The sequence below is a fragment of the Vibrio sp. Vb0667 genome (assembly GCF_033391095.1).
Genome location: NZ_JAWPOL010000033.1, coordinates 1 through 43,375 on the forward strand (window position 1 = coordinate 1; position 43,375 = coordinate 43,375).

Consider the following 43,375-nt stretch of genomic DNA (forward strand, 5'->3'; position numbering starts at 1 on the left):
AAATAATTATTGAAGTAAGAACATATTATTAAGTCAAAATTCTAGCTGGCTCACCTATTTCTTTTTCTCGCCACCACTGTTTATTTATATGTTCTTGATGAACGTAAAAACTCTCCCCCGGCATTGGCGTCAGCAGCGTTATATGTTCTTTTTGACAATGGGCAAGCAAATCTAAAATCGGTTCGTCCCAACGGTGAGTAAATAGCTCGTATGTAGCCCAATGTACGGGCAACAGTTTTTTCGCATTTAAATCGTGAAACGCTTGCACGGTATGGTGAGCCTGCATGTGTCCCCAGTTTTCGACCGGATAACCTTGGCCTTTCACATCGGCAGCCACTTCCAAACAGGCAATGTCGATTGGTCCACATCGCAGTGCGATCTCGGAAAAATGCGAATCGTAAGCTGAATCGCCACTAAAATAGAGCGTCTCTTCTTTTCCTTTGATGACCCAAGAAGCCCACAGGGTCGCGTTTTTATCGAAATAAGTACGACCCGAATTATGGTTAGCGGGCGTACAAATCAGTTCGATTCCGGCATAGTGCACGCTATCCCACCAATCGAATTCCACGATGTTGTCTGCGCAAACGCCCCACTTTATCAGATGCTTGCCAACCCCTAAGGGCACATAAAACGTCACGGGTTTATCGGCGTAGAAACGTATGGTCGATGCTTCTAAATGGTCGTAATGATCGTGCGAAATCACGATAATTTCAGGAATCGGCAAACAATCTCTGGCATGGGTATTGGGAATATTGCGTTCAAACCACGCTTTTGCGATGAACGGAGAAGCGTAATCAAATACCGGATCAGTCAGAATTCGAATGCCATCGACCTCCACCAGCATGGTGGAATGGCCCAGCCAAGTAACGCGCATCGATTCACTTCGCTGCGCAAACTGCGTAGGTTGAATTGGGAAATGTGGCAGATGTTCGTTAGGACTCAATGGCGTTCTACCACCAAGATAGCTCCAACACACCTGCCAGAATGATTGCGGGCTAGGGACATTTGGCATCTCGTTTTTAACTCGGCCGTTTTCAAATTGAGGCGAGTGGTGAACACGGTGCGCCAACTGCGCATCGTAGGTTTGAGGGGAAATCAGTGAACTTGGCTTTTGTGTCTTTTGTTCACTTGTTAGGTATGTGCGCTTAAGTATCGTCTCAGACATATCGTAGTTTTGTCTCGCTTGTGAACGCTCAACAGTAGGTTTATTAAAACGTGCGTGTATGTCTATTTCGTGACCAAAATGAGGTGTAAGATGAAGATTCAGTTTCAATCAAACGTCTCCTATTTAAGGATACGGTTCTCAAACCTTCTGAATACTGCGTCGGTTTGAAAGGAGAAAACTATGGTGACTTGCAGCCAATACGATTTTATTGAAATCGCCTGTATGTTTAAGCTCCCTATCGAGATCACACTAAAAAATGGTGAAACTCATCAGGGCAACGCGTTCGACACAGGCTACGACATGCAGCGACAAGAGTGCTTGTTTTTAGATATGGATGGTGAGCACACCGCTTTCCCGACTGAACAATTAGTCGCAATGCGCGCGCTCAAAACCAATCCGCATTTTGACGAAGTGACGTTTGAGTAAACGTCCTTCTTTCACTGGCACTGTCCAATAAAAAACGCCTCTCAAGCTGACACAACTTGAGAGGCGTTCTCTTACACTATTCACCGGAACTTCATGTTATTCACGCGACCGAATGAAAACCAGCATCGGCATCATGATCACGAACATCACTCCCACAAGCTGGAAGGTGTGCACAAACGCGACCATTTGCGATTGCTGCTGCAACATCTGTTGGTATTGGTCTAACGCAACCGGGTCGGTAATAGAAAGCCCCTGATTGGCCGCCCAGTCATGCAAGTTAGGATTATAAGGATTAATACCCTCTCCCAGTGCATGCCATTGCTGTTGACTATCACGATATTGGAACGTGGTGGCGATAGAAATACCAAACGAGCTACCAATGGTACGGAACAGATTGTAAATACTCGCCGCCGCAACAGATTGCTCTTTCGGAATCGTTAAATACGCCAAGGTGGATAGCGTCGAGAAGGTTAAACCAAGCCCCATCCCCTGAATCATACTCGGCATCACAATCCAAAATGTATCGATCTGCAGTGAGTATTGCGTCATCAAATAACTACCAATCCCGATGCAGCTTAAGCCAAAGACTATTTTGATTCTGGGATCGAATTGCGGATTGAGCTTAATCACCAAAATCAACATCGCCGCTGACGCCAACCCACGCGGTGCCATTAATAAACCAGTGGTTGAGACCGGATAATCCAGCAAGCTTTCCAACAGCATTGGTTGTTGAGTCGTCAGACCAAACATCGCCATCGACACCACGGCAATCATCAATGACGAGACCATAAGGTTTCGGTCTTTCAGTAGCCACAATGGCGCTATTGGACTTTTGGTTTTCCAACTGCGATAGATCCACATCACCAATCCCATGACTGCGAGCAATATCGCGGTCTGAATCATACGTGAGTCGAGCCAGTCGTCTTCATTCCCTTTATCCAACACAAACTGCAACGCGCCCACACCTAACGCCATGTAACCGATGATCCACCAGTCAAAGTTAGGTTTGGATTTGTTGTCGATATGGATATAGCGATAAATCAAAGAGGTACAGATCAAACCGAATGGCAAGTTGATGTAAAAAATCCAGCGCCAGTTAATGTTGTCGGTGATCACACCACCTACAACTGGGCCCAAAATAGGACCAAGCAAAATGCCGATGGAGAAAATCGCCATCGCTTTGCCTTTTTGCTCATACGGATAGATCTGCACTAACGTCGACTGCGCCAATGGAATCACCGACGCGCCGAAAGCGCCTTGGATAATGCGAAATAGCACCATCTCTTCAAGAGACTGTGCTTGCCCACAAAGCGCACTGGCAATCACAAAACCGATCACAGCAACCAACATGACTTTGCGTTCACCAAAACGCGACACCCAGAAACTGGTCATCGGAATGAAGATCGCTTCCGCCATGCTGTAACCCGTCAACACCCACGTAATTTGGTCTGCCGTTGCGCCCAACGCGCCCATCATGTGCGATAGCGACACGTTCGCAACGGTCATATCGATTAACACCATGATGGCAGAAAGCATCACGGCGACGGTGGCAATCCCCCGTTTGTCTGCCGTAATTTGATGGCTCATTGCACGCTACTTTGCAAATCAATGGTGACTTCTGAGCTCGCACCCACGCGAAGTTGCGGCGCATCGGCCGGTACTTCTAATGCCAAACGTACAGGGAAACGCTGTTTGATTTTAACCCAGTTACCCGTTGCGTTTTCTGGTGGCATCAAGGAGAACGATGTACCACTCGCAGGCGATAGTTGTTCTACCGTTGCTTTCCACACCACGTCTGGGTACATATCAATCACCACATCCGCATGCATGCCAGGTTTAATATGAGTAAGATCGGTTTCTTTAAAGTTCGCGCGTACCCAATAGCTGTCTTTTAAAATCACAGGGAACAACGTTTGACCCACGCTAACGACCGAGCCTACGTGCGTATTGATCTCACCGGCAATGCCATCCACTGGTGACGTAATGTCGGTGTAGCTCAAGTTCAGCTCTGCTTGCGCTAACTGTGCTCCCGCTTGTTGAACAACCGCAGCCTCTGCGCCTTCTTCACCACGGTTCGCAATGGCTTTTTCTACCGTCGCGCGCGCTTGCTCCAGGCTCGCTTGGGCATTGGCTAGTTTGTTTTTTGCCGTATCTAAATCTTGGTCCGACGCCAGTTTGCGTTTCACCAAGGAATCCGTACGTTTGTACTCCACTTGCGCTTCTGTCAGGTTAGAGCGCGCCGCATCTAAGCCCGCAACGGCTTCAGTTACCTGCTTATCGGCAACGTCATGTTGCTGGACCGCCAATTGGTATGCCGCTTTTGCTTGCTTCACTGCCAACAAATATGGGCGTGAATCTATCTTCAGCAGTAGGTCACCTTTGTTAACGGATTGGAAATCTTTAACATCCACAGAAACCACTTGGCCTTTTACCTGAGGCGCTACCGACAAAATTTTTGCCCTAACGTAGGCATCTTCCGTGCTTGGATGACTGTCAGAATACTGCCAAGACCAATACATCGCACTAAATGCAATAACACAGAGAGTGAAGAAAAGAGTTTTTACCAACTTAGATCTGGAGGAAGAATGCTTTGCGATGTCGTCGCTCATTTATATTGTCCACTTGTTCAATTATGTGATCAGTGTAGGACTTTTCGATCTTCCGACAATAAAATGATCTGCAAGGTAAAGATCCAATTTTGCATGTTGCTAAGTGGAGTAAATGATGTGCAATCAAAACGAGGATAAAAAAGAGGGGCAGTCCCCGTAACCACCCCCAAAGTCATGCCAATAATAGTAATGTGCGTGTAACTACTGGTTTTTCTTAGAACTTGTAACCGCCGCTGATCATAAATACCCAAGGGTTAATTTTGACGTCGGTTTTTTGCTTCACTCCACTTGCTTTATAAGTTGCTTCTGTCTCAATGTTTGCGTACCACGCAGCGGCGTTGAGGAACCATTGATCGTTGATCATATAATCCACACCAATATTCGCTGCTAGACCGAATGAATCATCTAATTTCAAATCTGACAGGTCAGCGCCTTTACCCGTACTATTGAAATCTTCATCAAAGAATATGGTGTAGTTCAGACCTGCACCAACGTATGGACGGAACTTACTTTGAGACTCGCCAAAATAGTACTGCACCATTAGCGTTGGTGGTAAATGTTTGGTTTTCGCGATATCACTACCAACCAAATCTGTCGAAATGTCGTGGCTGAATGGTGTTGCTGCTAGAAGCTCTAAACTGATGTTGTCTGTGAACATGTAGCCAAACGTCAAACCAAGCTGCGTATTTGAGTCAACTTCTAACTCTTCTTGAGAACCAAGAATCTTATCACTGCTGTCATTTGGAACGACAGACGCCGCACCAACACGAAGAACGAAGTCACCTTGTTTATGAGCGAAAACACTTGGTGACATGAGTGCAGCAACCACTGCTAGACTGCAGATTGTTTTTTTCATTTTTATTTCCTTTCGTAGGGCTTCGTTATGTCGTACCCAAAGGGGTGCCTACTAACTGATCTGAGATTTCAAGTAAACTCAGCGCCTTGAAGCACACGGGTATCTATATCTTTTTGAGCTGTGCGCAATCTAGCACATAGAAACCCTACTATTTTGATGGAAATCAATTTGTGAAAAATATAGGTTTTTTGTATAGAGAAACGCCATACCGATCAACAAATTATGCAAATCGGATACAATTCTGTAATGCAAACTGTGCGTGTGAGAAGCTATGCATGCTCAAAAACACGAATCCTCTCGCTAAGGTCCGTAGCCAGCAAAAACTTTTTTCTTCCTCTACGTCTTCTATTTTCAAAAAACAACCCACTTAAAACGCTCGTTTGACCCCTTAAAATCGCGATTTGAGGGGTTTGTAAAACACTGAAATACAAGAAGTTATTTTTCTGGAAAATCAGTCACTTGGAGTGCTAGTCTGCTCGCAGCTAAGGAGAAGACATGTTAAAAACCGATCTCATTTTTGAACGAGAAAACTTTTCTCATCACGATTTTCAGAATGCTACCTTTAAAAACTGCCACTTTTATATGTGCTGTTTCGACCATGCCGATCTGCGCGATGCTAAGTTCATCGACTGTCGCTTTATCGAATCCAAAGCGCTAGAAGGGTGTAGTTTTCGCTTCGCGAACTTAAAAGACGCTAGCTTTACGAACTGCATGTTGGCGATGAGCCTGTTTAACGGCGCAAATTGTATGGGCTTGGAGCTGCGTAAGTGCGATCTCAAAGGGGCAAACTTCCAAGGTGCGAACTTTGCTAATCGCGTCAGCAATACCATGTTTTTCTGTTCTGCTTTTATTACTGGCTGCAACCTCACCTACTGTAACTTCGAACGAGTGTTACTAGAAAAATGTGACCTCTTTGAAAACCGTTGGAACGGTGCGAACCTCGCAGGGGCAACTCTCAAAGGCTCGGATTTATCTCGCTGCGAATTCTCGCCAGAACAATGGGGAACCTTTAACGTTGAGCAGTGTGATCTGACTCATGTCGAACTAGACGGGCTAGATGTTCGCCGCGTTTCTCTGTTTGGTGTTAAAATTTGTGATTGGCAACAAGAGCAATTGCTTGCGCCTTTTGGACTGATCATTCTCTAAGGAAAGGCCATGAACCTGTTTAAAGACTTACCGAATAACCTCGACGAGGAAGTGTTCGAAGACCTGCTGACCCACAAAAACCTGCGTATAGAACGCATTGTCTCAACGGGGCAAACCTCGCCCGAAAGTGGCTGGTACGATCAAGAAGAACATGAATGGGTCTTGGTTCTTAAAGGAGCTGGAGAGCTGACTTTTGAATCAGGTGTAGTGCAACGACTTGAGGCAGGCGATCACGTTACGATTCCAGCTCATACCAAACACAAAGTGAGCTGGACTGACCCAACGCAAGAAACCATCTGGTTGGCGGTGTTTTATCAATAAACACAAAACGATCTTAAACCAAAAAATAGGCGCTGAATTTGCTCGATAATACTAAGCCGTCACTGGCACTGTTTGATTTTGATGGCACCATCACCCGAGAGGATATGTTTAGCCTTTTCCTCCACTATTCTGCTTATGGCCTGCGCAAACGAGTAGGAAAGGTCGCTATCATGCCATTTTATGCGCTGTACAAACTCGGAGTGTTACCCGCTCGTGTTATGCGTCCTCTCAGCAGTTTTATTGCATTTTCAGGGAAAGAAACGCAGAAAATTGAAGCGATTGGCACTCAGTTTGCCCATGAAGTGATCCCGCTGTACTTACGGCCAAAAGCGATGGAAAGGTTGGCGTGGCATCAGCACAGAGGCGATACCATTGTGGTGGTGTCGGCATCACTCAATGCGTATCTCAAGCCTTGGTGTGAAGCGAACGGTTACCACTTGCTGTGCAGTGAACTGATCTCAGAACAGCCAAAACTGAGTGGCTTTTACCAGCAAGGTGATTGTAGTTTAGAAAAAAAAGTCTCGCGCGTTAGGGCCACGTTTTCGCTCGACGAATTTGCGTCTGTTTATGCCTACGGTGATACACACGAAGACATTCCGATGCTAAAACTGGCAGACTACGCGATGCTCAACTGGAGCGAGTGGAGAGCAAGCGAATAACGATATGTGCTCTGATTTTCAAGACAACCACTCGACCAAAGTGATCGTTTTAGGCTAAAAAAACAAACCCTTCTAACATGAGAAGGGTTTTATTGTTCAGAGCCCGAATAACTGGCTTAACGCCATACACCCCATTGGCCTGTTGTGCCTGGTTCCTCACCAGACGTCCACCACTGGGCAGTCCATTCTTTGCCGTTGTGCGTCACCACATCACCTTGGTTGTATACGGCCGTCTTGTCCCACAAGTTGGTTGGTTCAACTGGTGGCGTTACATCCGCTTTGATCAGTGACAACGCATAACTGAAGTCTGCACTTGGCGCTAATACTTGGTTCGCATTCACGTTGTTACTATCGAACATGTAGTGGCTCATCTCTTGATGCCAAATGCCCACGTACCAATCGCCCGTTTGCTGCGCATTAAATTGATCCGCAATTTCTGCCGCCCAAGTCGCCGTATTGTTTGCACTGATTGGTAGTGAAATATCGACAATTTCATTGCCTGTCGCATTAAACGTACGAAAACGAATGGTGTCACCCGCTTCTACTGGTCCGAAACCTTGCTGAACAAAGTAGCCCAGAGATGTCAGATTATTGCCCGGTTCGGTTGGATCAACAGGGTCAGTCGGTGGCGTCGTGCCCGTTCCGTTTAACGTAATGTCACTACAGTTGTAGAAACCTTCCCCAGCGACATCAATGCGCTGCCAACGAGTATAAAGCACCGCATCGCCGGAACGATCAGCAGGGAAAGTCACCTGAATACGGTAGCGTTTTTCCGCATCAACATACACATCACCTGCGGTGTCGATCAGCTCTAAATCACTCCAAGTAAGAGGCTTTGAATCATCATAAGTTGGCTTGGTGAGATAGAATTCCCAGTACGATGGGTTGTGCGGCGCTTTGCCGTAAAACACCAATTCAATCTGGTTATTTGCATCTGGCGTAACATTGGTGCGCTGCCAGTTTGGAGAAGGAAAGTTCAAGCCTTTCTTAGCGGCATCGCCAGCAGAACATAGCTCACCGTCGCGAACCACGGCTTTCACATGCTCCATATCTCGGTAATTTGGTACGTTTGCTGCAATTTCACTGCGCTGCACAAACGGGTAAGCACCAGATTCTTCAAAAGCCGCTTTACACGCTTGGTTAGGGATCTCGTTGGTCCAAAAACCACCGTCTAAATAACACGTATTTTGACGAGCACTTGGAAACTCTACCCAGCCATGGGCGTTGACGTTAAATGAGCTCAATGCGGCAACAGCGCTTAAGCTCAAAAGAGGAAGTGTTACATGTGATTTCATCGTTCATCCTTAATTTTGCTGACTCGCCGCTCTGAAACACAAGCGGTTTAAGCAAAACTAGCAGGATGGGATTATTTAGAAGGTGAGAATAAATATGGAAATTGTAAGAGTGCCATCTGCTTTCCAGCATTTGTTGTGAACCATTCTCATACTCGACTGACTCTTTCGAGTCACTTCAAATTCATGTGCCACAAAAACTGTCACTCTCGTTTGGCTATCGCTCGTCTTTTGGTGTGTCCATCACCACCATCGTTGTGATCGACTTGACGTGTTCGCACTCACCCAACACATCAGCATGGAACGCTTTATAAGCGGCGAGATTTTGCGTCTCTACGCGTATGAGATATTCGTTAGATCCCGTAATGTTGTGACATTCCACCACCTCGTTTACAAAACGCACATGCTCTTCGAAACCCAGCTGTGCCTGCTTAGAGTGCGAGGCCAAACCAATCGACACATAAGCGACAAAACCCACGCCAAGTTGCTGATTATCCAGTACTGCTCGGTAGCCTTTGATCACGCCTTTACGCTCTAAATCTTGCACTCGGCGTAAGGTTGCAGACGGAGATAAACCAACGCGTTCCGACAGCTCCACATTGGAGATTCTTCCGTCTCGTTTGAGCACTTGCAATATTCTTTCGTCAAATCTATCCATGATGATGTTTCATTGCTTATTTAGTTTCTAATCATCAAATAAAAGCACAATATTGACCTCAGTTCTACTTATAGTTGTTCTCAACTTATCGAGAACTGATTCAAGGAACAATCTATGGAATATCATCAACTGGGCGCTTTGGCGTTGTTCGCTTTTGTCTCCACTTTTACGCCGGGTCCCAATAACATTATGTTGATGACCTCAGGGGCAAATGTCGGCTTTAAACGCACTATCCCACATATGTTGGGCATTACCTTTGGCTTTGGTGCCATGCTAATTTTGGTGGGCATTGGCTTGATGAGCCTGTTCCACGCATATCCAATTACACACTCCATTTTAAAAGTATTGAGCTTGAGTTATTTGCTGTACTTGACGTACAAAATCGCCACCAGCGACAAAACCGAAGCAAAACACGATTTTCGCCCGATGTCTTTTTTAGGGGCTGTTGCATTCCAATGGGTGAACCCAAAAGGTTGGTCGATGGCGTTGACGGCCATTACGGTATACACCAGTGGCGGTTCTTGGCTCGAACTGACTTTTATCGCCGGTATCTTCTGTTTAGCCAACTTGCCATCGGTGACATTTTGGACGGCGGCAGGCATGCAATTGCAGCGTTGGTTGACCACCGATAAACGCGTTAAGGGGTTCAACTACAGCATGGCCGCTCTGTTGCTTTTGTCTACGATTCCAATGATATAAGTCCATTTATGGTTAAAAACGACTCACTTTACGTAATTGGGAAAGGACAGATACTGCATTTTGCTTGAGGCTTTGGCGTTAATTCACAGTGTAAATTTGTTTAAAGACGCTACCCTCTTGTTAGGGAACTTGATAATCTTTAAATGAGAAAGAGAATAATTATCGAGTAAAGTAACAATGAAAAAGAAGCCTCAACCTAAAACGCTTGTTGTCACAGACACAGAAACCATCACTCCAAACATGCAGCACATTACCTTGCAAGGTGAGGCGCTGAGCCACTTTCCTCGTGACTGCGAAGGCAGTTACATCAAATTACTGTTTAACGATATGGGCGGCGCGGATCTGAGCATCCTGTCAGAAGACGACCGACCAATCATGCGCACCTATACAATTCGACGCTTTCATCCAGAAACCAGTTCAATCGAAGTGGATTTCGTCCGACACGTAACGCAAGATCTGCAATGCGGATTTGCCGCACGTTGGGCAATGGCCGCGCAAAAAGGCGACACGATCAACATCGTGGGGCCGGGTAGCATTTCCAACTTAAATACTGAGGCGGATTGGTTCTTCATGGCTGCCGATATGACGGCACTTCCAGCGCTTTCTGCGAAAATTCGCACGTTGCCAGAAGAGGCCAAAGGCTACGCTGTGATCAGCGTGATGTCTCCAAACGACATCCAACCCCTACACGCGCCAGCAGGCGTGGAGTTGATTTGGTTAACCGAAGGGCAAGCCTTGGCTGATAGCGTTCGCGAACTCGAGTGGTTAGATGGTAACGCTTCGGTATGGTGTGCGTGTGAGTTCGATTCAATGCGCGCGCTGCGCCAATATTTCCGCAACGAAAAAGAAGTCGATCGCGAGAATATCTACATCAGCAGCTATTGGAAAAAAGGCGTGTCTGAAGATGGACACAAAGTGATTAAACGTGAAGACGCGGAATCCAACCAATAGTGATTCATGTCTTTTCGATTCCAGCTCTCATCCTAATAAAAACGCCCGGCATCACTGGGCGTTTTAGCAACTTCAGTTGTATTAAAGTTCATGAAAACTCTAATCCGCTAGTTCCTGCGCTAAAAAGTCGATCAACAACCTCACTTTGGGCGATAAATTTCGGCTTTGTGGATACAGTGCCCAAATGCCTTCACGGTCGTCTCGGTAATCGGTCAGCACCTCGACTAGCTCACCGTTATCTAGGGCTTCTTGAACGTAATAGTCCGGCAACTGCACTAAACCCAAACCACGTTTGGCGGCGCCCATTAGCGCAAAACCACTATTGCATTTAATCCTCCCCGACACGCGCAAAGACTTATCGCGTTTATTTTCCTTAAAATGCCAATAATCGACCGAACCAACCAAGCACTGATGTCGAGCCAGTTCGGATAATGTGTGAGGCTCGCCAAATCGCTCCAAATACATAGGGCTAGCACACACGTAATTTTGACGCGACGAAAGACGCTTTGCGATCATGCTGGAATCTTGCAGGCGGCCAAGACGAATCGCCACGTCTACCCCTTGCTCTATCAAATCCAGTTTTTGATTGGTCAGCACTAAATCGAGGTCCACACGCGGGTACTTCTCCAAAAACTGATGCAAGAGCGGCGCGAGGTTCATTTCCCCATAGGTCACAGGCGCTGTCACACGCAGCAAACCTCGCGGTTCAGTCTGCATTTGCGTTACAGCAAGCTCAGCCAGTTCTAGCCCTTCGACCAAATGTTTGCACTGCTGATAATAAAGCTGTCCAGCTTCAGACAGAGAAACTTTTCGCGTCGTGCGATGCAGTAACTTAACCGCAAGACGCTCTTCAAGTGCCGATACGCGGCGACTGATTTGTGCCACTGACGTTTTCAGTTTAGCCGCGGCAGCTGTAAAGCTGTTAGTTTCCGCTACGGCAACAAACTCGCTGACTCCTTCCCAATTCGCCATGCTGTATTCCTGTCGACCTCTTCTAGACAAATAGTGATTACATTGTTCTCGTCGCGCTACGCTTTGAAAACTGGAGAACTTTACGCGTCAGGTAACGGACGAAGATCGTCGTATTGCGCATCAAGCTCAATACCAAAATATTCTTTCAACGCATCCAGGTAGGCTTGACCTGGCTCTAGCTCTATTTCTGTTAGCGCTTCATGATTGGTGCATCTGAGTGTGTAGTTAAGCAGCGTCACCAACCCACTTTCTGTCGCTCTAGCAGCGACCCTTGCGCTAGTAAAACGCGAATTAGGCGAAGTCGAGGTAAAGAAGTTGCTACATGCAATGTCACCAGCAAACACAAACTCTAGGTCAAAGCTGTATAGATTGTTCCACGTGTCCGTTCCATCGGTTGAAAGCACTTGGAGGAAATAACCAAACTGAGCATCTTTGACAAAACGGAAGGTTTGTAAATCCGTCTGAATCACTTGGTCAAGGATAAATGGCAATGGCGCTCGAGGGGTATTGGAGCCAAAACCCACATCGACAATCCATGTTTGTTCCTCTAACGTCACTAACGTGATTTGATGACTACGACCTGTTGGTGTACCAGACACATGTACACGCCCTAGCAAACTTCGCGCTTCAAACCCAAGAGTGTTGAGCACATCAAGCATTAAACCATTTAATTCAAAGCAGTAACCACCGCGAGAGTGGTACACGGTTTTTTGAATAATATCTTCAATCTCAACAGAGACGCCTCGCTGCAATGCGATGTCAAAATTCTCAAACGGCAGGCAACGATGCTGCGCCACGTGAATTCTGTGCAATGACTCCAAATCGGCGGGCAATTCACTAGGCAAGCCTAGCTTGGTTAAATAGGCACTCAGATCCGTCTTATTCATAATCACTCTTACTTAGCTGATGGTTTGACAGTTTTCTACTTTAGCCCCTCTATCTAACTTCAGGTCAATCACCTTTTCCATTTCCCTTCCGCTTTAAGGAGGCATCGCACTCTTTTTACACGCTCACCTTATCATTATTACGCATATGTAAAAATCATTTTCAAAATGGACGGATTATCATTTTTACTGAAACACCTACAATGAGCACCAACAAAACGACGAAGCGCGGTAAGCAAACCTTAACTACGCTTATTACGTCACTCCATATACTGAAAATATAAAGGAAACATCCAATGTCGCTTGAAATCAAACCTGGTCAAACTCACATAAAATCAAAAGCAATGGTCGCTTGGGCTGCAGGTGAGCCGCTTAAAATGGAAGAAGTTGATGTACAACTTCCAAAAGCCGGCGAAGTGCTAGTACGCATCGTAGCAACTGGTGTTTGTCACACTGACGCATTCACACTATCAGGTGACGATCCAGAAGGTATCTTCCCTTCAATCCTTGGTCACGAAGGTGGCGGTATCGTTGAAATGGTTGGCGAAGGCGTAACAAGCGTTGAAGTTGGCGACCACGTTATCCCACTTTACACTGCTGAATGTGGTGAGTGTAAGTTCTGTAAATCTGGCAAAACGAACCTATGTCAGGCCGTTCGTGAAACGCAAGGTAAAGGCCTAATGCCAGATGGCACAAGCCGATTCTCTATCAACGGCGAAACTATCTTCCACTACATGGGGTGTTCTACTTTCTCTGAGTACACGGTTCTTCCAGAAATCTCACTAGCGAAAGTAAACAAAGAAGCACCACTTGAAGAAGTTTGTCTTCTAGGTTGTGGCGTAACCACTGGTATGGGTGCGGTATTAAACACAGCTAAAGTTGAAAAAGGCGACACCGTGGCAATCTTTGGTCTAGGCGGTATCGGTCTTTCTGCAATCATCGGTGCTCGCATGGCTGGTGCCAGCCGCATCATCGGTGTAGACATCAACGAAAGCAAATTCGACCTAGCGAAACAACTTGGTGCAACTGATTGCATCAACCCACAAAAATTCGACAAGCCAATTCAAGAAGTGATTGTTGAAATGACAGACGGTGGTGTTGACTACTCATTCGAATGTATCGGTAACGTAAACGTGATGCGCCAAGCACTTGAGTGCTGTCACAAAGGTTGGGGTGAGTCAGTCATCATTGGTGTTGCTGGTGCAGGTCAAGAGATCTCAACTCGTCCATTCCAACTGGTAACTGGTCGTGTATGGCGTGGCAGCGCTTTCGGTGGCGTTAAAGGTCGCTCTGAGCTTCCAGAAATCGTAAACCGTTACATGGCTGGTGAATTCGGCTTACAGGAGTTCATTACCCACACAATGGGATTAGCAGACGTCAACAAAGCGTTTGATCTGATGCATGAAGGTAAGAGCATCCGAACAGTTATCCATATGGATCAATAATGCTGCCTCAGGCTCTCCTTTTGGGGAGCCTGAATTCCTTCTGCTAATTAGAGAGTTTATTCATGACCATTGAAAATGTAAGCCAAGCCAAAGTGTTTGGCGGTTGGCACAAGCAATATACACACGAATCCAATGCCCTAAACTGCACCATGCGCTTCGCGATATTCTTGCCACCTAACGCAACGAAATCAAATCCCGTACCCGCGCTATACTGGCTCTCTGGTTTAACGTGTACCGATGAGAACTTTATGCAGAAAGCGGGCGCATTTCGTATGGCGGCCGAGCTTGGCATTGCGATCATTGCACCAGACACAAGTCCGAGAGGCGAAGGTATCGCTGACGACGAAAGCTATGACCTAGGAAAAGGAGCTGGCTTTTACCTTAATGCGACGCAAGCACCTTGGTCACTGCATTACTGCATGTACGACTATGTGACCGAGGAGTTACCTGCGATCATCGAAAGTAACTTCCCTGTCTCTGACGTGAAGTCGATTTCGGGTCACAGCATGGGCGGCCACGGAGCGCTCACCATTGGTCTGAAAAATTCAGAACAGTACCGTTCTATTTCAGCGTTCAGTCCAATCAGTAACCCAATGCAATGCCCTTGGGGACAAAAAGCCTTTACTGCTTACTTAGGCAAGGAGCTTGAAAGCTGGAAGCAATACGATGCAAGTGAACTTCTAAAACAACAACAATCACCATTACCAATTTTGGTTGATCAAGGTGATGCTGATGGTTTCTTAAATGAGCAGCTTAGACCGGAAGCGCTGATTGCTGCGGCAAAAATACACGATTCAAACCTAACCTTGAGAATGCAACCAGGCTATGACCATAGCTATTACTTCATCTCAAGCTTTATTGAAGAGCACCTCAACTTCCATGCAAAATATTTGTTTGCATAGTTAATTTAAGTAAGCTCATGAAATAAAAAATAAAGTCACCAAAACTAGGTGACTTTATTTTCTTTACGTACTAACAAATACATATCTGAATATCGATGATTTAAATATGTAAAATAATGTAACTTAAGAACAAATTCGACGTCCATTTCTCGCCTTATTAAATTCTCATTTCCGACACAGTATCTTTATTAAAAATGAAACAAAGCTGCACTAAAAACCAATTAAATACCGCGAAATCATTACGAAACTCTACCATCATCCCAATACTCTGAGCTTTTAATTAAGAAGCAACTTAATAACCTTGACGTGACGTAAACCGACAGTTATTTTTGAAACATAACGTATTATAAAATCTCATCCGGTTGGCTCTATAATTATAAATAAATTACCGCTAGCACCTTTGTCCTAGCTAAGAAAAAAGAATAAAACTCAAAAGGGCATATGATGAAAAAGATAGTCGCGCTAGGTCTGTTTTTTGTTGCGCCATTCTTGTCTGCAAATACGATCGTATTTAGTAGTAGCCAGCAGCCTAGTGTCATACTGGAACTGGAAGAGATCCAAGCTTTACCTGCCACTAGCTACACGATGACATTGCCTTGGCTTCCTGCCTCGTCAGAGTTTTTAGGCGTTAAACTCAGCACGCTTCTTACACACGTCTACGGAAAGGTACCAGAGCAGGTTGATATCAGCAGCTTAAACGACTACCACTCGACATTGTCCCGACAAGATATTCTTCGATATCAACCAATACTGGCTTATCAACAAGATCAGAATTACATAAAAGTCAGGAATAAAGGCCCTTTCTGGGTGATATATCCACTCAATCTCTATCCAGAGCTAAACTACAATAAATATCATGCGCAAATGGTATGGCAAGTAAATGAAATAAAAGAAAAATAATAAGAATGAAGTTATCAGAACCCTATTCTAAGAAACAAAGAATATTGCAATATTCTACCACCAGCAAAATGCTGCTGGTGGTGTTTGCCGTTTCTTTGCTTCTCGCGAATGTCGTGCTTTTACAGCAAACACGTTCACTCTCACAAAATTTTAATAACGAACAAAAACAAGCGACTTGGTTTTTATTCCAACTCTCCAAAGAACTATCAGAACTTGTCGGCGAGGCCAGACGGTTAGATGAAAACGTATTGAATATTGACGGTGCAGAGCTTCAATACGAGTTAGCGTGGAGTCGCTTTGACTTATTGACCAGTAGCACGAAAGCCAATAAGTTCTTTTCTCGGAACAACATGCACCTTTACTTCATTAACCTTTTTGAAGAGTTCAAAGAGCTAGAAAAACAACTAGTAGAAGCTAGAACAGGTGATAGCCAAGCTGCTGCTGCATTTTATCGTTCAACTCAAACACTATATTTAGGCTTAATAGACTTCGTTAATCAAAACTTCCGTCTAAGTAGTAAAGCTTATGAAGCACAAAAAGGTCAAACCCAGCGCTTAATGCAAGCACAATATATGCTGTTTGCGACGTTCGTTTTGTCGATTATCTCTCTAACTTATTTCTTTTATCGTGAATCCCATTTTCATAGAAAATTGGCGCTAAGCGACCCTTTGACGAACCTAGGGAACCGCAATGCACTATTCATTACCCTAAACAAATTTACTCAAGAAAAAAGGCCCTTTTCTCTCTGGATTCTAGATTTAAATGGTTTTAAAGAAGTCAACGACACACACGGACACCAAGTTGGCGACACTGTACTGCGGGAAATCGCTAGGCGGCTTAATTCTATGACACTCAATGATTTTACTGTTTATCGCATGGGAGGAGATGAGTTCGCGGTTATACTTGAAGGTGAACATCTCAATGAAGAGAACGTACGTGAGCAGATAAATACCGTCTTTGATGCACAAATATTAAACTCCGATAAAGTCTCAACACTTTCAACGAGCATGGGCTTAGCGCAATACCCTAAAGACAGTGACAATGTTGACTTTCTTATCAGCATAGCGGATAAGCGCATGTACAAAATGAAATTTCAACGTTAAACGGTATATATGATGAGAAAGTTCATGCAAGTACTGCTTCTACTGGCAGTCATTGCGGCAGGTGTGTTGGCTTGGGTATTTATTCCATCGCACGAAACCATCGGGCAAAAAACGCTTGAGCAGGCACTCAACGACGACTATAGCCTAGTTGGGCATCGAATCTACTCAACCGATCCGGATGCTGGCAACCGATTCGGCTACTTCGTATTGGCAACGGGCCAGAGCATTGAAGAGCAAGAGCCGTTTTTGGTCACTTCGGATCAGTTTATTCGCATGGAGCAAACGGGTGATAATACCTTGTCTGTGACCGTCAATGGCCGTATTTACCATTATCATAACGACTTGTGGGTGCCAAAATCAGACGGGAAATTGCAACACTTTTTAGTCAGCGCAACCGCCAAGTACGTACGCTAAAAACGGGAACATTACTCCCCCCCAAAAAAACAAAGCCCCGCAGTGTATGCGGGGCTTTTTACGTGAAGAAGAAAATAACATCGAAAAAATGAGCGTTACTTCGCTAACACTTTCTCTTTAATCACTTTGAGTACCCCAGCCTCTTGGTTGCTTGGCGCAGAATAACGAGCAATTTTCTTAATCTCTTCGTGCGCGTTGGCAACCGCGTACGAATGCTCACTGACTTGCAGCATTTCGAGGTCATTGAGGTAGTCACCAAACGTCATAGTTTCTGCCGGAGTAAAATTCATCGTCTCTTGAAGATGCTGAATGGCCGCACCTTTAGAGGCCTCGGCATTCATCACATCCAGCCAGATTTTTGCACTCACCACGACTTTATGCGTTGCGCCCAACTTTGCGTTCATGGTCGGGAACAGGAGCTCTTCCGAACCGTCAAAGTGACAAATTGCTACCTTAATAAACTCGTCTTCGACCTCAAGCAAATCCGGCACATATTCACAGCGGTGGTAGTACTTTTGAAATTCTTCCAGCGATTGCTGATCATGCGTTTCGATGTACGCCGAGCGCTTGCCACACAATACGATGTTCGCCCCGTCAATTTCACGAGCCGCTTTCACAATCTCCAACACTTCCGCTTTAGGAATGGTACAACTGTAGAGCTCTTTGTCTTGGTACATCACTAAGGTGCCGTTTTCAGCCACATACAACAGTCTGTCTTTGATTGGCGCGAACGTGTCTCGCAGACTGTAATACTGACGACCAGACGCAGCGGAGAACAAAATACCTTGCTCTTCCAGTTGCAAAAACAGATCGAAAAACTCCGGATCCAAACGACCGTATTGGTCAAGCAATGTGCCATCCATATCGGAAGCAATAAATTTGATGCGAACTTGTGACATTAACGAAAACTCTAAATGATGCTGCGAAAATATATCCATGTAAGGTACAGGATCTTGTATGAATCTCAAGTCGGGATGACGACGCTTTTCGCATTCACCAAGGGTGCTGTTTAAAGTAATCTTCACTGTGATCGATGAAAGCTCTCACCGCAGGAGACAAGTGTTTACGTGATGAATACAGCGCGTAAATGTTGAGATCATTTGGCTTCCAATCCGGCAACACCGACTCAAGCTGACCCGATTTGAGATAGATATTGCTCAAGTAAGTTGGCAACATCGAAATACCCATGCCTTGTAAAGCGCCATGCAATAACGCCGTGGCCTCATTGCTGGTTAGGCGACACTCAATTCCCACCGATTCGAACTGGTCGCCCTGAGACAAATGCCACACGTGACGCTCAAAGTTTTTGTATCCCAAACAGTCGTGTGAAGATAAATCTCGCGGATGCGCGATCGCGTGGTGAGTTTGTAAATATTGCGGTGATGCTACCAACACCGATTCGCACACCACAATCGGCTTACCAATCAAAGAAGGATCGGGATCTGACGCAATTCGGATCGCCAGATCGATACGTTGTTCGGTTAGATCACTCACTGAATCTTGCAGATCTATGTCGATATGCACTTTGGGGTGCTTTTGCATAAAACTGTTTACTACGGGGATCAACTGTGAGAATCCAAATGAAGTACTAGACGCAAGACGGATTTTTCCGGACAGCTCACCATCAGCGGCAATGTTCGACGTTAATGTATCGGCCTGTTTTAACCAGCGCTCAATCTGAGGCAAGCTGCGCTCCCCTGCGGTGGTGAGGGACACCTTGCGCGTGGTGCGGTGTAACAAACGAGTTTGCAGCCAGTTCTCCATCGCCTCTACATAACGAGTCACCATTGGCCGAGACATGTCTAACCGCTCTGCGGTCGCGGTAAAACTGCCAGAATACACCACATCCACAAACACTTTTGCTGCCGTTACTCTATCCATACATTTGATCGAAATAAGAAATAGTGATGCACATTATTGTGTATTTTTCCGAGCGTATCAATTTCCTAATATAGCTCCCGTTCCCAAGCCATGGTCGCTTGGCCCCAAATTCTTTAGGAGCTTATTATGAAAAAATTAACTTTGATTGCTGCATCCATTTTAATGGCAAGCCCTGTCCTAGCCTCTCCCCTTACTCTTGAGGTTTACAACGCCGACGGTAACAGCTTCCACGTAAACTCAACCTTGGTATACGGTGAGACTGACGCCATGGTTATCGACACTGGCTTCACCAAAGCTGACGCGATGCGCATTGCCGCTAAAGTGCTGGACTCAGGCAAAACGCTTAAAACCATTTTTATCAGCCAAGCGGACCCAGACTACTACTTTGGCGCAGAGGCCTTACACCAACAGTTCCCTGATGCGCAGATCATTACAACGCCTGCGGTTCAAAAAATTATTAAAGAGAAATTGGCTGGAAAGCTGGCGTACTGGGGACCAAAGCTTGGCGCAAACGCACCGGTAAAACCAGTGATCCCTGTCGCGTACGATAAAGCATCATTGGAGCTAGAAGGTCATAAGATTGAAATTCGTGGTAACCATGGCACATCAGCACACCGCCCTTACCTATGGATTCCAGATAACAAAGCGATTCTAGGTAACGTAGCCGTGTACTCAAACGTACATTTGTGGATGGCAGATGCCGCTGACCAGACCGCCATCAATGCTTGGGAGCAGCAACTTAGCGAGATGCTTGCGCTTAAACCTCAAGTGGTCATTCCTGGTCACATGAAAGCAGGCACAAAGCTGAACGCAGACACCATTCGCTACTCGCAACAATACTTGCAGGATTTTCAGCAAGCGAAAAAACACAGCAATAACAGCGTTCAACTCATTGACACCATGTCTGCGAAATACCCAGAAGCTCAATTGCCAATCGCGCTAGAAATCGGTGCGAAAGTGCATACTGGTGAAATGTCATGGTAACCGTGCATTACTTCTTCGATCCCATGTGTGGTTGGTGCTACGGGGCATCACCACTCATCGAAGCCTTGATGGACACCTCTCAATTTAAGGTAGAGCTTCATCCCGGCGGTATGATTGAGAAACGCGCGATTGAACCTGAATTTCGTCAGCACATCATCAACAGTGACGCTCGTATTGCAACCGAAACCGGAGCGACGTTTGGTGAAGCATATCTGCAACGCGTGAAAAGCGAAGATGCGTTTGTTCTTGATTCTTATCTACCAACACAAGCGATCTTGAGTGCGGAAAAAATGGGGCTGAATCCATGGCACATGCTAAAGGCCATCCAATCTGCGCATTATCAGCTCGGGTTAAAAGTGAATGAAGCATCGACGCTCAAAGCCATTGCAGAATCGCTAGGTTTAGCAAGTGATGCGTGGGAGCAAAACATGGCGTTAAGCGAAGCCGAACTAGATGAGAGAATTCGCTCTAGCCGACAATTGATGCGACAGTTACACGTTGGTGGTTATCCAACCCTGATTGCAGAAGTAAATGGCGAGTACTTGACCTTGCCGCACTCGGCCTACTACGACAAACCGGCACAGTGGAAGCTTGCATTACAAAAACTGCGATAAGCTCTTCCCCACTCGCTCTTGTTCTTAATCCAAGAGCGAGTGCCAACACCGACATGGCAATCCTGACTCAAACAGGTACAATCCTCGCTCGATTTTTTACTCTCGCGGATACCCACCATGCACTCGCCTGAACATTGTTTTACTCGTTTTACTGCTGATATTTCTGGCTATGAATTGCCAACGCAGTTTACGTTTCCGTTCTACTACACGCCGCATCCTCTTTGCGTTATGGCCGCAAAGCAATTGCAACAGCACTTATTAGCGCAAACCGACTTCGAACACGATTTTGGTTTGGTTAATGAAGAAACGGGGCGAGGCAAAATGTTTGGCGTATTACTAGTAGAAAGCCCTCAAGGCGATCTCGGCTTTTTAAGTGCGTTTTCTGGCAAAATTGCTGACCAAAACTTGATTCCAGGATTTGTCCCTCCTGTGTACGACATGCTGACCGATGAAGGCTTCTTCCGCGCAGAAACGGATGCCATCAACGCCGCCAATGCGGAGTACAAAACCTGTGCCGCGAATCCGGAATTAGCGGATCTTAAAGCGCAAATCCAAGCCGACCGAGCCGCTTATCAGCAAGAGGAGCAAACACAGCGCCAAGTGATGATTGATGGCCGAGCAGCACGCAAGCGACAGCGCCAACAGGGCGAGCAAACGCTCAATGCCGATGACCTCAAAATCTTGTTGGATGAGTTGGGTAAACAAAGTGTCGCCGAGAAAAACGTTCTCAAATACTTAAAGCAAGCGTGGGATGAAAAGCTTGCAATCAAAGAAGCGCGATTGGCCGAGTTAGAGCAGCAACTTGCTCATCTGAAAGAGCAGCGCAAGACACTCTCCAACGCTTTGCAGCACAAACTGCATAAACAATACCGCTTTCTAAACAACCATGGCGAAGCACGCGACTTGGTGGACATTTTTGCGGACACCACAAACCCAGTCCCACCAGCAGGTGCGGGGGAATGTGCTGCGCCAAAACTGCTTCAATACGCGTTTAAACACGAATTCAAACCGCTGGCGCTGGCAGAATTTTGGTGGGGTGTGTCGCCAAAGTCTGAAGTTCGCCAACACAAAAAATTCTACCCATCGTGCAACAGCAAATGTCAGCCGATTTTAGGCCATATGATGCAAGGGCTGGACGTCGAACCCAACCCATTAGCGGAGAATTGGGCAGAAGACAAAGAGCTGGAGATAATCTACCAAGACGACGCTATGGTCGTCGTCAACAAGCCCTCGGGCTTACTTTCAGTGCCTGGTAAAACTATCAAGGACTCTGCTTATACGCGCCTACAAGCGATGTACCCTGATGTGGAAGGGCCGTTTGTGATTCATCGCCTCGACATGGCGACCTCTGGCATTTTGGTGTTTGCCTTAACCAAGCGCGCGAACAAAAGTCTGCAAAAACAGTTTATGGCTCGCGGCGTAAAAAAACGTTATATGGCAATGCTCGAAGGCGTATTAAACGAGCCTGAAGGGGAAATCTCACTGCCAATGCGTGGTGACCCTGACGACCGCCCACGTCAACTGGTGTGTTTTGAACACGGGAAACATGCAGAAACCTACTGGCAACTGATTGAAGTCAAAGATGGGCGCAGCAAGGTATACATGTATCCGAAAACCGGGCGTACTCACCAACTACGTGTACACAGTGCTCATCACATGGGGTTAAACATGCCGATGGTTGGTGATGGTTTATACGGCGAAAAAGCCAACCGCTTACACCTGCATGCTGAGATGCTAGAGCTGGATCATCCATACAGCAAAGAGCGCATGGTGTTCAAAGCTGAGTGCGAATTCCAACGTCTTCCCGATTTTAAATAACAAAAAGGCACTGACTAACAGTGCCTTTTTTGGTTTCTAACAACAGAATAGGCGTGATGCGCAATACCGAAAACCGTTAGCTCACCTTAAACTTGGTCCACACCTGAGAGCGCCAACGTCTTGCCATGATGATACCACGTACCCATTCATCGAGTGCGATTGCCATCCAAGCCCCTAAAACGCCATAACCCAAGTGGATGCCAAAGATGTAAGAGAAAAGCACGCCTAGTCCCCACATACTCAAAATCCCCATTTGCACTGGGAACTTGATGTCACCCGCGCCTTTGAGCCCCGCGATAAAAATCAGGTTAAACACACGTCCGGCCTCGAGCAAAATTGAGCCCATGACTAACGAACCTGCCAATGCGAGTATCTCTGGTTGATCGGTAAATACGCGCAGAATCTCTTCTCTAAACAGGTAAATCAGTGTGGTTGCCGCCGTTGATGCCACAAATCCCACTAAGAAGTAGATTTGTACGCGTTTTAAAATGCTGCTCACCCAACCTTTACCGATGTAGTAACCAGTCTGAATTTGCGCTGCCTGACCAATTGCCAACGCGAAAGCAAACGAGAAACGGGCAATGTTTTGTGCATAAGTGAAAGCCGCCAACGATGCCGTCCCCATTTGCACCACAAAATACACAATGCAGATTTGCGCCACGTTGTAAGACAGCACTTCACCCGCGTTCATGCCGCCGATTTTTAAGATCTTTTTGTAAATCTCTGCGGGCACTTGTTTCATGGTCGACATCGGTAGTTCAATGCTGCTGCGAGCGAGAATAAACCATAACATTAACGTACCGATGACTTGGCTGACGACGGTTGCTATTGCTACACCTTGCACACCATACACAGGTAAACCGAATGGCTGGTAAAGCGCAATATAGTTACCAATGATGTTGAACACACCCGAGATCAAATTCACCACCATTGGGGAACGTGAATAACCATGACTACGCAGAATAGTTGTAAAAACAACGCCAATCGTAACGTTAAACGTCATCGCACCGCTTATCAGCAAATATTCATGAGCGTACTGCTCAACTTGCGCTTCCAAGCCGTAATACGGGAGTAGGTATATCGCACCAAGCACGGCAATCACACTCAATAGCACACCGACGAGCACAGACAGCGCAATACTCGCAACACCAACGCTCACTGACTCTTGCTCGCGTCCAGCGCCATTGTATTGGGCAATCAAAATCCCCGTACCGCTACTGACAAACGTCGAAACGATGATTAAAAAGAAGGTAATCTGCGTGATCACACCAACAGCGGATACGGCTTTGTCTGAGTAGCCACTCAGCATGAACACGTCACTGGTTCCTAAAGCCGTCCGTAGCAAAATTTCGACAAGAATTGGCCAAGCTAATGCCACGATGGACATTCGTTGGTTGATGTTTTGGCTTTTAGGCATGCTTGTAACCTTTCCTACAACTAAAAACTGCCTCACAATATTTGTGAAGCAGTTTAAAAATAGTGACTCGAACGAAGCTCGATATGAGGTTGTGATTTAGCGCGGATTCTAGTCGCATATTGGTCATAACGACAACAATATTTCGCCCTGTTTCGGAAAAATATTTCTAATGCATTTTCGAAACGACATATGCCTTGACGATACGTAGAGCAGAGATTGGTGAACAATACTCTCAATCAACGAGCACCGAACAGAATCAGGATAATCAATAGAAATATCTCCAACTAGATACATTACTTTGAGTTATCAGTCCAACCATATAGAGCCATGAAGAACCGTCATGAAAACCTGCATGCGCCACCATTCCTCTTTGAACACTCGCACCAAATCACACTGATGGCTTTGCACTAAAAATGACTGATATCACATTTGGAAACTTTGTTGTTCTATTTATCGCGAAAATACCGCCTAGAATAAGCGTACACGTTAATTAAGCAAGGATACGTAATGTCGACATTGGCTGGGGCGCGCTTAGAAGAAATGGCGGACATCCGCTCAACAAGAAAAAAGAAAATTGTCTTTTTATGCTCCAGTATCGCCGCTGCCTGTTTAACTTATGGTTCCATTGCTCAATCACTTGAGAATAACTGGGGTTTAAGCTTTTTCCATGCTTTGTGTGCCTTGGCATGCTTAGCAATCAGTTATGTAATAAAAGTCCAGCGGCACCATCAATACGCCGACTTATGGCTAAGTGCTGTCTTAATGTTCGAAGGGTTATTGTTACTTCTGTATAACGATGCTCCGTCAGGCAAAATGTTATGGCTATATCCTATTGTCGCCACTCTGGTATTAATTAATGAGTTTAAGGTCGGTCTGTTGTTCAGTGGCACCTACATTTTACTGATCTTTTTTGGGGTCGCTTTTTTAGATCGACTGCCAGCAGCCACAGAAATCATAGAGCGGAGATTGATGCTGACCCTGATAGCGACCGCGTTTGTGTGTCACACGTTCTCGTATTACTACACGAAAGTCCTCAATTACATTCAAACACTGTATCGTGAGGGGATTGAGGAGTTAGCATATTTTGACCAGCTCACTGGGCTTGCCAATCGCTGGAGCTTTGAGACTTGGGCGCGCGCAAAGCTCGATAAAATCAAGCACTCATCTGATGACAGCATCACCGCATTGGTCTTTCTCGATATCGATAACTTCAAGCACATCAACGACACCTACGGGCACGATATTGGTGACCAAGTACTTCAAGCCTTCGCAACTCGATTAAAAAATAACATTCGCAACAAAGACAGAAAAACCGATAAACACGACTACTCCATCGCTCGATTTGCGGGCGACGAGTTTGTAATCATGCTTTACGATGTAAAAAGTAAAGATGACCTCGACAGCATCCTAAAACGGATCGTGAATCTGTTTCCGACAGGTTACCGAAGCTACGATATGATTAACGAGTTAACAATGAGTGTAGGTGCTGCTATCTATAAGCAAGATGCAAAGGATTTGTCTGAATTGACTCGATGTGCAGATAAAGCAATGTACGCAGCTAAACATACTGGTAAAAACCAGTACGCCTTTTATGAGCACTGCAATACGGAAGAACAGTCAACATCTGATGCACCAGCGGTACCAGAAGCTTGCTAATGACTAAGCGAACACATGCATCACCCAAAGCCCCACAACGAGGAATACGATTAACCACACTACTTGCAACGTTCTGTTCGGCTTGTCTTGCTGACGAGTGGGGTGATCTTTAAACGCACGGCCCTTCATTTTGCCCATTAAGCTCTTTCCTAGAGCACGTCGATAAAATTCACGTCTCTTATGAGCGGCATTGGCAACTTCGGTAAAGCGCTGTCTTTGCTCATTGGTGAGATCTTTGTCCTCGTAACGAGGAGGGAGATCAGAATGCTTGCGTTGTACTGCCATCACTTCCTCCCTGGTCGATGGGTACATTTTTATTAAGTATATACCCAAATAACCAAAAAGATGCGTTATAAGTGAAGCACATAGACGAAAAAACCACCCGAAGGTGGTTTTATGACGAGCAACAAATGAACGCTAGAAGTACTCACATAAATACGCAGTCGCTTCTTTCACTTGAAGCTCAAATGAAGAATTACCTTCCACTTCAAAAAACTCACCACTTTGATAAGTCGTCCAATCGCTCTCGCCAACACGCTTGACCACAAGCGCACCTTTTACAACCGTCATACGCTCTGGTGCTTGAGTACCAAACGTGTACTCACCAGGAAGCATCACACCAACGCTAATATCCTGATCTTTCTGGTTAAAGCCTAGTGATTTTACACTACCAGCAAAATAGCTATTTTCCTTAATATTCATTATTGGTTTCCTTATCAAAAGTCCGCTCTTTTTTACCTTGTTTCTTTCCGTTACTCAAGCTTTGAAAGCCATTAAACTCAACGTAATAACGCACATCCTTTGCTACTGAGCGAGAACCTCTTTTCGCGAGGATTAATCAGGCGACCTAAACCGAGCAAGAAAACCTGCGAAGTAATGAATGTGAGCAAACAACAAAACCATCAATAAGATGTGTATCTGAATGTAAAAGTGGACATTAGATCATAGTTTCGTCGTCTCAATGGCGGGATTGTTTGTTTTTAAAAAGGAAGGTTTCCACCATGTTAAAAAAGTGGAGAAAATTAGATCTATGACGGACTCGACTCGCCGAAGGCGAAAAGCACGACAAGAACCAAAACTTTCATTTTTGGCTCGCCACCAATCCAAAATCCTCAAGAGTACATTTGTCTGCTTCGGGATGGGTCTGTTGACGTTTTTTGGCTATCAAATCCACCTCTCCTATCAAGACCACATTGATCCGGAAAAGGTGTACGGCGAATGGATTGAGATTGGCGCGCCACCCTACCAAACAGAACGTCTCGTTTTCACTGAAGATGGGGTATACCGAAACCATCGACTTATTACGACGGAATTTGAATTCGATGGCAAGGTCATCACGTTGAATACCGGATTAGGAAAGACAGCGTATCAGATCTCAGGCTCTCATCTTTCACCTCAAATACGCCGTATTGAACCTCTTATTCCAGATCAGCGATTCATTCGTAAAGGATTTGAGCATACCGTTCAGGGCTCAGAAACCGGCGCAGCCTCTAAACGTCGTGCCGCGTTGAGTGAACACTTCAGCCGTGACTAGTACGTCTTCACGGCTATTTTTCCTTTCAATTCTCTTTCTATATCAATGAAACAAAACCTTAATAAACAACAAAATAAGGCCTTCATCGCATTTAACTAACTCGTTACTGAGTAAACAATAATTTTAGTTTCTGCTGAGATTTTATAAATTATTGACTCAGTCTGACACTTTCTGTGTAACAGAGTGCGAGTTTTAGTTAAGTTCTCTCAAGTGCCTCGAAAACCGTCTTAATTTTTTTTGACGAAAAAAAACTCTCTGAAATGCTGAGTGTGATGCTTTTGCACGTGGAGTAAATCCAATCATCTTATCTGGTGCAAGAGCAGCCTATGTTCTAGGTAGAACATGAATCCAAGGATTGAGAGAGAAGTTATGATTCGATTTAACCTATGTGCAGCTGGAGTTGCTTTAGCGCTATCAGGTGCTGCAGTTGCGGCTCCAACCGCACCAAGTATCGATATGTACGGTTCCAACAACCTTCAGTTTTCTAAAATTGAACTCGCGATGGAAACCACGTCAGGCTACTACGACATGGTGAAATACCATGAGCAAGCGAAGATCACTGTTAAATTTAACCAGTGGAGTGGCACACCTGGTGACACTTACAACGTCTATTTTGATGGTGTAAAAGTAGCAAGCGGCCCTATCACTGGTAGCCAAACGACAGCTTCGTTTGAATACGGCCAAGGTGGCTTATACCAAATGGAAATCGAAGCATGTGATGCGACAGGTTGTGCGAAAAGCGCACCAGCTGAAATCACGATTGCAGATACCGATGGTTCTCACCTGAAGCCACTAACGATGAATGTCGATCCAAACAACAAAACCTACAATACCGATCCAAGCGTCGTGATGGGTACGTATTTTGTTGAATGGGGCATCTATGGCCGTGACTACACAGTCGATAATATGCCGGTCGACAACTTGACTCACATCCTTTACGGTTTTATCCCAATTTGTGGCCCAAATGAGTCTGTGAAGTCTGTTGGCGGCAACAGTTTCAACGCGCTACAAACTGCTTGTACAGGTGTGCCTGATTATGAAGTCGTTATCCATGACCCTTGGGCTGCTTATCAGAAGAGCTTCCCACAAGCTGGTCATGAATACAGCACGCCTATCAAGGGTAACTACGCAATGCTAATGGCATTGAAACAACGTAACCCTGATCTAAAAATCATCCCATCGATCGGTGGTTGGACACTGTCTGACCCATTCTTCGATTTCGTGGACAAGAAAAACCGTGACACATTCGTCGCATCAGTTAAGAAGTTCCTGAAAACTTGGAAATTCTACGACGGTGTTGACATCGACTGGGAATTCCCTGGCGGCGGCGGTGCAGCAGCCGATAAGGGCGACCCTGTAAACGATGGCCCAGCATACATCGCACTGATGCGTGAACTGCGCGTAATGCTTGATGAATTAGAAGCTGAGACAGGCCGTACTTACGAGCTAACGTCCGCTATCGGTGTCGGTTACGACAAGATTGAAGACGTAGACTACGCAGATGCAGTTCAGTACATGGATTACATCTTCGCAATGACTTACGACTTCTACGGCGGTTGGAACAACGTTCCTGGTCACCAGACTGCGCTTTACTGTGGTTCATTCATGCGTCCTGGTCAGTGTGACGGTAGTGGCGTTGATGAGAACGGCGAACCGTACAAAGGTCCTGCTTACACAGCAGATAACGGCATCCAACTTCTTCTTGCTCAAGGCGTTCCTGCGAACAAGCTAGTACTTGGTACAGCAATGTACGGTCGTGGCTGGGAAGGCGTAACTCCAGATACGCTAACCGATCCAAACGACCCAATGACAGGTACTGCTACAGGTAAACTGAAGGGCAGCACAGCACAAGGTGTTTGGGAAGATGGCGTAATTGACTACAAAGGCATTAAGTCATTCATGTTAGGTGCAAACAACACTGGCATTAACGGCTTCGAGTACGGCTACGATGCACAAGCAGAAGCACCATGGGTATGGAACCGTACTACGGGCGAGTTGATCACATTTGATGACCACCGTTCAGTGCTAGCAAAAGGTAGCTATGCGAAGTCTCTTGGTCTTGCTGGTCTATTCTCTTGGGAAATTGACGCGGATAACGGTGACATTCTAAACGCGATGCACGAAGGTATGGCCGGTGGTGTGGTACCTCAACCAAACCGTAAACCAACCGCAGCCGCTGGCGCAGATCAATCGGTAACAGGTCCTGCAAATGTGGTTCTAGATGGCAGCCTGTCAAAAGACTCTGACGGCACCATCGCAAGCTACGCTTGGGAACAAGTATCTGGCACAGCAGTGGCACTAACAGGTGCAAACTCAGCGAAAGCAAGCTTTGATGCAGCAGAAGTTACTGTTGAAGAGCAATTAACTTTCAAGCTGACGGTGTCTGATAACGAAGGTGCAACGGCATCTGACCTCGTTGTAGTAACAGTGAAACCAGCAGGTGTTGTTGACCCAGTGAACAACGCACCAGTAGCGCAAGTTGTTGCTCCAGCAACAGCAAACGCTGGTGACGTTGTGGTTGTAGATGCATCTGCGTCTAGCGATGCAGACAACGATACCCTGACATTCAACTGGACTCTACCTCAAGGTCTGAATGCAACGGTTGAAGGCTCCAAAGTCACGTTCACTGCTGCGGAATACCCGCAAGACACAAGCTTAAGCTTCACTGTAAGTGTGAGCGACGGTAAAGCGTCTTCATCGGCAAGCGCGACAGTGGTTGTTGCACAGCACACAACCGATCCGAACCCTGGTACTTGTGACAACGCATGGGATGCGAGCGCAGTGTACACAGGTGGTAACCAAGTGACTCACGCAGGTAAAACGTGGGAAGCGAAATGGTGGACTCAGGGTGACGATCCTAGCCAATCTGGCGAATGGGGCGTTTGGAAAGAAGTTGGCGTAGCTAACTGTAACTAATTTCAGCCTTGCAGACGTTCTGCTAAATAAACAAAGGACAGCTTCGGCTGTCCTTTTTGGATTTAACCTCTTAACGAGGAGAGCAACACCAGAGACGAAAAAGTCTGAGGTGTTACTTTCAAACCGAATTAGCGCAAAACGGAGCGAATCAATCAGTAAAAGTAAGGGTTACCAAGCACTATCGAGCAAACGGTCAAAACTACTGAAGACTTGCTCACACTTCATCACTCGACCATGCCCCTGACCTTGTGTTGTCACTAACTCAACGTTTTTAATCTCTTCAGCCGCTTTTGCCGAGACACTGTATTTGGTGAACTTGTCTTGCTCATCATGAATAATAATGGTGTGAGACGGACGCTCAGACAAACGCTTCATCGGATCAATGGACTGTAACGGATAACCAAATTGGTCTTCAACTTCTGAAACCACAGCATTAAAAAGCTTCATCGAGTAACCGGAACGTGCAATGCTACCGAATAAGTTCTCTACGTAATTTAATACCGGAGCAATAAGCAGCAAAGGCTTGTTTTCTAACTTACTGTGCCTACACTCAAGAGCAGAAGCGGTGCCCATGCTGTGCCCAACTAGGCCAACAATATCCTCGACCGTATCCAACACATCTTCTAATCCTCTGACAAACCCCGGAATGTGCCCATACTGCCCCTCACTCCCACCATGTGCCGGATGATCGTACGCCAAAGCAGTAAACCCTTTCGACGCAATATGTTCCATCAGTGGATAAAACTGACTTGCCGTTCCAGACCAACCATGAGTTAGCACCCAAATAGGTCCAGATCCCAAAGTATAGGTTTTGATGATGCCTGCATGCCCTTTAATTTCACCTTTGATAAGCCCTTGAGGTTCAATATTTTTAGGTTGCGTACGAGCAGGTGTCAGAAGAAGCTTGCGCGCGGTCTTCTTTGCATGTGACGGGGCCAGTGTATGGTGTAACCGAGTACTAATGTTCACCAAACTGCGCTTAATACTGAAACGTTGCGATGTATTAAAGTAAATTTTTTCACTCATAATCATGTCCTTAACTATCAGCTTTGCACAAAATAGAACGGTCGTGCTTTTTACGCTGATAAGAAAGAGCGAACTCAGCCGCTCTTTGTGATTTTATGTCTACGAATCTGGGAAGCGAATAACCGATATTAGCCTTTCCAGCGAGAAAATAAGTTGTCGATCCCTTGCCAAAACAGACGCAAGCTTTCTTGCTCACCTTTAATTGAGTAAAAAACATGCGCACTCAAATAGAGACCGTACAAATCAAACGTTGCTTGGCGTGTATCTAAGTCTGCTGCAAATTCTTGCTTCTCTTTGCCTTTCGCTATTTGGATCTCCAAATAACTCAGCCAAGTGTCTATGGATTTACGCAGTCCGGCCTGAAGCGGGCAATCTTTATCTGCCGTATCATTCCAAGCGTCAAGAAACATACAACTTCCTTGGAATGCGTGATTCCAAGTCATCCAAGAGTCGAGCAACCCTCGAATTTTACGCTCGATATTGCCATCCCCGAGTTCTCGAGCAGGCTCAATAACCCGATCAGCGAACACTTTATTGGCGTGATCAAGCACCGATAGCTGTAAATTCAACTTCGAATTAAAGTGGGCAAACAGACCACTTTTCGACATACCGCATTGCTTGGCTAACTCTCCAATCGTAAGACTTTCTAATCCGTCTTCGCTGGCGATCTCAAAAGCCCGCTGCAGAATAAACTCTTTTGTCACTTTTCCTTTTTGCATAATCTTATTTTTAGCACGATCGTTCTTTTTTGCAATCTCGAGTTAACTGGTCTAACCATTATTCAGTGCTATTTTCGACTCACGAATCAGGTATTGATTGCGTTAATAGGTTAATAATTAAGAAGTTTGAAGTAAGTCTTAATTTTCGAAACAGCTTCAATGTAAGCGCAAGTCTGTTGACTTTTTCACGTATTACTTCAGTAACAACCTGCTATTTTCACCTAAGTTTTTTATTTAGGTAAACAATGTAATGGCAAAGAAACAAAAAATAGCCAGCTTAGAGTTTGCACGTATCATTGCGATGCTTGCGATTGTGGGTTTGCATTGCCAGATGGCACTGACGTACTGGCAGTGGAATGGGATACCATGGGTTGGCTATATGCTCAACCAACTGGCTCGTTTTGCTGTTCCGCTGTTCTTTCTCATCTCGGGTTATCTAATCCAGCCGAAGTTGAGTCACTCACCTATCGATACTCTTAAGAACTACGCCAAACCGTTAATGAAGGTTTGGCTCATTTGGAGCATGATCAGTTTACTGATGCCATTCCAATGGCAGACGGTCGCTGAGGCAGGGTATCTCGCCGAAAGGCAAGGTTATTGGGGGTACTTAATGTCAACCCCGATCAATTCACTCATCGAAGGCGGACTCGTTCATCTGTGGTTTATTCCGGCTCTGGTCATTGCCGTAGCGTTAATTGCCTTTCTCGTGCATATCAATATGGTGCAACTGATACTGCCAACTGCAGTATTGCTATACATATACGGGGTCTTTGCTGGCAGTTACGCGACCATTACCGACCTGCCAGCGCCTTTCTTTACTCGTAACGGGCCTTTTTTCAGCACGTTGCTAGTTGCTCTAGGTTATTCCGCACGAGAAGCGCAGTGGCGGTGGTCGCGAAACAATACGGTTCGATGCATTATTCTTGGCATGGCACTGCATTTTGGTGAAGCTTACTGGCTGATGCAACATGACATCGCTTTCAACTCGCACGACTTCCTATTCGGTACCGTTATCTGGGCTGTAGGTGTCTTTATGTGGCTTTTGGCTCACCCTCATTTTGGCGACATGCCTTGGGTCTTCAAACTATCTCCTAGCGTGTTAGGGATATATGTTAGCCATCTGCTTATCATAATTGTCATGATGAATGTCGCTGGATTTATCGGGCTGCAACACCTCGCGAAAGATGTGTTTATTTATCCTGCAACGATTGTTGCAACCATACTGCTTGTGAAAGCAATTGACACTTCACCGTTGAAAAAATGGCTCCTACGCTAAATGCATTCAGCTCTAGATATAGCTAGCTTTAACTCAAAAGGGTTAGAGCTAGCCAGTTAAAAATGAGATTTCTCTCTCACTGACCAATTTTTGACTTTCTAATCCTTCAGAATTTGCTTTCACTCACAAAAAACATTGTTCATTTCCTTTAAATTGGCTCGACTATTACAACATTGCTCATTAAACGGAGGCTGTATGTGGGCAGGTCAAGGACTCGTTCCTTTTTTAGAGATTAGTCACTGGTTAACTTACGGTTTATATGCCGCTGCGGTTTTATTCGGCGCAGCAAGCATTGCGTCACTCAGAAAATAGTGGCGCACACTATCATTTCCTAACTCCTACTGTTAATTCGAGCTCTCTCACAACTAACTCATTCATTTGTGGCTAATATTTCTCCAACCAGACAAAGGAGAAATGTCTATGCCAATCTATCCAATTGTGGCTTTCTGCTGTTTGTTGTTCTCTAGCGCCACCTTTGCTGCATCAACCAATGAACTGAATCTTGTTAATTCTGGTGTCGGTTACGCGGCTCTGATTATCTTTTCGATCGCTTACATACTGGTTATGTTGGAAGAGTATCTGAAAATGAGAAAATCCAAGCCAGTGCTGCTCGCTGCAGGATTAATTTGGATTCTGATTGGCTACACCTTTGCTCAACACAACCAGCCTGAAATCGCCAAATCCGCACTAGAACACAACTTGTTGGAATATGCCGAGTTGCTGCTGTTTTTGCTCGTGGCGATGACTTACATCAACGCAATGGAAGAACGCAAACTCTTCGATGCCTTACAGGCGTGGATGGTTGGTAAAGGTTTTGGATTCAAAAAGTTGTTCTGGCTGACGGGGTTTCTCGCTTTTGTCATTTCACCGATTGCCGATAACTTAACTACGGCCCTTTTGATGTGCGCTGTAGTGATGAAAGTCTCTGGTGATAATCCTAAGTTCGTCAATCTTGCTTGTATCAACATTGTTATCGCAGCCAACGCTGGCGGTGCATTCAGCCCATTTGGGGATATTACAACCCTGATGGTGTGGCAAGCTGGTCATGTCAGCTTTGCTGAGTTCATTCCGTTGTTTGTACCGTCATTGGTGAACTACTTGGTTCCCGCGTTTTTGATGTCACTGTTTGTTCCAAACACAAAACCGAATACGATTCACCAACACGTTGAGCTAAAACGCGGGGCAAGGCGTATTGTCGCGTTGTTCATTCTGACGATTGCCACCGCAGTCTCTTTCCACGCCTTGCTGCACTTCCCACCCGTTATGGGCATGATGATGGGCTTGGCCTACTTACAGTTTTTCGGATATTTTTTGCGTCAAACTCTTAAACACTCACTCGCAAAAAAAGCAGCTATGGCAATTGCCAATGGCGATGATCAGGCATTGAAGCGCTTAGGCTCAGTGGTTCCGTTTGATGTGTTTCATCGTGTGTCTCGAGCCGAATGGGACACCTTGTTGTTCTTCTACGGTGTTGTGATGTGTGTTGGCGGTTTAAGTTTACTTGGCTACCTCGAACTGGTTTCAAACGTCATGTACACGCAATGGAACCCAGTCTGGGCAAACGTAATGGTTGGTGTCCTATCTGCAATTGTCGATAACATTCCGGTTATGTTTGCTGTACTGACCATGGAACCAAGCATGTCGATGGGCAACTGGCTACTCGTCACATTAACCGCAGGTGTCGGGGGCAGTTTGCTTTCCATTGGCTCCGCGGCAGGCGTCGCTTTAATGGGAGCCGCGCGTGGACAATACACCTTCTTTGGCCACCTAAAGTGGGCTCCCGTCATCGCCTTGGGTTATGCCGCCAGTATTGCGGTACACTTGTGGATGAATAGCGGTTTATTTACTTAAAAGCACCGACAATCAGGTGCTTAACTTGCAACACAACCTAGCGGTCGGATGGATGGTTAACGCCATCCATCACTTCAATCGCTCCCAACTCATATGGGTTGACGCCCTCTAAGCAGCCGACATTATAGCCATACTCACTCGGGTCAGAGCGACGCTGATGGTGCGTATAAATACCGCACTCGCCACAGAAAAAGTGCTTCGCAGTGTGTGTATTAAATTGATACTGCTTCAAGACGTCTTCGCCTTGCATAATACGAATACCGTTCAAAGGTACAGATGCTACAATCGCGCCACGACGTCGACACATAGAACAGTCACACCGTCTCGGCTTCTCAATACCATTGGGTAACGCCAGTTCCAGCTCAACTTTTCCACAGTGACAACTCAGTCGATGTAATGTGCTGATTTGGGTGTTGCCAACTTTCTTAATCATAACTTTTCCTTGGTGTTTTTCTATCTGTGTACATTATGTTAAACAGGTTAATATCATCATAATCTCGTCCAAAAACTCGACATCCATCACTTTTCGCGACATTTTATTGGCCGATTTGTTAGTTGCTATTTTGGCGACTGTCTATCGCGTCCGTGAGACGTGTTATCTCCGGCGCGGTTTTTAAACCAAGGAAATTAATTTATGGACAAAGATCATAGCCTAAGAGAGAACCTCTTGGCTCTGACGCTCGGCAGTGCGTTGGTGTCACTTGGGGTGATATTTTTTAGCAAAGTAGGATTGCTCACTGGCGGTACGGCTGGTTTGGCGATCTTCCTAACCAAAGTGAGTGACTTCAGTTTTGGTCAGATATTTTTCGCTCTTAACCTCCCTTTTTATATTTTATCTGTGATGCGCATGGGTTGGCGCTTCACTATCAATACCTTTATTGCGGTTTCGATTGTCTCTTTTGCGGTCGATCATCTGCATCATGTGATTGAGATTTCACGAATCGAACCTTTCTATGCGGCACTTTTGGGTGGTGGGCTGATTGGAATCGGTATGTTGGTAATTTTCCGTCACAAAATGAGTTTGGGTGGCTTTAACATTCTAGCGTTGTACCTTCAGGAACGTTTTGGAGTTCGAGCGGGTAAAGTTCAAATGGCGTTAGATTGTGCCATCGTGGTGATGTCACTGTTCATTGTAGATGTGCACCTTATCGCTCTATCTGTTCTAGGTGCCATCGCAACGAACTTGATTTTGGCGATGAACCATAAACCAGGACGATACCAAGCAAAAGCGCAAGCAGCATAATCATCGCTGCATAGTCAACAACCCTAAAGCCCCCAGCCAGTCGCTCGGGGCTTTTTTCATTCAACGCTAAGATCACGTCAACGAGCTCGTTTTGCAGTGCTGCTGCATCTCTTCATCCAATTTAGCTTTATATTTCTGGCTAAGATGGAAGTGTACTTGCATCAACAAGTCATGTGCGTGGAACAGCTCAAACGCGTCGCTACCATTTTGCTGACAAATAGCCTCACAGCGCTCAGCATGCACTTTGGCTTCTTGCGGTTTATCCGCTTTAAGCAAGCTCATCGCTAAGCGATACTCTGCGCGCTCTTCTTGCATCCACCCCCCTGCCACTTTCCAATAGTCTAGCGCGAGTGTCGCTGCTTCTAACATCTTCGATTTTTCCATGCACGTGCGCTCAGCCAGCGCTTCGTACTGACATGCTAAGTTGTTCGCAGTGATCGCGATAGTGCGCGCTAATGGCCCTTCTGCATCGTTCGGCGTCATTCCTAACGCTGCCTTCACCAACCATTGACTCGCCAGTTCAAGCTGAACAAGTGCAGAAAGTTCATTCGAAATCAAAGCGTAAACTCGGCGTTGTTCTTGCTCTTCCAATAATTCCATATTGTCAGTGCCATCTACGAAGTAGCGCGCAACGGCAATACTGCGTTGAAATGCCAAACTCTCGGCAACCTTGCGTTCATCAAAGTGATCTAAACAAGTAAGAAACTGTTCTGGGCACTGGAGGTGCCCAATAGCGGTATGCAGCATCAATGCGAATATTCGCTCGATTTGGGTAACGTCTTCCACCTCGCTCAGAGCCGTTTCTAGCTGAGTATAAATTTGTTCGGGATTTTCCTCGTGATGCTGCCAACACTCACTCATGAAGGCATCAAAATCCGTTTTGAAAGGCATGTCCTTATTGTCCTTTTTCTATTCGTATAACGAATATGAAACTCTACACTATCGTTACCCCTGTGTAGCACGCTTAATCCCAATATGAGAATCGCCTCACTTAAAGCGGTGTACCTTGCTCCAGCGCGAGCAAACGTTGCTTGCGCTCCACTCCACCTGCATATCCAGTCAGTTTTCCGCTTTTGCCAATAACGCGATGACAAGGTACCACGATAGAAATCGGATTCTTCCCATTTGCTAACCCAACAGCACGCACAGCTTTAGGGTTACCTATCGCATTCGCAAGATCTTGATAGCTCCACGTTTCCCCATATGGAATGGTCGTTAGTGCCTGCCAAACTTGATTTTGAAAATCAGTGCCTGTCGCTGCAAGGGGCAAGTCGAATTCGTTGCGCAGACCAGCAAAGTATTCATCCAGTTGGGTGACAGCTTGGCGCAAAACCGGATGCTGCTCGTCTCGCACTCCCAGCTCACTAGGCTTAGTGGTGCATGTTTCAAACCAAATGCCAAGCAAGCCCTCAGCGTTCGATTGGATAGTCACCGTTCCTAGTGGACTCGGCATTTCGGTATAAAATGTTTTCATGATTGATTCCATAAGTGAAACGTCGCGTAGCTTCCCCAAGGGGCCGCAGTGTGCGTATTCAGTGATGGGTAACGCTGCATCGCCTTTTTCACCACTAAGTCTTTATCTAGAAAGCAATCGGGTTGAGATTGCCCTCGCAGTTGAGCATAACTGACGGTCCAAGGTCCAATGCCTTTCAAAGCTAGCCACTGCTGGGGGTCAGCTTCTGAGTTGTCCTGCATAAACTGAGCGAAGCGCACTAGCGTCTCTTTACGACTTTGCGGCATGCGCAAAAAGCTCACGTCGGCGTTTGCAATATCACTGGGAGTCGGGAAAAAACGTTTTTCTGACTCACCACTAAGTGTGGCCACCAATAAGTTAAGTTGACCAATCGCCGCTTTAACCGACACTTGCTGGCCTAAAATCGCTCTAGCCCCTGCTTCCCATGCATTCCATACACCAGGAATACGAATACCTTTACTCGACACGAGCCCAGGCGCGACATACTCCAAATGCTGCTCAACAGTACAAATGTCAGCGTCAAGATCGAACATACGACGAATGTCAGACACCAAGTTTTGCAGCTTCGTTACGTCTTCAATTTCAAACGCCAGTTCTAAGTATCCTTCACCTTTTGTCGCTTTAAACCAGGCTTTGCTGTTATCCAAAAAAACGTTGCGCTGATAACTCTCATCACTCACTAGCTCAACCCCCTCAACCGCTCGCAAACGATAGAAGTCCAACATGTGCGACCAATTCAACTCACCTCGATAAGGTAAGGCAATTCGATTGCAACCCGCACCATCAAACTCTTTACGGCGTACTTGAGAAGGCGTTAGTTTGAGAAACTTTTGAAAAGCATCGTTAAAGCGGCGCGTACTGTTAAAACCTGACGCAAACCCCACGTCGGTGACCGACATAGAGCTGGAGTGAAGCAACTGTTTGGCGAACATTAGTTGCTGATATTGCGCATACTGCTTGGGTGACATACCTAGATACTGCTCAAACAACATACGTAAGTAACGGTCAGAAATCCCAACACGCTCAGCCAACTCAGACACCGAATGGTGATGCAACTCCCCTCTATCAATTAACGAAATCGCTCGTTGAAAGGTCGTCTCGACACCTTTCCATGCCCAAGATCCAGGCGCGCTGTCAGGTCGACAGCGTAAACACGGGCGGTACCCTGCTTGAAGGGCTTGCGTCTTATCAGCGAAATACTCAACATTTTCTTCTTTAGGCAAATTTGCCGGGCAAATCGGACGACAAAAGATTCCCGTTGTTTTTACCGCCACATAAAATCGCCCATCAAAACGACTGTCTCGCGCGACTCGCGCCTTGTGACACTGCTCGAAGGTCAGTGAGGTATGGGGGTGAATAAACATAGCGCTTTCCTTGCTCATGCCTTTTGTCATTTATTGTTCATAGGCATCGTTCAATATAGTGTTATTGTAGCTTGCTTAAGCGCCCACAATTAGCCATTTTCGGAACTCAATATTGAGATTTATTGGCATTAGCGCTTTTGTACACTAAAGTTAGATCCAGAACATCACAACAACGTCGGCTAAAGGGAATTGGCATGGACTTACATACTTGCGTAATTGTATTAAGAAACCAAAAGGTTATTACCAGTAAATCCGTAGATCATTCTATTGGAATTATCGAACGAGACTCAGATAACGAGATCTCAGAAATTCAGATTAATGCGACGGATGGACGTAATATTCGAACTTATCACTACAACAATGTAGAGGAGTCATTAGAGAGCTTAATGAACCTCTGACGGTTTTCTTTAACGCACCTTTCTCCCTTGTTAAAAGCGAAAGCAATAGAGCACAGTACATGTGCTCTTTTTTTGTTTAACAGCAAAAATGTTTATCGAAAATAATGACAGACCTTGATTTAAAACAGACAGTAATCGGCAAATAAACACTCGAATATAAAAATCAAGACATTGATTTAAATAAATAAAAACCAATCATTCAATTTTTTAGAACGAGTTTATCAAAATCCTCCCGTTATTTTTATGTTCGCCTCTACCTAAACTGTTCTCAACAGCACGGGAGCACACGCTTCCCACTCATTGAAAAGAGTCAGAGGACAGAATCATGAAAGCACTATTACAGAAAATTACCACATCAAACGCAGGTTACAGCGCACTATCACTTCGCGTTCCAATCGGCATTATCTTTATGGCGCACGGCGCACAAAAACTGTTTGGCTGGTTTGGTGGCTACGGCCTAGAAGGCACAGGTCAGTGGATGGCATCTATCGGTTTAGGTCCTGGCGTACTCATGGCGTTACTTGCGGGCAGCGCAGAGTTCTTTGGCGGCTTGTTCATTTTACTTGGTCTGCTAACTCGACCAGCAGCGGTTGCTTTGGCGTTCACGATGGTGGTAGCGATATTCTCTGTCCACTTTGAAAATGGCCTGTTCATGGCAAACAACGGTTACGAGTTTGGCTTGGCATTACTGGCAGCGAGCGTTTCTCTGGCGTTCTCTGGCGCAGGTAAAGCAGCGTTAGATAACTTTTTAAACAAAAAGCTCTCTTAAGGAGGCCTTATGATTACGGTAAGACATGCAGCAGACCGAGGTCGAGCAAACTTTGGCTGGCTTGATAGCAAACATACGTTTTCTTTTGGTAGCTACTACGATCCTCAACATATGGGCTTTTCTGAGCTGAGAGTCATTAATGACGATGTAGTCGAGCCTGGCGCGGGTTTTGATACACATGGCCACCGTGATATGGAGATCATCAGCTATGTGTTGGAAGGTGTTATCGCACACAAAGACAGTGAAGGTAACGTCAAAACACTACCTGCAGGTGAATTCCAACTCATGTCGGCAGGGAAAGGGATTTACCACAGTGAGTACAATGCGTCGAACCAAGATACGCTGCGGTTTCTACAGATTTGGATTCAACCGAACACATTTGGAACCAAACCAGGTTATCAGCAAAAAGATTTTGGTCGCAATCCTGGGTTAACGACTATCGCAACTCCAACTGGAGAAAACGGCACGCTACTTATTAAGCAAGATGCGACTTTGCATCAGTTAATTCTTGAGCCAAGTAGCGAACTAAACTTTGAGATTGAGTCGGGCCGAAATCTATTCATCCATCAAGTGACAGGCAGCCTTAGTGTCGACAATACCACTTTGACGGCTGGCGACGGCGCGAAGATTGAACACCAAAGTAAGGTTGTTTTGCGCAATACATCAAACGAAAGCACAACAGCCCTGTTGTTTGACTTACCATAACTATCGATTCATCGAGATAAAAACAAAGCCGCCTTGATTTCTCAAGGCGGCTTTTTCGTTTTTCTGACTTTTCATTCAACGCTATTCGTCGGAAGTGCCAGAACCAATTTGCTGAAAACTGTAAGCGGTCAGTGGATCGATCTCTTTGACAATTTCTTCCACTTGCTTAATCGCGTCTACAGACGAGCTAGCTTTACGATAGCTCAAATAGATAGGGCGACACCAATCTTCTACTCCAGACACCTTGTGAAGCTGCCCATTAGCGATAAATGGCTCCACGAGAGAGATTGGTAAGTACGCGGCTCCACCCTTCTCTAAAATAAAGTCCAATGCGATACGCGCTGTTGAAGTGCGTAAATATGGAGCCGGAATCTTAGGGTGACGTTCAGAATGCTCTGAGGAGAAACGCGTCCCCCAGTCAACGTACACATATTTGTTTTCGAAAACGGTGTCTAAAGAATCTTTCTCAGTTGATACCAGAACGAGAACAACATCTGCCACTTTTTTACAGTTAAGCTCATCAGCTTTGATCTGATCGAACGCAAATGCCATATCTAACGTGCGCTCTAGCAAGCTACGACTGAGCATCTCACGTCCCATCACTTCTGCCATGAAGCCATAACCACCAAACGAATCTGTGACGACACTTAAACAATTCTGTAAATAAGCGTCCCAAATGTTTGGCGTGCCACCTAACGTTAGTTGCAGCGCTTTGCCATCTTCAAGCGATAATTCTAGCTTCGCTTGTTGCAATGTAGTGACCATTACCTCGGCATAGCTGATTAAGCGCTCACCTGCAGAGGTCAACTTTATGTTATTTCGATCACGAATAAACAATTGCGTATCGAAGTAACTTTCCAATTGTTTGATACGTGCGCTCACAGCGGCTTGGGTAATATAAAGGTTCTCAGCAGCACGTCCGAAGTGACGAACTCTTGCCAGCTCTAAAAATGTTCGAAAGACTTTTACATCCATAAACCATCTCCTGGTTAATATAAAACCAGATTAACAACTAATTAAAATCATGACGACAAAAAAGTTTTGTTTTTCTTTTGTTAGATTTAAGCCTAATTTTCGCCGTAAGTTCACTACATTCATCAATAACGGTTACAGAGGCTGTTGACATGTCTGACACTGAATTCCGTCATGGCAAAAAACGTTTTTACGATAACGTAAAATTCCCACGCGGCTTTGCAAAGTCTGGCGATTTTACTCTTTCAGAAGAGGAAATCCTAACAATTTATGGGGATACAATGCTTGGCTTAGAGTCAGGCGAATTAACACCTGAAAACAGCGAAGAGAAACACTTCATCAAGGTGTTAGAAAACCCGGGCAAAGCAAAAACAAAACTTGAGCGTACGTGGCTAAAGTACACCCAACTTGCTCGTGGTCGCAAGCGCTTCCATACGCTAAATGGTCGTAACAAGCCTGACGCCACAGAAGAATACATTGAAGAGAGTTTGGTTGAAGACGATTAATAACCAATAACCTAGTTCTCGCCTTTTTCTAGCAGTAGGCGAAAGCTCGTTTGACTTTACTGAGCGAGCAAGACAAGCTCATTTCTTCTCCTAAAGCCCAAGGGGGCATTCTCCCAAGGGCTTTTTTAATATTTGGGTGATGACCGTTTACTTGGCGAGCGTCGCAATCTTTTTCAGAAAGCTCTCTTTCAAATGCTCTTGGTCATATTCCAAGTGATAGGTGTTGTGGAAGCCAATTTTTAGCTCAACACCATTCCCTCTCAAGAAAACGTTGTACCCATCGTAGTCAGAAAACGCTTCTACACCTTCATACATTTTACCAAATTCGGTTGGCGTACCGTTGTTCATCACACATTCGTAAGCCTGTAGTACTTTGCTCGGCTCTAACTCATTTTTCATACCGAATTCCTCACTGGTTTACACATTTCAATTATGGTTAAAGAATGAGCGCCATGCCATATCTAACCCATAATATTTGAAGTTCGTGTGCGATTTCGCACTCTGTAGGTTGTTAAAAAACAAGGTTAAGTGCGAAGGCAGAACTTAATTTAGATCATAAATTTTATCTATTGATTCGTCAGTTTCATAATGCAATTTCTTTGTAAAAAATCGTCTTATAAAAGCATTTAGATATAAAAATCGTCGACAAAACCAACATTGGTTAAAGAAAAAGCAAAATTTTGACCTAAAACAATAGCAGTTCGCCATTACTTATTTTATAATGCGAATTAATGTTTCAGTACATCGTCAATTCCAATAACTAGGGGCACAAAATGAGACTTATCCCGTTAACTCGAGCAGCACAAGTAGGTAAGTGGGCAGCTGCGCATATCGCTAAGCGTATCAACGA

Annotated in this window: 45 protein-coding genes and 1 pseudogene; 25 read left to right on the top strand and 21 right to left on the bottom strand. The window is 45.5% G+C overall.

Going from position 1 to position 43,375, the window contains the following annotated elements; translation table 11 throughout:
- Positions 1–28 precede the first annotated feature (28 nt).
- Positions 29–1,165: an MBL fold metallo-hydrolase gene (locus R8269_RS20175; RefSeq protein ID WP_064369693.1), complete on the bottom strand. Its 1,137-nt coding sequence runs from the start codon at positions 1,163–1,165 to the stop codon at positions 29–31.
- Positions 1,166–1,345: 180 nt separating this feature from the next.
- Between R8269_RS20175 and R8269_RS20180 the strand changes: the two genes are divergently transcribed.
- Positions 1,346–1,591: a Rho-binding antiterminator gene (locus tag R8269_RS20180; RefSeq protein ID WP_005374351.1), complete on the top strand. Its 246-nt coding sequence runs from the start codon at positions 1,346–1,348 to the stop codon at positions 1,589–1,591.
- Positions 1,592–1,687: 96 nt separating this feature from the next.
- Here R8269_RS20180 and R8269_RS20185 read toward each other — a convergent pair whose 3' ends face one another.
- The 3 genes from R8269_RS20185 to ompW all read right to left on the bottom strand — a co-directional run bounded on the left by R8269_RS20185 (position 1,688) and on the right by ompW (position 5,056).
- Entirely contained in the window at positions 1,688–3,178 is a 1,491-nt protein-coding gene (locus R8269_RS20185; protein ID WP_005383288.1) for an MDR family MFS transporter, read from the bottom strand.
- Entirely contained in the window at positions 3,175–4,200 is a 1,026-nt protein-coding gene (locus R8269_RS20190) for an HlyD family secretion protein (RefSeq protein WP_064369525.1), read from the bottom strand. Before R8269_RS20190 ends, R8269_RS20185 begins: the two co-directional genes overlap by 4 nt.
- A gap of 214 nt (positions 4,201–4,414) precedes the next feature.
- Complete coding sequence (gene ompW, locus R8269_RS20195; protein WP_318222647.1) at positions 4,415–5,056, bottom strand: outer membrane protein OmpW; 642 nt, start codon at positions 5,054–5,056, stop codon at positions 4,415–4,417.
- 495 nt (positions 5,057–5,551) lie between these two features.
- On the opposite strand from ompW, the gene R8269_RS20200 reads away from it, so the two are divergent.
- From R8269_RS20200 to R8269_RS20210, 3 genes are read left to right on the top strand one after another with little or no spacing between them, the layout of a single operon-like run.
- The gene (locus R8269_RS20200) at positions 5,552–6,202 is read left to right on the top strand and encodes a Qnr family pentapeptide repeat protein (RefSeq protein ID WP_005374358.1); all 651 of its coding nucleotides are present in this window, start codon (positions 5,552–5,554) and stop codon (positions 6,200–6,202) included.
- Between the two features lie 9 nt (positions 6,203–6,211).
- Positions 6,212–6,523, top strand: coding sequence for a cupin domain-containing protein (locus R8269_RS20205; protein ID WP_005383281.1), 312 nt, complete (start codon positions 6,212–6,214; stop codon positions 6,521–6,523).
- Positions 6,524–6,561: 38 nt separating this feature from the next.
- Positions 6,562–7,182 (top strand): HAD-IB family hydrolase, encoded by a 621-nt coding sequence (locus R8269_RS20210; protein ID WP_213869053.1) that lies wholly within the window; start codon positions 6,562–6,564, stop codon positions 7,180–7,182.
- Between the two features lie 116 nt (positions 7,183–7,298).
- Here R8269_RS20210 and R8269_RS20215 read toward each other — a convergent pair whose 3' ends face one another.
- Together R8269_RS20215 and R8269_RS20220 are read right to left on the bottom strand one after the other, a co-directional pair.
- Positions 7,299–8,477, bottom strand: coding sequence for a lytic polysaccharide monooxygenase (locus R8269_RS20215; RefSeq protein ID WP_136976759.1), 1,179 nt, complete (start codon positions 8,475–8,477; stop codon positions 7,299–7,301).
- Positions 8,478–8,691: 214 nt separating this feature from the next.
- Positions 8,692–9,132, bottom strand: coding sequence for an Lrp/AsnC family transcriptional regulator (locus R8269_RS20220; RefSeq protein ID WP_031780811.1), 441 nt, complete (start codon positions 9,130–9,132; stop codon positions 8,692–8,694).
- Between the two features lie 114 nt (positions 9,133–9,246).
- Here R8269_RS20220 and R8269_RS20225 point away from each other — a divergent pair, with 114 nt between their 5' ends.
- Together R8269_RS20225 and R8269_RS20230 are read left to right on the top strand one after the other, a co-directional pair.
- Entirely contained in the window at positions 9,247–9,831 is a 585-nt protein-coding gene (locus R8269_RS20225) for a LysE family translocator (RefSeq protein WP_053303997.1), read from the top strand.
- 177 nt (positions 9,832–10,008) lie between these two features.
- A complete protein-coding gene (locus R8269_RS20230; protein WP_318222648.1) occupies positions 10,009–10,782 on the top strand; it encodes a siderophore-interacting protein in 774 nt (257 codons plus the stop codon).
- A gap of 99 nt (positions 10,783–10,881) precedes the next feature.
- On the opposite strand, the gene R8269_RS20235 is transcribed toward R8269_RS20230, so the two are convergent.
- Both R8269_RS20235 and R8269_RS20240 read right to left on the bottom strand, forming a co-directional pair.
- Positions 10,882–11,754, bottom strand: a complete 873-nt coding sequence (locus R8269_RS20235; RefSeq protein ID WP_017633836.1) for a LysR family transcriptional regulator — start codon at positions 11,752–11,754, stop codon at positions 10,882–10,884.
- Between the two features lie 80 nt (positions 11,755–11,834).
- Positions 11,835–12,641: an arylamine N-acetyltransferase family protein gene (locus R8269_RS20240; protein WP_005374380.1), complete on the bottom strand. Its 807-nt coding sequence runs from the start codon at positions 12,639–12,641 to the stop codon at positions 11,835–11,837.
- A gap of 293 nt (positions 12,642–12,934) precedes the next feature.
- Here R8269_RS20240 and R8269_RS20245 point away from each other — a divergent pair, with 293 nt between their 5' ends.
- The 5 genes from R8269_RS20245 to R8269_RS20265 all read left to right on the top strand — a co-directional run bounded on the left by R8269_RS20245 (position 12,935) and on the right by R8269_RS20265 (position 17,402).
- On the top strand, positions 12,935–14,083 hold the full coding sequence (locus R8269_RS20245) for an S-(hydroxymethyl)glutathione dehydrogenase/class III alcohol dehydrogenase (RefSeq protein ID WP_017821027.1): 1,149 nt from the start codon (positions 12,935–12,937) through the stop codon (positions 14,081–14,083).
- 62 nt (positions 14,084–14,145) lie between these two features.
- Complete coding sequence (fghA, locus tag R8269_RS20250) at positions 14,146–14,985, top strand: S-formylglutathione hydrolase (RefSeq protein ID WP_005374382.1); 840 nt, start codon at positions 14,146–14,148, stop codon at positions 14,983–14,985.
- 444 nt (positions 14,986–15,429) lie between these two features.
- A complete protein-coding gene (locus R8269_RS20255; protein ID WP_158173505.1) occupies positions 15,430–15,885 on the top strand; it encodes an oxidoreductase in 456 nt (151 codons plus the stop codon).
- A 5-nt stretch (positions 15,886–15,890) separates the two neighbouring features.
- Complete coding sequence (locus tag R8269_RS20260; RefSeq protein WP_053303994.1) at positions 15,891–16,988, top strand: GGDEF domain-containing protein; 1,098 nt, start codon at positions 15,891–15,893, stop codon at positions 16,986–16,988.
- Between the two features lie 9 nt (positions 16,989–16,997).
- Positions 16,998–17,402: a hypothetical protein gene (locus tag R8269_RS20265; protein ID WP_044129611.1), complete on the top strand. Its 405-nt coding sequence runs from the start codon at positions 16,998–17,000 to the stop codon at positions 17,400–17,402.
- Positions 17,403–17,497: 95 nt separating this feature from the next.
- Here the strand turns inward: R8269_RS20265 and R8269_RS20270 are convergent, their stop codons facing one another.
- Entirely contained in the window at positions 17,498–18,301 is an 804-nt protein-coding gene (locus R8269_RS20270; RefSeq protein WP_213907510.1) for an HAD family hydrolase, read from the bottom strand.
- A 94-nt stretch (positions 18,302–18,395) separates the two neighbouring features.
- Positions 18,396–19,283, bottom strand: a complete 888-nt coding sequence (locus R8269_RS20275) for a LysR family transcriptional regulator (protein WP_213907511.1) — start codon at positions 19,281–19,283, stop codon at positions 18,396–18,398.
- 126 nt (positions 19,284–19,409) lie between these two features.
- On the opposite strand from R8269_RS20275, the gene R8269_RS20280 reads away from it, so the two are divergent.
- The 3 genes from R8269_RS20280 to R8269_RS20290 all read left to right on the top strand — a co-directional run bounded on the left by R8269_RS20280 (position 19,410) and on the right by R8269_RS20290 (position 22,699).
- Entirely contained in the window at positions 19,410–20,267 is an 858-nt protein-coding gene (locus R8269_RS20280) for an MBL fold metallo-hydrolase (RefSeq protein ID WP_169628496.1), read from the top strand.
- Entirely contained in the window at positions 20,261–20,881 is a 621-nt protein-coding gene (locus tag R8269_RS20285) for a DsbA family protein (protein ID WP_017633828.1), read from the top strand. Before R8269_RS20280 ends, R8269_RS20285 begins: the two co-directional genes overlap by 7 nt.
- 117 nt (positions 20,882–20,998) lie before the next feature.
- A complete protein-coding gene (locus tag R8269_RS20290) occupies positions 20,999–22,699 on the top strand; it encodes an RluA family pseudouridine synthase (RefSeq protein WP_258476639.1) in 1,701 nt (566 codons plus the stop codon).
- Between the two features lie 76 nt (positions 22,700–22,775).
- On the opposite strand, the gene R8269_RS20295 is transcribed toward R8269_RS20290, so the two are convergent.
- A complete protein-coding gene (locus tag R8269_RS20295; RefSeq protein WP_025768746.1) occupies positions 22,776–24,116 on the bottom strand; it encodes an MATE family efflux transporter in 1,341 nt (446 codons plus the stop codon).
- Positions 24,117–24,623: 507 nt separating this feature from the next.
- Between R8269_RS20295 and R8269_RS20300 the strand changes: the two genes are divergently transcribed.
- On the top strand, positions 24,624–25,772 hold the full coding sequence (locus R8269_RS20300; RefSeq protein WP_005374403.1) for a GGDEF domain-containing protein: 1,149 nt from the start codon (positions 24,624–24,626) through the stop codon (positions 25,770–25,772).
- A gap of 3 nt (positions 25,773–25,775) precedes the next feature.
- Here R8269_RS20300 and R8269_RS20305 read toward each other — a convergent pair whose 3' ends face one another.
- Together R8269_RS20305 and R8269_RS20310 are read right to left on the bottom strand one after the other, a co-directional pair.
- Entirely contained in the window at positions 25,776–26,057 is a 282-nt protein-coding gene (locus R8269_RS20305) for a hypothetical protein (RefSeq protein WP_005374405.1), read from the bottom strand.
- A gap of 132 nt (positions 26,058–26,189) precedes the next feature.
- Positions 26,190–26,474, bottom strand: coding sequence for a pyrimidine/purine nucleoside phosphorylase (locus R8269_RS20310; RefSeq protein ID WP_182038583.1), 285 nt, complete (start codon positions 26,472–26,474; stop codon positions 26,190–26,192).
- A gap of 328 nt (positions 26,475–26,802) precedes the next feature.
- Here R8269_RS20310 and R8269_RS20315 point away from each other — a divergent pair, with 328 nt between their 5' ends.
- Positions 26,803–27,306, top strand: a complete 504-nt coding sequence (locus R8269_RS20315) for a DUF2850 domain-containing protein (protein WP_005374408.1) — start codon at positions 26,803–26,805, stop codon at positions 27,304–27,306.
- Positions 27,307–27,675: 369 nt separating this feature from the next.
- Positions 27,676–30,222, top strand: coding sequence for a glycosyl hydrolase family 18 protein (locus R8269_RS20320; RefSeq protein ID WP_318222649.1), 2,547 nt, complete (start codon positions 27,676–27,678; stop codon positions 30,220–30,222).
- Between the two features lie 168 nt (positions 30,223–30,390).
- Here R8269_RS20320 and R8269_RS20325 read toward each other — a convergent pair whose 3' ends face one another.
- Both R8269_RS20325 and R8269_RS20330 read right to left on the bottom strand, forming a co-directional pair.
- Positions 30,391–31,248: an alpha/beta fold hydrolase gene (locus R8269_RS20325; protein ID WP_025768741.1), complete on the bottom strand. Its 858-nt coding sequence runs from the start codon at positions 31,246–31,248 to the stop codon at positions 30,391–30,393.
- Positions 31,249–31,376: 128 nt separating this feature from the next.
- Positions 31,377–31,967, bottom strand: coding sequence for a TetR/AcrR family transcriptional regulator (locus R8269_RS20330; RefSeq protein WP_005374416.1), 591 nt, complete (start codon positions 31,965–31,967; stop codon positions 31,377–31,379).
- A gap of 250 nt (positions 31,968–32,217) precedes the next feature.
- On the opposite strand from R8269_RS20330, the gene R8269_RS20335 reads away from it, so the two are divergent.
- On the top strand, positions 32,218–33,243 hold the full coding sequence (locus R8269_RS20335) for an acyltransferase (RefSeq protein ID WP_171344996.1): 1,026 nt from the start codon (positions 32,218–32,220) through the stop codon (positions 33,241–33,243).
- Positions 33,244–33,663: 420 nt separating this feature from the next.
- Entirely contained in the window at positions 33,664–35,094 is a 1,431-nt protein-coding gene (nhaD, locus tag R8269_RS20340; protein WP_017633821.1) for a sodium:proton antiporter NhaD, read from the top strand.
- Between the two features lie 37 nt (positions 35,095–35,131).
- Here the strand turns inward: nhaD and R8269_RS20345 are convergent, their stop codons facing one another.
- Complete coding sequence (locus R8269_RS20345; protein WP_005374424.1) at positions 35,132–35,527, bottom strand: GFA family protein; 396 nt, start codon at positions 35,525–35,527, stop codon at positions 35,132–35,134.
- A 201-nt stretch (positions 35,528–35,728) separates the two neighbouring features.
- Between R8269_RS20345 and R8269_RS20350 the strand changes: the two genes are divergently transcribed.
- On the top strand, positions 35,729–36,337 hold the full coding sequence (locus R8269_RS20350; protein ID WP_005374427.1) for a YitT family protein: 609 nt from the start codon (positions 35,729–35,731) through the stop codon (positions 36,335–36,337).
- A 72-nt stretch (positions 36,338–36,409) separates the two neighbouring features.
- On the opposite strand, the gene R8269_RS20355 is transcribed toward R8269_RS20350, so the two are convergent.
- The 3 genes from R8269_RS20355 to R8269_RS20365 all read right to left on the bottom strand — a co-directional run bounded on the left by R8269_RS20355 (position 36,410) and on the right by R8269_RS20365 (position 39,175).
- Complete coding sequence (locus R8269_RS20355) at positions 36,410–37,228, bottom strand: hypothetical protein (RefSeq protein WP_005374429.1); 819 nt, start codon at positions 37,226–37,228, stop codon at positions 36,410–36,412.
- A 100-nt stretch (positions 37,229–37,328) separates the two neighbouring features.
- Positions 37,329–37,811 (bottom strand): methylated-DNA--[protein]-cysteine S-methyltransferase, encoded by a 483-nt coding sequence (locus R8269_RS20360; RefSeq protein WP_005374431.1) that lies wholly within the window; start codon positions 37,809–37,811, stop codon positions 37,329–37,331.
- Positions 37,808–39,175, bottom strand: coding sequence for an AlkA N-terminal domain-containing protein (locus R8269_RS20365; RefSeq protein WP_031778860.1), 1,368 nt, complete (start codon positions 39,173–39,175; stop codon positions 37,808–37,810). Before R8269_RS20365 ends, R8269_RS20360 begins: the two co-directional genes overlap by 4 nt.
- Positions 39,176–39,369: 194 nt before the next feature.
- Between R8269_RS20365 and R8269_RS20370 the strand changes: the two genes are divergently transcribed.
- The 3 genes from R8269_RS20370 to R8269_RS20380 all read left to right on the top strand — a co-directional run bounded on the left by R8269_RS20370 (position 39,370) and on the right by R8269_RS20380 (position 41,047).
- Entirely contained in the window at positions 39,370–39,573 is a 204-nt protein-coding gene (locus tag R8269_RS20370; protein ID WP_017633816.1) for a hypothetical protein, read from the top strand.
- 325 nt (positions 39,574–39,898) lie between these two features.
- Positions 39,899–40,342 carry a DoxX family protein gene (locus tag R8269_RS20375; protein ID WP_005374434.1) on the top strand — a complete coding sequence of 148 codons (444 nt, stop codon included), beginning with the start codon at positions 39,899–39,901 and terminating at the stop codon, positions 40,340–40,342.
- 9 nt (positions 40,343–40,351) lie between these two features.
- Positions 40,352–41,047: a pirin family protein gene (locus R8269_RS20380; RefSeq protein ID WP_005374435.1), complete on the top strand. Its 696-nt coding sequence runs from the start codon at positions 40,352–40,354 to the stop codon at positions 41,045–41,047.
- An 81-nt stretch (positions 41,048–41,128) separates the two neighbouring features.
- Here R8269_RS20380 and R8269_RS20385 read toward each other — a convergent pair whose 3' ends face one another.
- Positions 41,129–42,022: a LysR family transcriptional regulator gene (locus R8269_RS20385; RefSeq protein ID WP_005374436.1), complete on the bottom strand. Its 894-nt coding sequence runs from the start codon at positions 42,020–42,022 to the stop codon at positions 41,129–41,131.
- Between the two features lie 149 nt (positions 42,023–42,171).
- On the opposite strand from R8269_RS20385, the gene R8269_RS20390 reads away from it, so the two are divergent.
- Positions 42,172–42,525, top strand: a complete 354-nt coding sequence (locus tag R8269_RS20390) for a DUF413 domain-containing protein (protein WP_005374439.1) — start codon at positions 42,172–42,174, stop codon at positions 42,523–42,525.
- A gap of 147 nt (positions 42,526–42,672) precedes the next feature.
- Here the strand turns inward: R8269_RS20390 and R8269_RS20395 are convergent, their stop codons facing one another.
- A complete protein-coding gene (locus tag R8269_RS20395; RefSeq protein WP_318222650.1) occupies positions 42,673–42,924 on the bottom strand; it encodes a DUF3081 domain-containing protein in 252 nt (83 codons plus the stop codon).
- Between the two features lie 374 nt (positions 42,925–43,298).
- Between R8269_RS20395 and R8269_RS20400 the strand changes: the two are divergent.
- A pseudogene (locus tag R8269_RS20400) lies at positions 43,299–43,375 on the top strand (glucosamine-6-phosphate deaminase); the annotation flags it as partial.

Coding starts and splice junctions, on each gene's coding strand:
- R8269_RS20175 (WP_064369693.1), bottom strand. CDS start 1,165: ATGTCTGAGACGATACTTAAGCGCACATACCTAACAAGTGAACAAAAG.
- R8269_RS20180 (WP_005374351.1), top strand. CDS start 1,346: ATGGTGACTTGCAGCCAATACGATTTTATTGAAATCGCCTGTATGTTT.
- R8269_RS20185 (WP_005383288.1), bottom strand. CDS start 3,178: ATGAGCCATCAAATTACGGCAGACAAACGGGGGATTGCCACCGTCGCC.
- R8269_RS20190 (WP_064369525.1), bottom strand. CDS start 4,200: ATGAGCGACGACATCGCAAAGCATTCTTCCTCCAGATCTAAGTTGGTA.
- ompW (WP_318222647.1), bottom strand. CDS start 5,056: ATGAAAAAAACAATCTGCAGTCTAGCAGTGGTTGCTGCACTCATGTCA.
- R8269_RS20200 (WP_005374358.1), top strand. CDS start 5,552: ATGTTAAAAACCGATCTCATTTTTGAACGAGAAAACTTTTCTCATCAC.
- R8269_RS20205 (WP_005383281.1), top strand. CDS start 6,212: ATGAACCTGTTTAAAGACTTACCGAATAACCTCGACGAGGAAGTGTTC.
- R8269_RS20215 (WP_136976759.1), bottom strand. CDS start 8,477: ATGAAATCACATGTAACACTTCCTCTTTTGAGCTTAAGCGCTGTTGCC.
- R8269_RS20220 (WP_031780811.1), bottom strand. CDS start 9,132: ATGGATAGATTTGACGAAAGAATATTGCAAGTGCTCAAACGAGACGGA.
- R8269_RS20225 (WP_053303997.1), top strand. CDS start 9,247: ATGGAATATCATCAACTGGGCGCTTTGGCGTTGTTCGCTTTTGTCTCC.
- R8269_RS20230 (WP_318222648.1), top strand. CDS start 10,009: ATGAAAAAGAAGCCTCAACCTAAAACGCTTGTTGTCACAGACACAGAA.
- R8269_RS20235 (WP_017633836.1), bottom strand. CDS start 11,754: ATGGCGAATTGGGAAGGAGTCAGCGAGTTTGTTGCCGTAGCGGAAACT.
- R8269_RS20240 (WP_005374380.1), bottom strand. CDS start 12,641: ATGAATAAGACGGATCTGAGTGCCTATTTAACCAAGCTAGGCTTGCCT.
- R8269_RS20245 (WP_017821027.1), top strand. CDS start 12,935: ATGTCGCTTGAAATCAAACCTGGTCAAACTCACATAAAATCAAAAGCA.
- fghA (WP_005374382.1), top strand. CDS start 14,146: ATGACCATTGAAAATGTAAGCCAAGCCAAAGTGTTTGGCGGTTGGCAC.
- R8269_RS20255 (WP_158173505.1), top strand. CDS start 15,430: ATGAAAAAGATAGTCGCGCTAGGTCTGTTTTTTGTTGCGCCATTCTTG.
- R8269_RS20260 (WP_053303994.1), top strand. CDS start 15,891: ATGAAGTTATCAGAACCCTATTCTAAGAAACAAAGAATATTGCAATAT.
- R8269_RS20265 (WP_044129611.1), top strand. CDS start 16,998: ATGATGAGAAAGTTCATGCAAGTACTGCTTCTACTGGCAGTCATTGCG.
- R8269_RS20270 (WP_213907510.1), bottom strand. CDS start 18,301: ATGTCACAAGTTCGCATCAAATTTATTGCTTCCGATATGGATGGCACA.
- R8269_RS20275 (WP_213907511.1), bottom strand. CDS start 19,283: ATGGATAGAGTAACGGCAGCAAAAGTGTTTGTGGATGTGGTGTATTCT.
- R8269_RS20280 (WP_169628496.1), top strand. CDS start 19,410: ATGAAAAAATTAACTTTGATTGCTGCATCCATTTTAATGGCAAGCCCT.
- R8269_RS20285 (WP_017633828.1), top strand. CDS start 20,261: ATGGTAACCGTGCATTACTTCTTCGATCCCATGTGTGGTTGGTGCTAC.
- R8269_RS20290 (WP_258476639.1), top strand. CDS start 20,999: ATGCACTCGCCTGAACATTGTTTTACTCGTTTTACTGCTGATATTTCT.
- R8269_RS20295 (WP_025768746.1), bottom strand. CDS start 24,116: ATGCCTAAAAGCCAAAACATCAACCAACGAATGTCCATCGTGGCATTA.
- R8269_RS20300 (WP_005374403.1), top strand. CDS start 24,624: ATGTCGACATTGGCTGGGGCGCGCTTAGAAGAAATGGCGGACATCCGC.
- R8269_RS20305 (WP_005374405.1), bottom strand. CDS start 26,057: ATGGCAGTACAACGCAAGCATTCTGATCTCCCTCCTCGTTACGAGGAC.
- R8269_RS20310 (WP_182038583.1), bottom strand. CDS start 26,474: ATGAATATTAAGGAAAATAGCTATTTTGCTGGTAGTGTAAAATCACTA.
- R8269_RS20315 (WP_005374408.1), top strand. CDS start 26,803: ATGACGGACTCGACTCGCCGAAGGCGAAAAGCACGACAAGAACCAAAA.
- R8269_RS20320 (WP_318222649.1), top strand. CDS start 27,676: ATGATTCGATTTAACCTATGTGCAGCTGGAGTTGCTTTAGCGCTATCA.
- R8269_RS20325 (WP_025768741.1), bottom strand. CDS start 31,248: ATGAGTGAAAAAATTTACTTTAATACATCGCAACGTTTCAGTATTAAG.
- R8269_RS20330 (WP_005374416.1), bottom strand. CDS start 31,967: ATGCAAAAAGGAAAAGTGACAAAAGAGTTTATTCTGCAGCGGGCTTTT.
- R8269_RS20335 (WP_171344996.1), top strand. CDS start 32,218: ATGGCAAAGAAACAAAAAATAGCCAGCTTAGAGTTTGCACGTATCATT.
- nhaD (WP_017633821.1), top strand. CDS start 33,664: ATGCCAATCTATCCAATTGTGGCTTTCTGCTGTTTGTTGTTCTCTAGC.
- R8269_RS20345 (WP_005374424.1), bottom strand. CDS start 35,527: ATGATTAAGAAAGTTGGCAACACCCAAATCAGCACATTACATCGACTG.
- R8269_RS20350 (WP_005374427.1), top strand. CDS start 35,729: ATGGACAAAGATCATAGCCTAAGAGAGAACCTCTTGGCTCTGACGCTC.
- R8269_RS20355 (WP_005374429.1), bottom strand. CDS start 37,228: ATGCCTTTCAAAACGGATTTTGATGCCTTCATGAGTGAGTGTTGGCAG.
- R8269_RS20360 (WP_005374431.1), bottom strand. CDS start 37,811: ATGAAAACATTTTATACCGAAATGCCGAGTCCACTAGGAACGGTGACT.
- R8269_RS20365 (WP_031778860.1), bottom strand. CDS start 39,175: ATGTTTATTCACCCCCATACCTCACTGACCTTCGAGCAGTGTCACAAG.
- R8269_RS20370 (WP_017633816.1), top strand. CDS start 39,370: ATGGACTTACATACTTGCGTAATTGTATTAAGAAACCAAAAGGTTATT.
- R8269_RS20375 (WP_005374434.1), top strand. CDS start 39,899: ATGAAAGCACTATTACAGAAAATTACCACATCAAACGCAGGTTACAGC.
- R8269_RS20380 (WP_005374435.1), top strand. CDS start 40,352: ATGATTACGGTAAGACATGCAGCAGACCGAGGTCGAGCAAACTTTGGC.
- R8269_RS20385 (WP_005374436.1), bottom strand. CDS start 42,022: ATGGATGTAAAAGTCTTTCGAACATTTTTAGAGCTGGCAAGAGTTCGT.
- R8269_RS20390 (WP_005374439.1), top strand. CDS start 42,172: ATGTCTGACACTGAATTCCGTCATGGCAAAAAACGTTTTTACGATAAC.
- R8269_RS20395 (WP_318222650.1), bottom strand. CDS start 42,924: ATGAAAAATGAGTTAGAGCCGAGCAAAGTACTACAGGCTTACGAATGT.